Source organism: Comamonas sp. B21-038, assembly GCF_022387135.1.
GTDB lineage: Bacteria > Pseudomonadota > Gammaproteobacteria > Burkholderiales > Burkholderiaceae_C > Comamonas > Comamonas sediminis.
Genome location: NZ_CP092462.1, coordinates 230,687 through 286,910, shown reverse-complemented (window position 1 = coordinate 286,910; position 56,224 = coordinate 230,687). Strand labels below are relative to the sequence as shown.

53 protein-coding genes and 1 pseudogene (1 of these 54 only partly in view) are annotated in these 56,224 nt (G+C 63.7%); 23 read left to right on the top strand and 31 right to left on the bottom strand.

The window, feature by feature from the left end:
- From MJ205_RS01290 to MJ205_RS01280, 3 genes are all read left to right on the top strand, one after another.
- A protein-coding gene (locus tag MJ205_RS01290; protein ID WP_239810837.1) for an ABC transporter substrate-binding protein crosses the window boundary here: on the top strand, positions 1-154 show its end. The gene continues 1,337 nt to the left of window position 1, outside the view; 154 of the gene's 1,491 nt are visible here — the last part of the coding sequence; the start codon falls outside the window, past its left edge; it ends in the stop codon at positions 152-154.
- Positions 155-262: 108 nt separating this feature from the next.
- Positions 263-1,669, top strand: coding sequence for an amidase (locus tag MJ205_RS01285; protein WP_239810836.1), 1,407 nt, complete (start codon positions 263-265; stop codon positions 1,667-1,669).
- Between the two features lie 17 nt (positions 1,670-1,686).
- The gene (locus MJ205_RS01280) at positions 1,687-3,027 is read left to right on the top strand and encodes a tetratricopeptide repeat protein (protein ID WP_342395173.1); all 1,341 of its coding nucleotides are present in this window, start codon (positions 1,687-1,689) and stop codon (positions 3,025-3,027) included.
- Positions 3,028-3,031: 4 nt separating this feature from the next.
- On the opposite strand, the gene MJ205_RS01275 is transcribed toward MJ205_RS01280, so the two are convergent.
- Positions 3,032-3,889 (bottom strand): LysR substrate-binding domain-containing protein, encoded by an 858-nt coding sequence (locus MJ205_RS01275; RefSeq protein WP_239810835.1) that lies wholly within the window; start codon positions 3,887-3,889, stop codon positions 3,032-3,034.
- A 104-nt stretch (positions 3,890-3,993) separates the two neighbouring features.
- Between MJ205_RS01275 and MJ205_RS01270 the strand changes: the two genes are divergently transcribed.
- A complete protein-coding gene (locus MJ205_RS01270) occupies positions 3,994-4,386 on the top strand; it encodes a tautomerase family protein (protein ID WP_239810834.1) in 393 nt (130 codons plus the stop codon).
- 33 nt (positions 4,387-4,419) lie between these two features.
- Here the strand turns inward: MJ205_RS01270 and MJ205_RS01265 are convergent, their stop codons facing one another.
- The 18 genes from MJ205_RS01265 to MJ205_RS01180 all read right to left on the bottom strand — a co-directional run bounded on the left by MJ205_RS01265 (position 4,420) and on the right by MJ205_RS01180 (position 23,742).
- Positions 4,420-5,079, bottom strand: coding sequence for a LysE family translocator (locus MJ205_RS01265; protein WP_239810833.1), 660 nt, complete (start codon positions 5,077-5,079; stop codon positions 4,420-4,422).
- An 87-nt stretch (positions 5,080-5,166) separates the two neighbouring features.
- Positions 5,167-6,024, bottom strand: a complete 858-nt coding sequence (locus MJ205_RS01260) for a DUF429 domain-containing protein (protein ID WP_239810832.1) — start codon at positions 6,022-6,024, stop codon at positions 5,167-5,169.
- 3 nt (positions 6,025-6,027) lie between these two features.
- Positions 6,028-6,918, bottom strand: coding sequence for a DMT family transporter (locus MJ205_RS01255; protein ID WP_239810831.1), 891 nt, complete (start codon positions 6,916-6,918; stop codon positions 6,028-6,030).
- Positions 6,919-6,996: 78 nt separating this feature from the next.
- Positions 6,997-7,728 (bottom strand): GTP cyclohydrolase I, encoded by a 732-nt coding sequence (folE, locus tag MJ205_RS01250; protein WP_239810830.1) that lies wholly within the window; start codon positions 7,726-7,728, stop codon positions 6,997-6,999.
- Positions 7,729-7,861: 133 nt separating this feature from the next.
- Entirely contained in the window at positions 7,862-8,617 is a 756-nt protein-coding gene (locus MJ205_RS01245) for an endonuclease/exonuclease/phosphatase family protein (protein WP_239810829.1), read from the bottom strand.
- A complete protein-coding gene (nudB, locus tag MJ205_RS01240; RefSeq protein ID WP_239810828.1) occupies positions 8,614-9,099 on the bottom strand; it encodes a dihydroneopterin triphosphate diphosphatase in 486 nt (161 codons plus the stop codon). Before nudB ends, MJ205_RS01245 begins: the two co-directional genes overlap by 4 nt.
- A 2-nt stretch (positions 9,100-9,101) precedes the next feature.
- Positions 9,102-9,935: a CsgG/HfaB family protein gene (locus tag MJ205_RS01235; RefSeq protein ID WP_239810827.1), complete on the bottom strand. Its 834-nt coding sequence runs from the start codon at positions 9,933-9,935 to the stop codon at positions 9,102-9,104.
- Between the two features lie 141 nt (positions 9,936-10,076).
- On the bottom strand, positions 10,077-11,885 hold the full coding sequence (gene aspS, locus MJ205_RS01230) for an aspartate--tRNA ligase (protein WP_239810826.1): 1,809 nt from the start codon (positions 11,883-11,885) through the stop codon (positions 10,077-10,079).
- 41 nt (positions 11,886-11,926) lie between these two features.
- A complete protein-coding gene (locus MJ205_RS01225) occupies positions 11,927-12,565 on the bottom strand; it encodes a DUF502 domain-containing protein (protein ID WP_239810825.1) in 639 nt (212 codons plus the stop codon).
- 15 nt (positions 12,566-12,580) lie between these two features.
- On the bottom strand, positions 12,581-12,883 hold the full coding sequence (locus MJ205_RS01220; RefSeq protein ID WP_239810824.1) for an FmdB family zinc ribbon protein: 303 nt from the start codon (positions 12,881-12,883) through the stop codon (positions 12,581-12,583).
- 103 nt (positions 12,884-12,986) lie between these two features.
- Entirely contained in the window at positions 12,987-14,468 is a 1,482-nt protein-coding gene (locus MJ205_RS01215; protein WP_239810823.1) for a sodium:solute symporter family protein, read from the bottom strand.
- 39 nt (positions 14,469-14,507) lie between these two features.
- Positions 14,508-16,079 carry a ubiquinone biosynthesis regulatory protein kinase UbiB gene (ubiB, locus tag MJ205_RS01210; protein WP_239810822.1) on the bottom strand — a complete coding sequence of 524 codons (1,572 nt, stop codon included), beginning with the start codon at positions 16,077-16,079 and terminating at the stop codon, positions 14,508-14,510.
- The gene (locus MJ205_RS01205; protein ID WP_239810821.1) at positions 16,076-16,717 is read right to left on the bottom strand and encodes a hypothetical protein; all 642 of its coding nucleotides are present in this window, start codon (positions 16,715-16,717) and stop codon (positions 16,076-16,078) included. The genes ubiB and MJ205_RS01205 overlap by 4 nt, the downstream gene beginning before the upstream one ends.
- Before the next feature lie 75 nt (positions 16,718-16,792).
- Positions 16,793-17,782 (bottom strand): Tim44 domain-containing protein, encoded by a 990-nt coding sequence (locus MJ205_RS01200; RefSeq protein WP_230770626.1) that lies wholly within the window; start codon positions 17,780-17,782, stop codon positions 16,793-16,795.
- 147 nt (positions 17,783-17,929) lie between these two features.
- Positions 17,930-18,661, bottom strand: coding sequence for a bifunctional demethylmenaquinone methyltransferase/2-methoxy-6-polyprenyl-1,4-benzoquinol methylase UbiE (gene ubiE / locus MJ205_RS01195; protein ID WP_239810820.1), 732 nt, complete (start codon positions 18,659-18,661; stop codon positions 17,930-17,932).
- Between the two features lie 190 nt (positions 18,662-18,851).
- Positions 18,852-19,268: a gamma-butyrobetaine hydroxylase-like domain-containing protein gene (locus MJ205_RS01190; RefSeq protein WP_239810819.1), complete on the bottom strand. Its 417-nt coding sequence runs from the start codon at positions 19,266-19,268 to the stop codon at positions 18,852-18,854.
- A 92-nt stretch (positions 19,269-19,360) separates the two neighbouring features.
- Positions 19,361-19,834, bottom strand: coding sequence for an HIT family protein (locus MJ205_RS01185; RefSeq protein WP_239810818.1), 474 nt, complete (start codon positions 19,832-19,834; stop codon positions 19,361-19,363).
- A complete protein-coding gene (locus tag MJ205_RS01180; RefSeq protein ID WP_239810817.1) occupies positions 19,831-23,742 on the bottom strand; it encodes a DUF3683 domain-containing protein in 3,912 nt (1,303 codons plus the stop codon). The genes MJ205_RS01185 and MJ205_RS01180 overlap by 4 nt, the downstream gene beginning before the upstream one ends.
- A 500-nt stretch (positions 23,743-24,242) precedes the next feature.
- Here MJ205_RS01180 and ugpB point away from each other — a divergent pair, with 500 nt between their 5' ends.
- The 5 genes from ugpB (at position 24,243) to ugpQ (ending at position 29,353) form a co-directional block, all read left to right on the top strand.
- Positions 24,243-25,559 (top strand): sn-glycerol-3-phosphate ABC transporter substrate-binding protein UgpB, encoded by a 1,317-nt coding sequence (gene ugpB, locus MJ205_RS01175; RefSeq protein ID WP_239810816.1) that lies wholly within the window; start codon positions 24,243-24,245, stop codon positions 25,557-25,559.
- Positions 25,560-25,669: 110 nt separating this feature from the next.
- Positions 25,670-26,551, top strand: coding sequence for a sn-glycerol-3-phosphate ABC transporter permease UgpA (ugpA, locus tag MJ205_RS01170; RefSeq protein ID WP_239810815.1), 882 nt, complete (start codon positions 25,670-25,672; stop codon positions 26,549-26,551).
- Positions 26,552-26,553: 2 nt separating this feature from the next.
- Entirely contained in the window at positions 26,554-27,402 is an 849-nt protein-coding gene (gene ugpE / locus MJ205_RS01165) for a sn-glycerol-3-phosphate ABC transporter permease UgpE (RefSeq protein ID WP_239810814.1), read from the top strand.
- A gap of 54 nt (positions 27,403-27,456) precedes the next feature.
- Positions 27,457-28,464: a sn-glycerol-3-phosphate ABC transporter ATP-binding protein UgpC gene (gene ugpC / locus MJ205_RS01160; protein WP_230770617.1), complete on the top strand. Its 1,008-nt coding sequence runs from the start codon at positions 27,457-27,459 to the stop codon at positions 28,462-28,464.
- A 115-nt stretch (positions 28,465-28,579) separates the two neighbouring features.
- On the top strand, positions 28,580-29,353 hold the full coding sequence (gene ugpQ / locus MJ205_RS01155) for a glycerophosphodiester phosphodiesterase (protein ID WP_239810813.1): 774 nt from the start codon (positions 28,580-28,582) through the stop codon (positions 29,351-29,353).
- 81 nt (positions 29,354-29,434) lie between these two features.
- On the opposite strand, the gene MJ205_RS01150 is transcribed toward ugpQ, so the two are convergent.
- From MJ205_RS01150 to MJ205_RS01140, 3 genes are all read right to left on the bottom strand, one after another.
- Positions 29,435-30,409, bottom strand: a complete 975-nt coding sequence (locus tag MJ205_RS01150; RefSeq protein WP_239810812.1) for a Bug family tripartite tricarboxylate transporter substrate binding protein — start codon at positions 30,407-30,409, stop codon at positions 29,435-29,437.
- A gap of 135 nt (positions 30,410-30,544) precedes the next feature.
- On the bottom strand, positions 30,545-31,984 hold the full coding sequence (locus MJ205_RS01145) for a hypothetical protein (RefSeq protein ID WP_239810811.1): 1,440 nt from the start codon (positions 31,982-31,984) through the stop codon (positions 30,545-30,547).
- A gap of 69 nt (positions 31,985-32,053) precedes the next feature.
- A complete protein-coding gene (locus tag MJ205_RS01140; RefSeq protein WP_239810810.1) occupies positions 32,054-32,332 on the bottom strand; it encodes a hypothetical protein in 279 nt (92 codons plus the stop codon).
- 79 nt (positions 32,333-32,411) lie between these two features.
- Between MJ205_RS01140 and hemA the strand changes: the two genes are divergently transcribed.
- The 6 genes from hemA to MJ205_RS01110 all read left to right on the top strand — a co-directional run bounded on the left by hemA (position 32,412) and on the right by MJ205_RS01110 (position 39,977).
- Complete coding sequence (gene hemA / locus MJ205_RS01135; protein ID WP_230770608.1) at positions 32,412-33,728, top strand: glutamyl-tRNA reductase; 1,317 nt, start codon at positions 32,412-32,414, stop codon at positions 33,726-33,728.
- Positions 33,729-33,845: 117 nt separating this feature from the next.
- Positions 33,846-34,931, top strand: coding sequence for a peptide chain release factor 1 (gene prfA / locus MJ205_RS01130; RefSeq protein ID WP_239810809.1), 1,086 nt, complete (start codon positions 33,846-33,848; stop codon positions 34,929-34,931).
- Positions 34,932-34,939: 8 nt separating this feature from the next.
- Positions 34,940-36,964 carry a PEP/pyruvate-binding domain-containing protein gene (locus MJ205_RS01125; protein ID WP_239810808.1) on the top strand — a complete coding sequence of 675 codons (2,025 nt, stop codon included), beginning with the start codon at positions 34,940-34,942 and terminating at the stop codon, positions 36,962-36,964.
- Between the two features lie 29 nt (positions 36,965-36,993).
- Entirely contained in the window at positions 36,994-37,860 is an 867-nt protein-coding gene (gene prmC / locus MJ205_RS01120) for a peptide chain release factor N(5)-glutamine methyltransferase (RefSeq protein ID WP_239810807.1), read from the top strand.
- A 109-nt stretch (positions 37,861-37,969) separates the two neighbouring features.
- Positions 37,970-38,290 (top strand): Grx4 family monothiol glutaredoxin, encoded by a 321-nt coding sequence (gene grxD / locus MJ205_RS01115; RefSeq protein ID WP_021027821.1) that lies wholly within the window; start codon positions 37,970-37,972, stop codon positions 38,288-38,290.
- 346 nt (positions 38,291-38,636) lie between these two features.
- Positions 38,637-39,977 (top strand): hemolysin family protein, encoded by a 1,341-nt coding sequence (locus tag MJ205_RS01110; protein ID WP_239810806.1) that lies wholly within the window; start codon positions 38,637-38,639, stop codon positions 39,975-39,977.
- A 96-nt stretch (positions 39,978-40,073) separates the two neighbouring features.
- Here MJ205_RS01110 and MJ205_RS01105 read toward each other — a convergent pair whose 3' ends face one another.
- Positions 40,074-40,685 (bottom strand): lytic transglycosylase domain-containing protein, encoded by a 612-nt coding sequence (locus tag MJ205_RS01105; protein ID WP_239810805.1) that lies wholly within the window; start codon positions 40,683-40,685, stop codon positions 40,074-40,076.
- A gap of 125 nt (positions 40,686-40,810) precedes the next feature.
- Positions 40,811-42,550: a proline--tRNA ligase gene (locus MJ205_RS01100; RefSeq protein WP_239810804.1), complete on the bottom strand. Its 1,740-nt coding sequence runs from the start codon at positions 42,548-42,550 to the stop codon at positions 40,811-40,813.
- Positions 42,551-42,642: 92 nt separating this feature from the next.
- Between MJ205_RS01100 and MJ205_RS01095 the strand changes: the two are divergent.
- Positions 42,643-43,189, top strand: a pseudogene (locus tag MJ205_RS01095) (RNA pyrophosphohydrolase); the annotation flags it as partial.
- A gap of 234 nt (positions 43,190-43,423) precedes the next feature.
- Here MJ205_RS01095 and proB read toward each other — a convergent pair.
- The 4 genes from proB to rplU form a co-directional block, all read right to left on the bottom strand.
- A complete protein-coding gene (gene proB / locus MJ205_RS01090; RefSeq protein ID WP_239810802.1) occupies positions 43,424-44,563 on the bottom strand; it encodes a glutamate 5-kinase in 1,140 nt (379 codons plus the stop codon).
- An 84-nt stretch (positions 44,564-44,647) separates the two neighbouring features.
- The gene (cgtA, locus tag MJ205_RS01085) at positions 44,648-45,763 is read right to left on the bottom strand and encodes an Obg family GTPase CgtA (RefSeq protein WP_239810801.1); all 1,116 of its coding nucleotides are present in this window, start codon (positions 45,761-45,763) and stop codon (positions 44,648-44,650) included.
- 189 nt (positions 45,764-45,952) lie between these two features.
- Entirely contained in the window at positions 45,953-46,213 is a 261-nt protein-coding gene (gene rpmA / locus MJ205_RS01080; protein ID WP_021027814.1) for a 50S ribosomal protein L27, read from the bottom strand.
- A 15-nt stretch (positions 46,214-46,228) separates the two neighbouring features.
- A complete protein-coding gene (gene rplU / locus MJ205_RS01075; RefSeq protein ID WP_092832020.1) occupies positions 46,229-46,540 on the bottom strand; it encodes a 50S ribosomal protein L21 in 312 nt (103 codons plus the stop codon).
- Positions 46,541-46,807: 267 nt separating this feature from the next.
- Between rplU and MJ205_RS01070 the strand changes: the two genes are divergently transcribed.
- The 7 genes from MJ205_RS01070 (at position 46,808) to MJ205_RS01040 (ending at position 53,406) form a co-directional block, all read left to right on the top strand.
- Entirely contained in the window at positions 46,808-47,737 is a 930-nt protein-coding gene (locus MJ205_RS01070; protein ID WP_239812627.1) for a polyprenyl synthetase family protein, read from the top strand.
- Between the two features lie 162 nt (positions 47,738-47,899).
- Positions 47,900-49,633: a type IV-A pilus assembly ATPase PilB gene (gene pilB / locus MJ205_RS01065; protein ID WP_239810800.1), complete on the top strand. Its 1,734-nt coding sequence runs from the start codon at positions 47,900-47,902 to the stop codon at positions 49,631-49,633.
- Positions 49,634-49,653: 20 nt separating this feature from the next.
- The gene (locus MJ205_RS01060; protein ID WP_239810799.1) at positions 49,654-50,874 is read left to right on the top strand and encodes a type II secretion system F family protein; all 1,221 of its coding nucleotides are present in this window, start codon (positions 49,654-49,656) and stop codon (positions 50,872-50,874) included.
- A 2-nt stretch (positions 50,875-50,876) separates the two neighbouring features.
- The gene (locus MJ205_RS01055) at positions 50,877-51,752 is read left to right on the top strand and encodes a prepilin peptidase (RefSeq protein WP_239810798.1); all 876 of its coding nucleotides are present in this window, start codon (positions 50,877-50,879) and stop codon (positions 51,750-51,752) included.
- 1 nt (position 51,753) lies between these two features.
- A complete protein-coding gene (gene coaE, locus MJ205_RS01050) occupies positions 51,754-52,380 on the top strand; it encodes a dephospho-CoA kinase (protein ID WP_239810797.1) in 627 nt (208 codons plus the stop codon).
- A gap of 3 nt (positions 52,381-52,383) precedes the next feature.
- A complete protein-coding gene (gene zapD, locus MJ205_RS01045) occupies positions 52,384-53,139 on the top strand; it encodes a cell division protein ZapD (RefSeq protein ID WP_239810796.1) in 756 nt (251 codons plus the stop codon).
- 54 nt (positions 53,140-53,193) lie between these two features.
- Entirely contained in the window at positions 53,194-53,406 is a 213-nt protein-coding gene (locus tag MJ205_RS01040; RefSeq protein WP_021027806.1) for a DNA gyrase inhibitor YacG, read from the top strand.
- Between the two features lie 11 nt (positions 53,407-53,417).
- On the opposite strand, the gene MJ205_RS01035 is transcribed toward MJ205_RS01040, so the two are convergent.
- The 3 genes from MJ205_RS01035 to argJ form a co-directional block, all read right to left on the bottom strand.
- Positions 53,418-53,891 carry an NUDIX domain-containing protein gene (locus MJ205_RS01035; RefSeq protein ID WP_239810795.1) on the bottom strand — a complete coding sequence of 158 codons (474 nt, stop codon included), beginning with the start codon at positions 53,889-53,891 and terminating at the stop codon, positions 53,418-53,420.
- 35 nt (positions 53,892-53,926) lie between these two features.
- On the bottom strand, positions 53,927-54,883 hold the full coding sequence (locus MJ205_RS01030) for an ATP-binding protein (RefSeq protein ID WP_239810794.1): 957 nt from the start codon (positions 54,881-54,883) through the stop codon (positions 53,927-53,929).
- Positions 54,884-54,968: 85 nt separating this feature from the next.
- On the bottom strand, positions 54,969-56,201 hold the full coding sequence (gene argJ, locus MJ205_RS01025; protein WP_239810793.1) for a bifunctional glutamate N-acetyltransferase/amino-acid acetyltransferase ArgJ: 1,233 nt from the start codon (positions 56,199-56,201) through the stop codon (positions 54,969-54,971).
- Positions 56,202-56,224: the final 23 nt, after the last annotated feature.

Below are 56,224 nucleotides of genomic sequence, written 5' to 3'. Positions count from 1 at the left end.
GCTGGGCGAGGCCCAGCGCCTGCTGGCCGAAGATGCCGCCAACGTCTACCTGTACCAGCCGCAGTGGGTGACCATTGCCGCGAAGAACGTGCGTGGCCTGTGGAAGGACATGCCGATCTTCATCAACGACCTGTCATCCATGTACTGGGCTTGAACCCGGTCTTGCGCTAGGCTTCAAACCAGCACACCGCCCATCTACGGCCTGCCGAGATGGGCGTTTTTTCTTTCCGCGTCCCTACCCTTTTCACACCCCCTGCCCGATATGACCGCGTTGCACGATTGGCCCGCCACAGCGCTGCTGGCCGCCTACCAAAAGCAAGAACTCTCCCCTGTCGATGTCATGCAATCCGTCATCGACCATGTCGGGCAGTGGGAGCCGCATCTGTGCGCCACCTACCTGTACCGGCCTGAAGAGGCGCTGGCGCAGGCCCGCGCCAGCGAAGCACGCTGGCACAAGGGCGCACCCGCCGGCCTGCTCGATGGCCTGCCGGTGACGATCAAGGAAAACATCGCCACCGAGGGCGACCCACTGCCCGCAGGCACAGCGGCCGTCACCCTGGTGCCTGCGGCTGCGGATGCGCCGCCCGCAGCCCGCCTGCGCGAGGCCCATGCCATCTGCTTCAGCAAGACCACGATGCCTGACTACGGCATGCTGTCGTCGGGCCTGTCGAGCTTCCACCCGCTGGCGCGCAACCCCTGGGACCTGAGCAAGGGCCCGGGCGGCTCCAGCGCCGGTGGCGGTGCGGCGGCAGCCGCAGGCTACGGGCCGCTGCATATCGGCACCGACATCGGTGGCTCCTTGCGCCTGCCGGCCAGCTGGTGCGGTATCTACAGTCTCAAGCCCAGCCTGGGCCGCATTCCCATCGACCCACCGTACCAAGGCCGCGCTGCGGGGCCGATGACCCGCAGCGTGGACGATTCGGCGCTGATGATGCAGGTGCTGTCGGCCCCCGATGCGCGCGACAGCATGAGCCTGCCGCCGCAGGAGATGGCCTGGAGCACCGTGGCCACCACCGGTGCGGACTTTATCCAGGGCAAACGCATTGGCCTCTTGCTCGATGCGGGCTGCGGCCTGCCGCTGCAGCCCGAGGTGCGCGCCGCCATCGAGCAGGCTGCTGCACTGCTGGAAGCCGCTGGCGCCCGGATCACGCCGATGCCCGCCTTCATGACGCCCGCGATGCTCGACGGCATGGACCGCTTCTGGCGCATGCGCTCGCTGACCGACCTGCAGGCACTCAGCAGCGCGCAGCGCGACAAGGTGCTGCCGTATATCCGTACCTGGGCCGAGAGCGCCGAGGGCATGAGCGGCAGCGCGGTCTTCCAGGCCAGCCAGCAGTTCCACCAGGTGCGCCTGGCCACCGTTAAGGCCTGCAGCGCGTTCGACTTTGTGATCTCGCCGGTGGCGCCCCACGTCGCCTTTGCGGCCGAATGGGCATCGCCGACCAATGACCCCTTGCGCCCGCTGGAGCACATCGGCTTTACCGTGCCCTACAACATGTCGGAGCAGCCGGCCGCCTCCATCAACTGCGGCTACACCGCAGCCGGCCTGCCCATTGGCCTGCAGATTGCAGGCGCGCGTTTTGACGACCTGGGCGTGCTGCAGCTGTCGCGGGCTTTCGAGCAGATCCGTGGCCCGCAAAAGCCCTGGCCCCAGCCGCCCAAGGCCTGAGCCGAGGAGACAAACGCATGGGCATGCAGCACGACCTGTATGGCAACCCGGTGAGCAGCGATGCGGCCGCCCTGCCCTACCTGAACGATTTTGCAGAAGGCTTTGCCGCCTGCGAGATGCGCGTGCTGCGCATCCTGGACATCGCCGCGCAGGACCCCAGCCCGCTGGTGCAGACCTGGTGCGCGGCGCTCCATCTGTTTGCCGAAGACGCCCAGGCCGCCCAGCAGGCGCGGCCCTTTTTGCAGCGCGCCCGCACCCAGCTGGCGCAGGCCCATGAGCGCGAAGCGCAGTGGCTGGCCGCCATCGAGGCCTGGGCCGATGGCGACACGCCCCTGGCCGCGCACAGGCTGGAAGCGCTGGTCCATCACTACCCCCGCGATCTGGCTGCGCTCAAGCTCGCGCACTACCATGCCTTCAACCTGGGCGATTCACCGGCCATGCTGCGCATGGCACTGAACGCCCTGCCGCACTGCGCCGATATCCCCTACTTCCACGGCATGCTGGCCTTTGCCTATGAGCAATGCCATCTGCTCGGGCCGGCCGAGCGCGCAGCGCGCCATGCGCTGCAGCTGCGTTTCAAAGAGCCCTGGGCCCACCATGCGCTGGCCCATGTGCTGCTGACCGAAGGCCGTGTGGATGAAGGCCTGGCCTTCATGCAAGGCGCCAGCGGCAGCTGGACAGGGCTCAACTCCTTCATGCAGACGCACAACTGGTGGCACCTGGCACTGTTCCTGATGGAAGATGCGCGCCACGACGAAGCGCTGCAGCTGCATGACCGCCAGGTCTGGGGAGTGGTGCCCGCCTATTCGCAGGACCAGATCGGCTCCATCTCGCTGCTGGCGCGGCTGGAGCTCGAAGGCGTCGATGTGGGTCAGCGCTGGCAGCAGCTCAGCCCCTACCTGCTGCAGCGCCAGCATGACCATGTGCTGCCGTTTCTCGACCTGCAGTACCTGTACGGCCTCGCCCGCGCCGGGCAGTGGCAGGCCGCGCAGCAGCTGCTGGCCAGCATGCAAAGCCATGCCGATGCGCAGGTGCAGCCCCGGTTGCGCACCGTCTGGCAGGATGTCTGCCTGCCCGCGGCGCGGGGCCTGCTGGCCCATGCACAGGGCCGGTATCTGCAGGCTGCCCAGCTGCTGGGCCCGTTGATTGCGCGCCTGGTCGAGATAGGCGGCAGCCATGCCCAGCGCGACCTGTTCAGCCAGCTGTACTGGAGCGCGCTGCGGCACAGCGGCCAGTGGACGGCCTTGCAAAACCTGGTGCAGCCCTGGCACAACCAGCAGCCGCAATCCAAACGGCTGGCGGCGCATATGCGGCGCATTTACCAGGGCCTGGGCTTGCCGCCCTCCCTGGCCGCGTGAAGGTTCAGGCGACCCAATCCGATTGCAGCAAGGCCCGCACCTGCTGCACCAGCGCAGGCTCGGCCCCCTGCACCGGCAGCAGGCCAAAACGCACACGGCTCAGGCGCGGCAAGCCCGCAGCGGGCAGGACGGGCGCCATCGCCTCGGTCAGCACCGCCGCATTGATGCAGGCCACCCCCAGACCGGCCGCAATGGCCGACTGCAGGCCGGCAACGCCAGAGGCTTGGTGGGCCACCACATAGTCCACGCCCTGCTGGCGCAAACGCGTCTGGGCATAGTGGCGCAGCGCGCAGCTGTCGGGCAGCACCAGCAGCGGCAGCGGCTGGCCGGGCTCGGCCACCCATTGGCGGGCACGGGCCCAGACCAGCGGCTCCTCCGGCCCCAGCAACTGCAGGCGCTGTTTGAAAGGGGGCAGCGCCATCACCACGCCTAGGTCGCACTGCCCCTGGGCATAGGCGGCCTCCACCTCGGCGCTGCGCAGCACGCTGACCTCCAGCCGCACAGCAGGGTGGCGCTCGGCCAGGGCCTTGAGCATGCGCGCCAGCGCATCGGGTTTGAAGTAGTCGGTAACGGCGAGCTTGAGGGCCCCCTGCAGTGCCAGGCCGCGCATGTCACGCAAGGCATGGTCGGCCATGCCTACCAGCGCCCGTGCATGGCCCAGCAGCTGGGTGCCGGCCGCCGTGGGCAGCACGCCGGTCTTGCTGCGCAGCAGCAGCGGCTTGCCAATGCAGTCTTCCAGCTTCTTGACCTGCTCGCTCACCGCCGACTGCGACAGAAACAGCTGCGGCGCGGCGGCCGTGAGGCTGCCGGCCTCGACAACGGCGATCAGGGTGCGGAGCTGGGCGAGGTCCAGATGGGCCATGGTCTATCCAACGGCATAACAGATGGATACGATCATATCTTCCCGTTTTTCAAATGCAAAGAGGACTCGCACAATCGCCCCATCGTCCCACCCAGGAGCCTTTCATGCCCCATATCGCCATCCAACTCTCCGGCCCCCGCCATGCGGAGCGCCAGCAACAGATCAGCCAGGCCATTGCCCGGCTGACGCAAGACATTCTGGGCAAGCGCCCCGAGGTGATTGCCATCGCCTTCACCCAGGTCGCAGCGCAGGACTGGTGGATTGCAGGCCAGACGCTGGAAGAGCTGGGGCAGTCGGCCTTTCAGCTGGATATCAGCATCACCGACGAGACCAATACCAAGGCGGAGAAAGCGCGCTACCTGCAAGCGGTGTATGACACGATGGCCGGACTGATGCCGCAGTTGCACCCGGTGTCCTATGTGCATGTGATCGATGCCCGCGCCGCCGCCTATGGCTATGGCGGCAAGACGCAGGAATACCGCTACCACCACAGCTGATGCGCCGCCAGCGCAGGCGCCCTTGGCAGCGCCTCAGCGCTGCGCGGTGGCCAGCTTGACCGCCAGGCCCACAAATACCACGGCGGTAATCTTGTTGAGCCAGAACTGTGCGCGCAGCGAGCGCAGCAGCAGATTGCCAAAGGCGCCCGAGAACAGCGCAATGGCGCCAAACACCAGGAAAGCCGCCAGGATGAACACGGCGCCAAACACAAAGATCTGCGGGCCGACCGGGCCGATGGCAGGGTCGGCAAACTGCGGCAAAAAGGCCAGGAAGAAGATCAGCACCTTGGGGTTGGTGAGGTTCATCACCACGCCACGGCGCACCATGACCAGCAGGTCCTTGCCTGCGATGTCCGCTCGACCGCTTCCGCTGGCGGCCGCTCCGCCAGCAGATGCATCTGCAGCCACCGGTGCCCGCCAGGCACCCCAGGCGAGGTAGGCCAGGTAGGCCGCGCCACACCACTTGAGCACCGTGAATGCAATGCTGGACGCGGCAAACACCGCTGCCAGCCCCAGCGCCACCGCCGTGGTGTGCACCACCACGCCCAGGCACAGGCCTACCACTACGGCAATGCCCACGCGCCAGCCGCGCTGTATCGATTGCATCAGCACAAACAGGTTGTCCGGCCCTGGCGACAGCGCCAGCAACACGGCAACACCAAAAAAGGCCAGCAGGGATTGGAAAGTGGGCATAGGAATGTCTCGGGAATGAGCCGCAGACCAGCGGCGAAGAACCGGCACATTATGGCCTGCGGCCCAGCCGACCAGATCTGCCTGCGCTTACGGGCGTGACAGCGGCGCAGTGACGATCCAGCCTTCCAGCGGGTCAATGCCGGGCGGCAGGCCATACAGCGGATGGCCCGCCGCATGCTGGGCCAGCGCCCAGCCAGCCTGCAACATGCAGATGGCGGCATCGAGGTGGTCGCCACTGGCATCTGCCGCCATGGTCTGCAGTTGCGCGGTATCAGCCAGCAGGCGCAGCCCCAAACGGTGCTGGCCTTGCTGCAAGGCATCCAGCAACTCTGCCCTGGCCTGGGCACGCTCGGGCGTCTGGCGCTGGCGGTCGTCGCTTTTGTAGCTGCGGCGGCCAATCAGCTCGCGCGCCAGCATGCCGGGGTAGGCCTCCAGCGCCACACGGGCGCTTTCTCGGCGCAGCAGACCTGGAAAATCCGCCCCCACATCCAGCAGCCGGGGCAGACCGGCGTGCAGCATCCAGGCCACCGGCGGATTGACCCATTTCATCGACGGGCTGGAGCCCGCGGGCCCATCGGTGGCGCGGTGGGCAAACTTGCCGCCGGCGGGCCGGGCATCGCAAAAGGCCTTGAACAGGGTGCGGATCTCGCTGCGCGCCATGCTGGCGTAATGCTGCATGCAGGCCTGCCAGTCGCTGGGCCAGCCCAGTTGGCTGACCAGTTCGCGCGGCAGTGCAAACGGCAGGTCAAAACCCCCGACCCAGGCAGGCTGCTGCTGCAAAAACTCCTGCCACGGGGCCAAGCTGGCAAAGCTGTGAAAGCCCTGCAGCGCTACGGTGCCCGCCTCGGCATCCAGCTGGCCCCAGGCCACCACCACAGGCTTGCGCCGGCTCGGGCTGCTGCTGAAATCGCAGCCCAGTACCGGCGGCAGTGCGGCCCTTGGCATCGCTCAGCCCAGTCCCAGCGCGACCACGCCCACGCCAATCAGCAGCGCACCGGCAATGCGCAGCAGGCGGTCGCCCTCGCCCAGCAGCTTGCCGCCAATCAGCGCGGCAAACAGCATCGAGACCTCGCGCGCAGGCGCCACATGCGAGATGGGCGCAGTCTGCACCGCATACAGCACCAGCACATAGGCCATGGGGCTGAAGATGGCGACGACCAGCGCAAAGCGCCACTGCTGCAGCCACAGGCGCCGGGTCTCGCCCCAATCCATCACGCCCAGCGGCGCCAGCATCACCACCCGCACCAGGTTGCCCATGTAGTCCAGCAAGATCGGCGACAGCAGCAGCACCTTGACGGCATAGCTGTCCACCACCGTATAGGCGGCAATGAACAGGCCTGTCAGCAGCCCGTAGTACAGGCCCTTGATGGTGCGGTCCCGGGCCTCGCCGGGGCCGGGCCGGGTGGCGGCGCGCAGCATGGCCGGGCCGCCTGCGATAAGGAACACGCCCGCGACAACAGCGGCAATGCCCACGGCACCCAGGCTCGACAGATGCTCGCCCAGAAACAGCACCGCCACCATCGAGGAGATCAGTGGCCCGCTACCGCGCGCCAGCGGGTAGACCACGGTCAGATCGGCCACCCGGTAGCCGCGCAGCAAGGTGACAAAGTAGAAGATATGCAGCAAGGCGCTGGCCGAGACAAAGGCCCATTCGGTCGTACCCCACAGCGGCACCACATCCTTGCCCACCCACCAGCCCACCGGCAGCCACACCAGCGCATTGAGCACCGAAGTGAACAGCGAGAAGCGGGCATCGCCCCCGGCTTTTTTGGCAACGATGTTCCAGAAAGCGTGGATGATGCCGGCCGCGATGATGAGCGTGAAAGCATGGAGCGTCATGGCTGGCGAAACGGTAGAAACGGGGCAGGAAAAAAATAACCCGGGGCGGGCCCGGGTGTCACAAGGTCAGGGTGCAGATCAGTTGCCTGCGCGCTGTGGAATCAGCGACAGGAATTCGCGCCGCAGATTGGGGTTGGTCAGGAACTCGCCACGCATGACGGAGTTGAGCATCTTGGAGTCCATCTCGCGCACGCCGCGCCAGGACATGCAGAAGTGCGAGGCCTCCAGCACCACGGCCAGGCCGTCGGGCTGGGTCTTTTTCATGATCAGATCGGCCAGCTGCACAATGGCCTCTTCCTGGATCTGGGGGCGGCCCAGCACCCAGTCGACCAGGCGGGCATATTTGGACAGGCCGATCACATTGGTGTTCTTGTTGGGCAGCACGCCGATCCAGACCTTGCCGATGACCGGGCAGAGGTGGTGGCTGCAGGCGCTGCGCACGGTGATCGGGCCGACGATCATCAGCTCGTTGAGGTGCTCGGCATTGGGGAAGGCGGTGACCTCGGGCTGGGGCACATAGCGGCCCTTGAACACCTCGGTCAGGTACATCTTGGCGACACGGCGCGCCGTGTTGCGGGTGTTGTGGTCGTCCTTGGTGTTGATGACCATGCTGTCGAGCACGCCCTGCATCTTGCTCTCGACTTCGTCGAGCAGCTGCTCGAGCTCACCGGGCTCGATGAACTCGGAGATGTTGTCGTTGGCATGGAAGCGCTGCTGGGCTGCCACTATCCGCTCACGGATCTTGACGGACACCGGCGTGCCTTCGTCGCTGGCGGGTGCTTTATTCGGATCGGATAGTTCTGTAAACATAGCGGGGATGGTAGCAGCGATTGCAGACCCGCAAGCATAAGGTGTTTCTTGCCCTTCGGCCAGCGCAAGAAAAGGGCAAAAGCTATGGATTCGATAGCACGCGGCGCCCAAAAGCCGAAAAACGGCTTTTGCCTCAGTCGCGCAGGCGGAACTCGGCAATCAACGGCAAATGGTCGGACATGCGCCACCAGATACGGCCCCGGGGCACAAACAGGCCGCAGGGCGTCAAGCCCCGGGCGTAGACATGGTCCAGCTGTACGACGGGCAGGCGCGAAGGATAGGTCATCAGCGGCTGCTCGTCGTATTCAAACAAGCCAAACCCGGCCAGCATGCGCTTGACCTGAAAGCCCCAGTCGTTGAAGTCGCCGGCGACAATCACCGGCTCGTCATCGGGCACATGGGCCTTGATGAACTCATGGATCAGCGCCGTCTGGCGCAGGCGGCTGCCATGCACCAGGCCCAGGTGCACGACGATGGTGTGGATGCGCTGGCCGGCAATATCCATCGCCACATGCAACAGGCCACGCTGCTCGAAGCGGTGGTCGGAGATGTCACGGTGGTTAGATTCCAGAATCGGCCAGCGGGTGAGCAGCGCATTGCCATGCTCGCCCCAGCGCGTGGTGGCATTGGTGCGGTAGGCGGCGGTGTAGCCCAGCGGGGTCAGAAAATCCGCCTGGTTCTGCTCGGGCCAGTTGTTGAAGAAACTCTCTTCCTTGCGGTTGTCCTTGCGCACCTCCTGCAGGCAGATGATGTCGGCATCCATCTGCTCGACCGCCAGCCCAAGGTTGTGGATCTCCAACCTGCGCACGGGTCCCAGGCCCTGCACCCCCTTGTGGATGTTGTAGGTGGCCACCCGCAGTATCGGTAAATCGTCGTGAGTATCGGTCATGAAGCTATGAACCTCGGCAGCCAGAGAATGGCTTCGCTGTTCGATATGGAATAGCAGCGCTGTGCTGCCTCTTGCCAATCATGCCACGCATGGGCGGTGTGCTCACGGGGGCTGAGCACGATCTTGGTGTAGGACGGCACCTGCAGGCTGAACACATGCTCGGTGTTCATGCGGACACCGGGCGCATAGCGGTGGCGCCAGGCCGGGTAGATTGGGTAGGTGTTCTCCAGATGCCAGTCGCGCAGCACACAGCCGGGCTGCCGGGCATCGATGCCGGTTTCCTCGAAGACCTCGCGGACCGCCGTCTCCTGCCAGCTCTCGCTATCGCTGTCCTGGCTGCCGGTCACCGGTTGCCAGTAGTCCTGGCCCTCCATCTGGCTGACGCGGCGCAGCAGCAGCACCTGCAGATCGGCCGTGTGGATGATGACCAGTACCGAGCGCGGCAGTTTGTAGGGCAGGCTGGCGCCTGTGGCCGCTTGCATCGTCAACGCTTGGCCTCGGGCTTGCGGGTGGCCACGGCCGGTGGCAAGGCCTTGGCCTGCAGCAACCGCACCTGCTGCACCATCAGGTTGTGGGCGTTCAGGAACGCAGCGGCAATCACCTTGCCCTCATTGGTATTGCTCCAGCCCATGCCAGCGCCGCCACCCAGGCGGCCCAGCAGCACGCCGCCCACGCCCAGGTCGGTCGCACGGGCCGAGCCGGTAGCAGCGGCGACCTGCTCGGTGGTTTCGTTGTCGGTCAGGAACAGGGCCGTCTGCGCCTCCTTGAACTTGACCTGCTCGGCCACACCGGCCAGCCCTGCGATATCGCGCAGCACCGGGATCATCGCGATGATGCCCGCCAGGCCCCGGCCGGCATCCTGCTCGCTGAAGGTGAGGTTGGGCACCATCGTGTACTGGGCTTCGTAGCCCTTGCGCTTTTGCACCGTGCCATGGGGGCGCAGCACGCCGGCATCCTGCAGCTCGCCTTCGCGGATGGTGCCTTCCAGGCCACCGGCCCGGTCCACCACGCGAAAGCAGCCGCTTTGCTGCATCAGCAAGCGCACCAGCGGCACAGGGGTCGGCGGCAGGTTCACGCTGCTGGGCATCACGTAGCCGCGCGGGTTCTCCAGCAAGGCCACGGTGGCAATCGGCGCATCGCAGCGCTCCAGGCTGGCATGCGCGCCCTGGCCGCCCGCCGGCCCGGCCGAGCCGGAGACTTCGGAGCCTCCCTGGCCCAGCTCGGTCTTTTTCTCGCCGCAGCCGGCCAAGGCCAGCGCGATGGCGGCCACGGCCATGCCGCGTGCCCAGCACCCGCTGCGGTTGGAATGTGCAGTCATCGCTTGCATGGCTACCTTTGCAATCTGTCAGTCAGGCCAGAGCATAGCGCCCCGGAATGACAAAAAAGGCCAAAGCCCGGAGGGCTTTGGCCTTGTGGCGGCGCCGTGCATCAAGGCAGGCCCATGCACGGCGCGGTCCGCTTACTGCGCGCCGGCAGGGTTGCGCAGCTTGATGTGCAGCTCGCGCAGCTGCTTTTCGTCCACAGGCGACGGGGCCTGGGTCAGCAGGTCCTGGGCGCGCTGGGTCTTGGGGAAGGCGATCACGTCGCGGATCGATTCGGAGCCGGTCATCAAGGTGATCAGACGGTCCAGACCGAAGGCCAGGCCGCCGTGGGGAGGCGCGCCGTACTGCAGCGCATCCAGCAGGTAGCCGAACTTGGCACGTGCATCTTCGGCGCTGATCTTCAGGGCCGTGAACACCTTGGACTGCACGTCGGCGCGGTGGATACGCACCGAGCCGCCGCCCAGTTCCCAGCCGTTGAGCACCATGTCGTAGGCCTTGGCAATGCACTTGCCGGGGTCGGTGTCCATCAGGTCCTCATGGCCGTCCTTGGGCGACGTGAAGGGGTGGTGCACCGCCGCCCAGCGGTCGTTTTCCTCGTCGTACTCGAACATCGGGAAGTCCACCACCCACAGCGGTGCCCAACGGTCTTCAAACAGACCGGTGCTCTTGCCGAAGGCGCTGTGGCCGATCTTGATGCGCAGCGCGCCGATGGCATCGTTGACCACCTTTTCCTTGTCGGCGCCAAAGAAGATCAAATCGCCGTCCTGCGCTTCGGTGCGCTTGAGGATCTCGGCAATCGCGGCGTCATGGATGTTCTTGACGATCGGCGACTGCAGGCCGTCACGGCCCTTGGCCAGCTCATTGACCTTGATGTAGGCCAGGCCCTTGGCGCCATAGATCTTGACGAAGTCGGTGTAGGCGTCGATGTCGCCGCGCGACAGACCGCCCTGCTCGCGCGCGCCGCCTGGCACACGCAGACCCACCACGCGGCCGCCCTTCATGTTGGCAGCGCCGGAGAAGACCTTGAAGTCCACGTCCTTCATCACGTCGGTCAGCTCGGTGAACTCCAGCTTGACGCGCAGGTCCGGCTTGTCCGAGCCAAAGCGGAAGGCTGCGTCCTGGTAGGTCATGATCGGGAACTCGCCCAGATCCACATTCAGCTGGGTCTGGAACACTTCCTTGATCATGCGCTGGAAAATCGCGCGGATCTCTTCTTCGTTCAGGAACGAGGTTTCGCAGTCGATCTGCGTGAACTCGGGCTGGCGGTCAGCGCGCAGGTCTTCGTCGCGGAAGCACTTGGTGATCTGGTAGTAGCGGTCGTAGCCGGCCACCATCAGCATCTGCTTGTACAGCTGGGGCGACTGGGGCAGCGCGAAGAATTCGCCGTCGTGCACGCGGCTGGGCACCAGGTAGTCACGCGCGCCTTCGGGCGTGCTCTTGCCCAGCATCGGCGTTTCGATGTCGATGAAGCCTTCCTTGTCGAGGAAGTTGCGCACCTGAATAGCCGTCTTGTAGCGCAGTATCATGTTGCGCTGCATCGCGGGGCGGCGCAGGTCCAGCACGCGGTTGGTCAGGCGCACGGTCTCCGACAGGTTCTCGTCGTCGAGCTGGAACGGAGGCGTCACCGACGCATTGAGCACGTTCAGTTCGTGGCACAGCACCTCGATCTTGCCGCTCTTGATCGAATCGTTGGTGGTGCCGTCAGGACGGGCACGCACCAGGCCCTTGACCTGCACGCAGAACTCATTGCGCACGCCTTCGGCGACCTTGAACATCTCGGCGCGGTCGGGATCGCAGACCACCTGCACATAGCCTTCGCGGTCACGCAGGTCGATGAAAATCACACCACCGTGGTCACGGCGGCGATTGACCCAGCCGCACAGGCTCACGGTTTCGCCCATCTGGGCTTCGGTCACTTGACCGCAGTATTGGGAACGCATTGCCATAGCCAATCTTCCTGCACCGACAAAGGTGCCTTAGTTCTCAGTTATTTAGACCCCGCCGGGGCATCGGGCGCAGCCACGACCCCCATCGAGACGATGTATTTAAGCGCAGCATCCACGCTCATGTTCAATTCAATGCAATCGCGCTTGGGCACCATCACCAGGTAGCCGCCCGTCGGGTTGGGCGTGGTGGGCACATAGACGCTGACAAAAGCGGTATCGGCACTGTCCGGGTTCTGGTGCAGGTGGCTGTCCAGCTCACCGCTGGGAGCACCGGTCACAAAGCCGATGGTCCACATGCCGGGATGGGGCCACTGCACCATGACGGCGGTGCGGAAGGCATTGCCGCTCTCGGAAAACAAGGTGTCGGAGACCTGCTTGACGCTCGAGTAAATCGAGCGCACCACCGGAATGCGGCTGACCAGCGCATCGCCCCAGGCGACCAGCTTGCGGCCGACAAAATTGCTCGCAATGCCGCCGACGATCAGCAGGATCGCCAAGGTCAGCACCACGCCAAAGCCGGGAATATGGTAGCCCAGGACCTCGTCTGGCTGCCAGTGTTGCGGCAGGATCAGCAAGGTCTGGTCGAGCGTGCCGATGATCCAGTTGAGCACCCAGACCGTGATGACCCCCGGCACAATGACCAGCAGCCCGGTCAGCAACCATTTACGCAGGGACGCCATCACCGCACGCCGCTTTCAGACCGCCGAGCTGCTGCTGGCAGCCGGTGCGGGTGCAGACGCAGACGCAGGTGCGGGTGCCGCTGCGGGCGCGGCCGCCTCAGCGGCAGGCGCACCCGCTGGCGCGGCACTGGCCGACTTGCCGCTGAAATCGGTGGCATACCAGCCCGTACCCTTGAGCTGGAATCCCGGGGCCGTCAGTTGCTTGGAAAAGCTGGCTTGCTTGCATTCGGGGCAGTCCGTCAGCGGCGCATCCGATATCTTTTGCAAAACATCCTTGGCATAGCCGCAGGCACTGCACTTGTAGGCGTAAATAGGCATCGCGCGTGTAAGAAAACGGAGGGAAACTCTTGATTATAGGCGGGTTGCAAAACCGATCCCGGGCGTAGGCTAAGCACTACGCCCGCCGTCCAGCCCTGCTCGCTCAGCGTCCCGCCACTGCTGCGCCGCCGGCAGCAGGCGCGGTCTCGGCCACAAAGGCCTGCACATCCGTCTTCTGGTTGCGGATGGCCTGCGGCAGCAGCGAGCCGGCCACCATGCCGGTGAAGGCAGCCAGCACGCCGGCCAGCTGGGCCGGGAACGCAGCGCCCCAGGCCATGTTCAAGCCTGACAGCCAGACGCCGATGCCCAGGAACACCGCCAGCAGCGCCCCCTGCGTGGTCGCACGTTTCCAGTACAGGCCCATCACCAGCGGCACAAAGGCGCCGACCAGCGGCACCTGGTAGGCGCCCGAGACCAGCTCATAGATGGGGGTGCCCTGCATGCGGATCGAATAGGCCAGCACGCAGGCGCTGAACACCAGCACGCTGATGCGCATCGTCTTGAGGTTCTCGCGGTCGCTCACCTGGGGGCGGAACTGGCGCCAGATGTTCTCGGTGAAGGTGACGCTCGGGGCCAGCAAGGTGGCCGAGGCACAGGACTTGATGGCAGACAGCAGCGCGCCAAAGAACAGCACCTGCATCACAAATGGCATCTTCTCCATCACCAACGTGGGCAGCACCTTTTGCGGGTCGTCCTTGAGCAGGCTGGCCGTGGCCTCGGGCATGATGATCAGTGCGCTGGCTACCAGGAACATAGGCACAAAGGCGAACAAAATATAGGCCGAGCCGCCAATCACCGTGCCGCGCACGGCCGACTTCTCGGTGTTGGCCGACATCACGCGCTGGAACACGTCCTGCTGCGGAATCGAGCCCAGCATCATTGTGATGGCCGCGGCAAAGAAGAAGACGATGTCATGCCAGGTCGGCTCGGGCCAGAACTGGAACAGATCGCGGCTGGTGGCCAGGTCGATGACCTTGCCGGCGCCGCCGGCCATGTCCGAGGCGAAGAAGGCCAGCACCATCAGGCCGACCACCAGGATGATCATCTGCACAAAATCGGTGACGGCCACCGACCACATGCCGCCAAACAAGGTGTAGGCCAGGATGGACACCACGCCAATCACCATGCCCATGGAGATGCTGACCGCGCCGCCCGAGAGCAGGTTGAACACCAGGCCCAGGGCCGTGACCTGGGCGGAGACCCAGCCCAGATAGCTCAGCATGATGATCAGCGAGCAGATGATCTCCACCGCGCTGCCATAGCGCTTGCGGTAGTAGTCGCTGATGGTCAGCAGGTTCATGCGGTAGAGCTTGGCCGCAAAGAACAGGCCCACCAGGATCAGGCAGGTGCCGGCACCGAACGGGTCTTCGACCACATTGCGCAGGCCGCCTTCGATGAACTTGGCCGGCACGCCCAGCACGATCTCCGACCCGAACCAGGTCGCAAACGTGGTGGTAATGATCATGAACAGCGGCAGGTTCCGGCCAGCGACCGCAAAGTCGGCGGTATTCTTCACCCGCTTGGCGGCCCACAGACCTACGCCAATGGTCACGAATAGGTAGGCGATCACCATGTAGAGCAGCACGTTGTCACTCCTGCAAAGGGTAAGGCTGGGGATTGAGGATTAGAAAATTCGGACGCGGATCAGCAGTTGCAGCACCACCAGCCCCAGCACGAAGCCAATACCACCGCAGATGATGATCTGCAGCAGCTTGTTCGTCAATTTCTGCTGCACCAGCAACTCCTTGAGCATCAGGTCGCTGTCCGGGCCCTGGCTGTTGCGCGCAAGGTACTGGTGCACCAGGCGCGGCATGTCAGGCAGCAGCTTGGCATAGCGCGGCGCCTGGGATTTGAGCTCGCGCCACAGGCGCTGGGGGCCCATCTGGTCGAGCATCCATTTCTCGAGAAAGGGCTTGGCGGTGCTCCACAGGTCCAGGTCCGGGTCGAGCTGGCGGCCCAGGCCTTCGATGTTGAGCAGCGTCTTTTGCAGCAGCACCAGCTGGGGCTGGATCTCGACCTGAAAGCGCCGCGAGGTCTGGAACAGGCGCATCAGCACCATGCCCAACGAGATCTCCTTGAGCGGGCGGTCGAAATACGGCTCGCATACCGCGCGGATGGCGGCCTCCAGCTCATCGACCCGGGTGTCGGGCGGCACCCAGCCGCTTTCGATGTGCAGCTCGGCCACGCGCTTGTAGTCGCGGCGGAAAAAGGCGGTGAAGTTCTGCGCCAGATACTCTTTGTCGAATTCGGTCAGGGTGCCGACAATGCCGAAGTCCAGCGAAATATAGCGGCCGAAGCTTTCGGGCTCCAGGCTCACCTGGATATTGCCCGGGTGCATATCCGCATGGAAAAAGCCATCGCGGAACACCTGGGTGAAGAAAATGGTCACGCCATCGCGGGCGAGCTTGGGGATATCGACACCGGCAGCGCGCAGGGTATCGACCTGGTTGATGGGCACGCCATTCATGCGCTCCATCACCATCACCTCCTGGTGGCAGAAATCCCAGAACACCTCGGGGATCAGCACCAGGTCCAGACCTTCCATGTTGCGGCGCAGCTGGGCGGCGTTCGAGGCCTCGCGCATCAGATCGAGCTCGTCGTGCAGGTAGGTGTCGAACTCGGCCACCACCTGGCGCGGCTTGAGGCGCTTGCCGTCGGCAGAGAACTTCTCGACCAGCTCGGCCATCGTGCGCATCAGTGCCAGGTCGCTGTCGATCACCGGCAGCATGCCCGGGCGCAGCACCTTGACGGCGACATCGCGCAGCTCACCCGCACGGGTGCGGATGGTGGCAAAGTGCACCTGGGCAATCGAAGCGCTGGCAATGGGCTTTTCGTCAAAGCTGACAAAGACCTCGGCCAGCGGCTTGCGGAAGGCACGCTCGATGGTCTGCACCGCAATGCGCGGGTCGAACGAGGGCACGCGGTCCTGCAACAGGGACAGCTCTTCGGCGATATCGGGGGGCAGCAGGTCGCGCCGGGTGGACAGCACCTGGCCGAACTTGACAAAGATGGGGCCCAGTTGCTCCAGCGCCTCACGCAGGCGCTGGCCGCGCGGCTCCGTCCACTTGCGGCCTATGCGCAGTACCCGGGTGATGCCCTTGAGCCAGGGATGGTTGAAGCTCGACAGCACCATGTCATGCAGACCATAGCGCCAGACCACCCACAATATGGTGAAGCCGCGTAGAAAGCGCGTCATGTCGGTTTGCGCTCGCTGGCCGTGTCGCTGCTGTCGGCACCATAGCCGGGAGGCGTCGGCGGCGCCGGCGGCTGGGCCTGTGCGCTGAAGCGGCCGGCACCAAAGCGGTCGGCCGTACGCACGCCCATGCTGACAAACTGGCGCAGCGCCGCCGCTACGCGCTGGCCCAGCTGGGCCAGCCAATGCGCGGGGGTGTCACCCACCAGGCGGGCCAGGTCTTCTTCCACATCCCAGCGCACATGGTCCACCAGCCACTGAATCTCGGCGGCAAACTGCACATCGCCATCGATGCGGATGGCGGGCTTTTCGCCCTGGATGACGCCGCGCGCCAAGGCCAGTGGCGAATCATCGACCACCTGCACGCGCAAGTCGGGGGTTTCCTGGGCGCCAGCCAGGTCCAGCAGGCCGGCGGGGGTGATCTTCAGCGCCAGCACGATACTGCGCCACTGCACCTGGACCACGCGTCCGCTTTGGCGCACCAGGCGCTCCATGGCCGCACTTTCCTGCATCAGCACATGGTTGAGGAACAGCACCACGCGGTGCTGCACCTCCGACACCAGCCACTGCGGGGGTTGGGCCGACTCCAGAATGCGCGCAAAAATGCCGCCCGGAAAAGAAAAAGGGGACTGTGTTGCCATAGTCCCCAATTATTCCCCAAGTCCGCCGCCTGTCGTAAGCATTAACAGGCAAAGCGGTGGAGTTTTACGGTTTGCTTACTGAAGGGCCTGAAGGCCTGCCACCAGCCAGCCGCTGGTGCCGTCCTTGGGCTTGGTCATGTTCCAGACTTCGCGGAAGGGGCTCGGGCCGGCATGGGCTTCTTCGCGGATCATGCCCGAGAACTCGACGCTGGCCATGTAGGCATTGCCCACATCCTCGATACCCAGCAACTGGGCTTCGAGCATCACCACGTCGGTCTGGTTGGGCTGCACGCCTTCACGGTGCTGCTCACGGTCCTGCAGCTGGCCCTTGACTTCGCCGAGCATGTCATCGGTCATCATCGAGCGCAGGGTGTTGATGTCCGAGCGGTCCCAGGCAGATTGCAGGGTCACGAAATTGCGCTTCGCAGCTTCCAGGAAGCCATGGGTATCAAAGCCTTCCGGCACGCCCCAGGATTGCGCACCGGCCAGGCCGGAGCCGATCATGCTGCCGCCAGCGGCAGCGGCGGGCGCTGCACCCTGCTCCCAGGGGCGGGCCGATGCATCGTTGCCGACCTTCTCGGGGTTGTACTGCGGGGCCACCGGTGCCGATACCGGCGCTTGCGGCGCGGCATTGCCTGCGCCCTGGAACGCAAACGGCGACTGCGCAGGCTGGGCAGCAGCTGCACCCTTGCGGCGCATCACAAAGCCGACGATGGCCAGCACGGCCATGATGGCCAGGCCGATCAGCAGCATGTTGGCGAAGGCTTCACCAAAGCCCAGCGAATGGGCCAGCCAGGCCAGACCCAGGCCGGCGGCCAGGCCACCCAGCATCGCGCCCCAAGGCTTCTTGGGGGCAGCAGGGGCGGCATTCGGGGTGGCGGGACGCTGGGCCTGCGCAGGTGCGGTGGCATTGTTGCCAGGCGCTTGCGCCGGCGTGGCCTGCCGCTGGGTCACATTACCGGACTGCTGGCCCATGGACTTGCCACCTCCCATGCGCTTGGCATCGGCATCGAGGTGCACAAATGCCAGCAGTACCACCAAGACCACTGACCACAGTTTTGTCATATTTGCTCCATTTTGTTAGTGCCGGCACGCCTTGGCGCCGGCTATTGCGTTCACGCCCGCTTCTCAGCAACTCCGGTCTGTTGTGTTGTATTGCGCTGGGCGCTGGGCAGGCACCTGGCTTTGCGACCGGTATCGCGTCTTACTTTTTCAGCATTTGATCCCGACGTGCAAGGCGGTAATCCCTGCCGTCATGTTGTGGTAGTCCACATGGCCAAAGCCTGCTTTTTGCATCATGGCCTTGAGCTCAGCCTGGCCCGGATGCATGCGAATCGATTCGGCCAGGTAGCGGTAGCTGTCGGCATCGCCGGCCACCATCTTTCCTATACGTGGCAGCACCTGGAAGGAATACAAGTCATAGGCCTTCTCCAGCGGCTTGGCCACCTTGGAGAATTCCAGCACCAGCAGCTTGCCGCGCGGCTTGAGCACGCGGCACATTTCCTTGAGCGCCTGGTCCTTGTTGGTCATGTTGCGCAGACCGAAGGCCACGCTCACCACGTCAAAGTACTGGTCCGGGAAAGGCAGGGCTTCCGCATCGCAGACCGTGGTGGGCAGGTTCAGCCCCTTGTCGATCAGGCGGTCACGGCCCACGCGCAGCATGGCCTCGTTGATATCGGTGTGCACCACCTGGCCGCTGTGGCCGACCTTTTTCGCAAATGCCAACGACAGATCGCCGGTACCGCCTGCGATGTCCAGCACCCGCTGGCCCTCCTTGAGGTTGGCAACCATGACGGTGTAATGCTTCCAGACCCGGTGCAAGCCACCGGACATCAGGTCGTTCATCACGTCATATTTGCTCGCGACCGAGTCGAACACACCGCGCACCTTGCGCGCCTTGTCCTTCTCGTCAACGGTCTCAAATCCAAAGTGGGTGGTACTCATGGTGTGAATGCTAGCAAGCTCTGTAACGTCCGACCCCCATACCCCGGATTATTCGAGGGTATGCATTTCAATGCATAAAACGCCCAAGGCTATGGATGACGGATAGTCGAAGCTATTATTTTAATAGCTTTAAATACAAAATTTTTCCGAATGACCACGCCGCCCTTGGCCCAGCAGGGCCGGCGCTGGCTCAATGCTGGTGTCCGCAGGCGCTACCCGCCTTGCCTGGCATCGGCTGGTCGCGGTCGGCACCTGCTACCTGCAGGCGGTCGAGGTAGTCCTGCCAGAGCTCGCTTTGGCGGCTGCCCAGCTCGTAGAGGTACTGCCAGCTGTAGAGTCCGCTTTCATGGCCGTCGGAGAAGATGGGCTTGATGGCGTAGTTGCCCACCGGCTCCACCGCCACGATGGCCACATCACGCTTGCCGGTCTGCAGCACTTCCTGGCCCGGGCCGTGGCCCTGCACTTCGGCCGACGGTGAATACACGCGCAGCAACTCGAACGGCAGCTTGAATACCGCGCCGTCGGCATATTGCACTTCCAGCACGCGGCTTGCGCCATGCACCGTCAACGCGGTCGGTGTCGGAGTATCGCGGTTCAAGCCAGCCATGGGATTCCTTTACAACCCCGCAGCGCACACTGCGGATAAAACAGCTCATTACGCACAACTGGCGTGCGCAATGCTATCAAAAACAATAGCAATTATGCCGCAACGAGGCGCTCTAGCGCAGCCACCATGCGCGCCTCGGCGGCTGGCAGCTGCGCGGTCAGCTCAGCTTCCAGTGCAGCGTTGCGCTCACGTTGCGCCGCAGCCCATACCGAGCCCGGAAAGTGGCTGTCGCCGCTGTAGCGAGCAATCACATGCCAATGCAGATGCGGCACCATATTGCCCAGCGCAGCCACATTGATCTTGCGCGGCGCGGGGGTCATTGCACGCAATGCCAGCTCCACAGCCACCACAGCATCCATGCACCATTGGCGCTGCGCGTCGGGCAGATCGGAGAACTCTGCCACATGTGCAGCCCAGACCACCCGGTAGAAAGCAGGAAAACCCGCTTCTTCCGCATGGATGACACGCAAGGCACCGCCCGCACGAGCGCCCTGCCACACCAGACGGCCGCCTGCACCATCGCACAGCGGGCAGCCGGGGTTCGGTTCGATCGCAGGATGCGTCATACCAGCACCCGCTCGATGCCACCGTTGTTGGCGCGTTGCACATAGTCGGGCATCCAGTTGTCGCCCAGAATCTCGCGCGCCATCTCGACGACGATGTAATCGGCTTCGAGCAGCCCGTTTTGCAGGTCACCCTGGTAGCGGTTCAGGCCCTGCAGGCAGCTCGGGCAGCTGGTCAGGATCTTGACGTTCTCCTTGGCCTCCACCTGGCCGGACTCGCGCAGTTGCGCTTCGCCCTTGCGGATTTCTTCGGTCTTGCGAAAGCGGATCTGCGTCGAGATATCGGGACGGGTCACACCCAAGGTGCCCGATTCGCCGCAGCAGCGCTCGCTCTTGAGCACGTTGTCACCCACCAGCGCCTTGACGGTCTTCATCGGGTCCTGCTGCTTCATCGGCGTGTGGCAGGGGTCGTGGTACAGGTAGGAGCTCTTGCCCTGCAAGGTCACACCCTTTTCCAGCAGGTATTCATGGATGTCGATGATGCGGCAGCCGGGGAAGATCTTGTCGAACTGGTAGCCCTGCAGCTGGTCGTAGCAGGTGCCGCAGCTCACCACCACGGTCTTGATGTCCAGGTAGTTCAAGGTGGTGGCCACACGGTGGAAGAGCACCCGGTTGTCGGTGATCATCTTCTCGGCCTTGTCGAACTGGCCCGAACCGCGCTGGGGATAACCGCAGCACAGGTAGCCCGGTGGCAGCACGGTCTGCACGCCGGCATGCCAGAGCATGGCCTGCGTGGCCAGGCCCACCTGGCTGAACAGGCGCTCGGAGCCGCATCCCGGGAAATAGAACACCGCCTCGGTCTCGGAGGTGGTGGTCTTCGGGTCCCGGATGATGGGTACGTAGTCCTTGTTCTCGATATCGAGCAGCGCGCGCGCCGTCTGCTTGGGCAGGCCACCGGGCAACTTCTTGTTGACGAAGTGGATCACCTGCTCCTTGAGCGGCGCGGTGCCGACGCTGGCAGGCGGGTGCGCGGTCTGGCGCTTGCCAAAACCCTTGAGCACATCGACCGCCAGGCGCTGGGCCTTGAAGCCCACGCCCACCATGGTCTTGCGCAGCAGCTTGATGGTGTCGGGGTTGGTCGCGTTGAGCATGGCCATGGCCACCTTGTTGCCCGGACGGAAGCTCTTCTTGCCCATCTGGCGCAGCAGGTTGCGCATGTTCATCGTCACATCGCCAAAGTCGATCTTGACCGGGCAAGGCGTGGCGCACTTGTGGCAGACGGTGCAGTGGTCCGAGACGTCCTCGAACTCCTGCCAGTGGCGGATCGACACGCCACGGCGCGTCTGCTCTTCATACAGGAAGGCCTCGACCAGCAGCGACGTCGCCAGAATCTTGTTGCGCGGGCTGTAGAGCAGGTTGGCGCGCGGCACATGGGTGGCGCAGACCGGCTTGCACTTGCCGCAGCGCAGGCAGTCCTTGACCGAATCGGCAATCGCGCCGATATGGCTTTGCTGCATGATCAGCGACTCATGCCCCATCAGTCCGAACGATGGCGTGTAGGCATTGGTCAGATCGGCATACATCAGCGACTTGCGCGATTTGTCGCCGGCATAGGTCTGCTCCAGCAGCAGGCGGCGCTCTTCGGGGCGCAGCAGCTTGCCCTTGTTGAAGTGGCCGTGCGGGTCGATCTTGGCCTTGTACTCGGCAAAGGGGCGCAGCTCGTCGTCGCTCAAGAACTCCAGCTTGGTGATACCGATGCCGTGCTCGCCGGAGATCACGCCATCGAGGCTGCGCGCCAGCGCCATGATGCGGGCCACTGCGGCATGCGCGGTGGTCAGCATTTCGTAGTCATCGCTGTTGACCGGCAGGTTGGTGTGCACATTGCCGTCGCCGGCGTGCATGTGCAGTGCCACAAACACGCGGCCCTTGAGCACGCGCTGGTGGATGGCAATGACCTCGTCCATGATCGGCTGGTAGGCCGAGCCGGCAAAGATGGCGGCCAGCGGCGCGCGCAGATCGCTCTTCCAGCTGGCGCGCAGGCTGTGGTCCTGCAGCTGGCGGAAATTCTCGGCCACGCCATCGAGCCATGCCTGCCAGCGGCCGCGCACTTCAGTCAGCAGCACCAGCGCCTGGGCTACGCGGTCTTCCAGCAGCTCGGCGGACGGGATGTCGTTGGCATCATCCTGCTTGCCCAGCGGCAGCTTGCCCTTGGCAAAAAAGTCGTGCAGTGCATCGCACAGCTTGATCTTGTTGTTCAGCGACAGCTCGATGTTGATGCGTTCGATGCCGTCGGTGTACTCGGCCATGCGGGGCAGCGGAATCACCACGTCTTCATTGATCTTGAAGGCGTTGGTATGGCGGCTGATGGCCGCCGTGCGCTTGCGGTCCAGCCAGAATTTCTTGCGGGCCTCGGGGCTGATGGCAATAAAGCCTTCACCGCTGCGCGAGTTGGCAATGCGCACCACTTCACTGGTCACGCGCGCCACCTCATCGGGGTTGTCGCCAACGATGTCGCCAAACAGCACCATCTTGGGCAGGCCGCCATGTTTCTTGCTCTTGGTGGCATAGCCCACTGCCTTCAGGTAGCGGTCATCCAGATGCTCCAGCCCGGCCAGCAACACGCCGCAGCGCTTTTGCTCGCCAAACATATAGTCCTTGATCTCGACGATCGAGGGCACGGCATCCTTGGCATTGCCAAAGAACTCCAGGCAGACGGTGCGGGTGTGCGACGGCATGCGGTGCACGACCCAGCGCGCGCTGGTGATCAGGCCGTCACAGCCCTCTTTCTGGATGCCCGGCAGGCCCGAGAGGAACTTGTCGGTCACATCCTTGCCCAGGCCTTCCTTGCGGAACTTGTAGCCGGGGATGTCCAGGCGCTCGGTGCGCACCAGGGTCTTGCCGTCAGCCTCCAGGTATTTCAGCTCGAAGCTGGCCATCTCGGCATCGTGGATCTTGCCCAGGTTGTGGTCCAGGCGCGTGACTTCCAGCCACTGCGCATCGGGCGTGACCATGCGCCAGCTGGCCAGGTTGTCCAGCGCCGTGCCCCAGAGCACAGCCTTCTTGCCGCCAGCATTCATCGCGATGTTGCCGCCGATGCACGAGGCCTCGATCGAGGTCGGATCGACCGCAAACACAAAACCACCGCGCTCGGCAGCATCGGCCACGCGCTGGGTAACGACACCGGCCTGCGACCAGACGGTGGGCACCGGGTGGTCGATGCCCGGCAGCGACACCATCTCCACCTCGGACATCTTCTCCAACTTCTCGGTGTTGATGACGGCACTGCGCCAGCTCAGCGGAATGGCGCCGCCGGTGTAGCCGGTGCCACCTCCGCGGGGCACGATGGTCAGCCCCAGGTCGATACAGGCCTTGACCAGCACGGCCATTTCTTCCTCCGTGTCGGGCGTCAACACGACGAACGGGTACTCGACGCGCCAGTCGGTCGCGTCGGTCACATGGCTCACGCGCGAGAGGCCGTCAAACTTGACATTGTCCTTCGCGGTCAGCGGCTTGAAGGTGCGCAGCACCTTGCGGCGCAGCTCGGTGGCCTCCTGCAACGTGGTGTCGAACTCGGACACCGCCACCTGCGCTGCTGCAATCAGCTGCCCCACCAAGGCATCGCGCGCCGGGTCCTCAGCGGGCGCGCGGCGCTTTTGCACCTCGGCCAGGCGGTGCTCCAGCGCTTCCACCAGCTGCTTGCGGCGGCCGGGGTTGTGCAGCAGGTCGTCTTGCAGGTAGGGATTGCGCTGCACGACCCAGATATCACCCATCACCTCGTAGAGCATGCGGGCCGAGCGGCCCGTCTTGCGCTCTTGGCGCAGCTGGTCCAACAGATCCCAGGCCTGCGAGCCCAGCAGGCGAATCACGATTTCGCGGTCGGAGAACGAGGTGTAGTTGTAGGGGATCTCGCGGAGACGGGCGGGCCCGTCAACCTGTGCTTGCAAGCTTGCCAGCGCAATCGGTGCGTTCATGTGTGGGACCTGTATGGGAGCGGGCGCTCCCTTATATGGGTAAGCAGTGGGGCCACCGATTTTATGACACAGGGCTTGCACGCATGGCTGGCCCTTCTAAAACATGGTACGCCGCAGTCTGACTTTGCCCTGCGCCATCGGCCAGCCCCGCCCTGCGCCAGCCTCGGCCTCCGGCACCGCGCCCTTTTCCTATTTTTTCTTATTTGATCGAAATTGAGCATTTCGAGCCAGGCGGCTTCCCTTACCACAACTGTTTGACAGCCCCATGTGACAACCCCAAACCCGGGCCGCCGCTAAAGCCCTAAGGTTACACTTTTCTCTCGATTACGAATGGCGGCTGAACTACAATCGTAACGCCTTGTATTTGTTGACGCTGTACGGACGGGCGCTGGCTTTCCCCAGTTGCCTAAAACCAGCGGATATGCCACAACGTCACAGAACATTCACAAACGCCACATACGATTCGTTTTTGAGCGTTTTATAAACCCCTAGGAGCATTCATGCATTTCAAGCGTTTGGTCATCGCTGCCGGTATTGCAGCCACTACCAGCCTGTCCGCCCATGCCGTCACCGAGATCCAATGGTGGCACTCCATGACCGCCGTGAACAACGAATGGGTCAACGACCTGGCCAAGGAGTTCAACGAGAGCCAGAAGGAATACAAGGTTGTGCCCACCTTCAAGGGTGTGTACGACGAGTCGATGACTGCAGCGATCGCGGCTTTCCGCTCGGGCAATGCGCCCCACATCCTGCAAGTGTTTGAAGTGGGCACCGCCACGATGATGGCTTCCAAGGGTGCCACCGTGCCCGTGGGCAAGGTGATGTCGGACGCCGGCGTGTCCTTCGACCCCAAGGCCTACATCCCCGCCGTGGCCGGTTACTACACCGCGCCCAACGGCCAGATGCTGAGCTTCCCGTTCAACAGCTCGACAACCATCTTCTATTACAACAAGGACGCCTTCAAGAAGGCAGGCCTGGACGCGGAAAAGGCGCCCACCACCTGGCCTGAAGTGTTCGCTGCGGCCAAGAAGCTCAAGGAGAGCGGCCACAGCTGCCCGATGACCCTGGCATGGCAAGGCTGGACCCAGCTGGAGTCCTTCTCCACCTGGCACAACGTCGAGTTCGCGACCGAGCACAACGGCCTCTCGGCCAACGGCTACAAGGCCCGCCTCAAGCTCAACTCGCCGCTGCACGTCAAGCACATCGACAACCTGGCTGCTGCGGCCAAGGCCGGTGAGTTCGTCTACAAGGGCCGTGCTTCCACCGCCCAGGCGTCCTTCACCGCCGGTGAATGCGCGATGATCCAGACCTCGTCCGGTTTCTACGGCGACGTGGCCAAGAACGCCAAGTTCGCCTACGGCCTGGCTGCGCTGCCTTACTACCCTGACGTCAAGGGCGCGCCGCAGAACACCGTGATCGGTGGCGCATCGCTGTGGGTGATGGCTGGCAAGAAGTCGGAAGAATACAAGGGCGTGGCCAAGTTCTTCGAGTTCCTGTCGCAAACCAAGGTGCAGGCCGCTTCGCACCAGCGCACCGGCTACCTGCCTGTGACGATGGCTGCCTATGAGCTGACCGAGAAGTCCGGCTTCTACCAAAAGAACCCTGGCACCGACACCGCCGTGACGCAGATGATCCGCAAGGTCACTGACAACTCGCGTGGTATCCGTCTGGGCAACTACGTACAGATTCGCACCATCGAGGACGAAGAACTCGAACAGGTCTGGGCTGGCAAGAAGACCGGCAAGGAAGCCCTGGACGCCATCGTGTCCCGCGGCAACGAACTGCTGGCTCGCTTCGAAAAGTCGTACAAGCCTTAATCCTTTCATCACAGGCGCCAACCCCGCACGCGTGGGGCTGGCGCAGTCGATGAACCATCGCCCGGCGGCTGCCTGCAGCCCCGGCGGTTTTTTTGTTTTTAAGCTCCATCATGGAAAAACGCGTACTTTTCCGCTCTAAATGGCTGCCCTGGGTGTTGATTGCACCGCAGTTGCTGATCATTGGCATTTTCTTTTTCTGGCCCGCTGGCCAGGCTGTGCTGCAGTCCTTCCAGATGGAAGACGCCTTCGGCATGAGCACTGAATGGGTCGGGCTGGATAACTTCCGTAACCTGTTCTCCGATCCCACCTATCTGAATTCCTTCAAGCGCACCGCCATGTTCTCGGTGCTGGTCGCAGGTGCTGGCATTGCCATCTCGCTGGTGCTGGCCATCTTTGCAGACCGCATCGTGCGCTTTGCGATGGTCTACAAGACCTTGCTGATCGTCCCCTATGCCGTCGCGCCCGTCATTGCCGGCGTGCTGTGGGTGTTTCTGTTCTCGCCCTCCATTGGCGTGGTCACCTACTACCTGGGCAAGCTGGGCTACAACTGGAACCACATGATGAATGACAACCAGGCGATGGCGCTGATCGTCATGGCCTCGGTGTGGAAGCAGATTTCCTACAACTTCCTGTTCTTCCTCGCGGGCCTGCAGTCCATCCCCAAGGCACTGATTGAAGCCGCATCCATCGACGGTGCCGGACCCTGGCGCCGTTTCTGGAACATCCAGCTGCCGCTGCTGTCGCCGACCACCTTCTTCCTGCTGGTGATCAACATCGTCTACGCGTTCTTCGACACCTTCGGCATCATCGATGCCGCAACGCAGGGCGGCCCCGGCCAATCGACCTCGATCCTGGTCTACAAGGTCTACCAGGACGGCTTCAAGGCGCTGGATCTGGGCGGCTCGGCAGCGCAGTCCGTCGTGCTGATGCTGATCGTCATCGTGCTGACCGTGGTTCAGTTCCGCTATGTTGAAAAGAAAGTGCAGTACTGATCATGGTTGACCGCAATCCCTGGCTCAATTTCTTCTCGCACGCCGTGCTGGTGCTCGGCGTGGCGATTGTGGCCTTCCCGCTGTACCTGGCTTTCATCGCATCGACCCACACGGCCGATGCGATCGTGCAGTCCCCCATGCCGCTGCTGCCTGGCGCCCACCTTTGGGAAAACTACCAGGCCGCACTGTTTGGCTCCGGCAAGCTGGGCTCCAACACCAATGTGATGCAAATGATGTGGGTGAGCTTCTGGGTGGCGATGATCATCACCGTCGGCAAGATCGCCATCTCGCTGCTGTCGGCCTTTGCGATTGTCTACTTCCGCTTCCCCTTCAAGATGATCTGCTTCTGGGCGATTTTCCTCACCCTGATGCTGCCCGTCGAAGTGCGGATTCTGCCCACCTACAAGGTCGTGGCCGAACTGGGCCTGCTCAACAGCTACGCCGGCCTGACCCTGCCGCTGATCGCCTCGGCCACCGCTACCTTCCTGTTCCGCCAGTTCTTCCTGACGGTACCCGATGAGCTGGTGGAAGCGGCACGCATCGACGGCGCCGGCGCGATGCGCTTTTTCAAGGACATCCTGGTGCCGCTGTCGCGCACCTCGATCGCTGCGCTGTTCGTGATCCAGTTCATCTACGGCTGGAACCAGTACCTCTGGCCCTTGCTGATGACCACCTCGGAAGACATGTACCCCGTGGTGATCGGCATCAAGCGCATGCTGGCAGGCGGCGAAGCCGCTGTGGACTGGAATATCGTGATGGCCACGGCCATCCTGGCGATGCTGCCACCGACCCTGGTGGTGATGCTGATGCAAAAGTGGTTTGTCAAAGGTCTGGTGGATACCGAAAAGTAACCCCTCGCCATCTTGTCCCTCCACCATCTTTGACCGATACAACGAAACCTTCATATGGCTTCCATCTCTCTCAAGAACATTGTCAAACGCTACGGCACCGGCAAGACCGCCGTTCCCGTGATCCATGGCGTCAATGCCGAAATCAAGGACGGCGAATTCATCGTCCTGGTCGGCCCCTCGGGCTGCGGCAAATCAACCCTGCTGCGCATGATTGCCGGCCTGGAAGAAATCACCGGCGGTGACCTGATGATTGGCGACAAGATCGTCAACAACCTGGAGCCCGCCAAGCGCAACATCGCCATGGTGTTCCAGAACTATGCGCTCTACCCGCACATGAGCAACTACGAGAACATGGCCTACGGCCTCAAGCTCGCCAAGGTGCCCGAGGACGAGATCAAGCGCCGCGTAGACAAGGCCGCCAAGATTCTGGAGCTGTCGCACCTGCTGGACCGCAAGCCGCGCCAGCTGTCGGGCGGCCAGCGCCAGCGCGTGGCCATGGGCCGCGCCATCGTGCGCCAGCCCCAGGTTTTCCTGTTTGACGAGCCGCTGTCCAACCTGGACGCCAAGCTGCGCGGCCAGACCCGCATCGAAATCCAGAAGCTGCATGCCGAGCTGGGCATCACCAGCCTGTTCGTGACCCACGACCAGGTCGAGGCCATGACCCTGGCCCAGCGCATGATCGTGATGAACGGTGGCAATGTCGAGCAGTTCGGTACGCCTGAAGAGGTCTACCACACGCCCGCGTCGACCTTTGTGGCCGGCTTCATCGGTTCGCCACCGATGAACCTGCTGAAGAACGCCCCCATTGGCAAGGCCGGCCAGATCCTGGGCATCCGCCCCGAGCACATCGACCTGGTGGCCTCGGGCGGCTGGGAGTTCCAGGTGGAAACCGTGGAACTGCTGGGCGCCGAGCGCCTGCTGTACGGCAAGGTCGGCGGTGAAGAAGTCGTCGTGCGCGTCGAGGAAGGCCATGCCTTCCCCAAGCCCGGCGAAGTGGCGCGCATCAGCGCCCGTGAAGACCGCCTGCACTGGTTCCACGCAGAAACCGGCAAGCGCATCTGAGCGCGGCAAGGCGATGTGCACCCCTGCCGCGCCTTGGCTCCTGAGCTGAGCCCTTGAACCCCAGCGCCCAAGTGCAGCACTTGTGGCGCTTTTCTTTTTTCTCATCGAGACTGATATGACGCTTTCTAGCAACTGGCCCTATCCACGCTGGGTGGCCCACCGCGGCGCAGGCAAACTGGCGCCCGAAAACACCATGAGCGCCTTCCGCCTGGGCGCGGCACATGGCTACCGCATGTTCGAATGCGATGCCAAGCTCAGCCGCGATGGCGTGCTGTTTCTGATGCACGATGCAGACCTGAAGCGCACCACCAATGCCCAGGGCACCGGCAGCGATCTGAGCATGGGCGAGCTGGCCCAGCTCGATGCCGGCAGCTGGCACTCCCGCAGCCATGCGGGCGAAAACCTGCCCACCCTGGAAGCGCTCGCCCGCTGGTGCCTGGCCAACCACCTCTACCTCAATGTCGAGATCAAGCCCACGCCCGGCCAGGAGCTGGAGACCGGCCGCGCCACTGGCGCGCTGATGAACCGCATCTGGCCGCAAAACGTGGTGCCGCCGCTGTTCACCTCGTTCAAGGCTGATTCGCTGCGCGGCGCCCGCGAAGTGGCAGCGCATATCCCGCGCGGCCTGCTGGTGGACAAGCTGGCCGATGGCAGCGGCGACACTGAGCTGCAGCTGGCGCTGGAGCTGGGCTGCCAGGCGCTGGTGCTCAACCATGCGCTCTGGGATGCCGCCTTGGTGGCCAAGGTCCATGCCGCAGGCCTGCGCTGCAGCAGCTACACCGTCAACGACGAATGGGCCGCCCAGCGCCTGATCGATCTGGGCACCGACGGCATCATCACCGACCGGGTCGATCTATTCAGCCCGGCCCAGGATGGCCCGCTGCTGTAATGCCATCGCGCCAGTCGTGCCTTGGCTGACCGCCAGACAAAAGCCCGGCCATACCGGGCTTTTTTGGGTGCGCGCTGCGCCTCAGTCCATCTTGGTGCCCGAGGCCTTCACCGCGTCGGCCCAGCGTGGCGTCTCCGCCGCCAGGAACTGCTGGAAGGCCTCGGCACCGAGAAAGGCCGGGTCAGCGCCCTGCTCCACCATGCGGCCTCGCACATCGGGCATCTGCATCACCTGGCCAAACGCGGCGCTGAGCTTGTCCACCACATCCTTGGGCGTTCCGGCGGGCGCGAGAAAGCCATAGAAGCCCACGACCTCGAAGCCCTTGAGCCCGCTTTCAATGGCGGTGGGCACCTCGGGCAGCGCCGGGTTGCGCTCCTTGCTGGTGACGGCCAGCGCACGCACCTTGCCCTGCTTGTGGTAGGCGGCAGCCTGCGGAATGCTCTCGGCCATGAACTGCACCTGGCCACCCACCAGATCGGTAAAGGCCGGCGCACTGCCCTTGTAGGGAATGTGCACCAGGTCCAGCCCGGTCGCACTCTTGAACATCTCGGGCACCAGGTGGCTGATGCCGCCATTGCCGGCCGAGCCAAAGTTGACCTTGCCCGGGTTGGCTTTGGCGTAGGCGATGAACTCCTGCAGGTTCTTGGCCGGTACCTTGTTGTTGACCAGCAAGGCCAGGGGCTGCATGGCCGTGCGCGCTACCGGCGTGAAATCGCGCAAGGTGCTGTAGGGCAGCTTGGGGTAGAGCGCGGGGTTGATCACCATCACCCCGGTATTGGCCAGCATCAGCGTGTAGCCATCGGGCGGCGCTTTCATGACATCCTGCGCGCCCACCGCGCCACCGGCACCGGGTTTGTAGTCGACGATGATCGGCTGGCCCAGCACGCCCTGGAGCTTGTCGGTCAACAAGCGGGCATGCTGGTCCAGCGGACCGCCTGCGGGAAAGCCGATGACCACGCGCACCGGCTTGGTCGGAAAAGGTTGCTGGGCCTGGGCGGCAGCAGTCAGCGCCAGCCCGGCGACGGCTGCCAGGCAGGCGTGTGCAATGTGCTTCATGGAGGGTCTCCTAGGGTTGTTATCGGTTGAGCGGCGGGCAGCGCAAGCGCGGCCTGTGCACCGCATGATGACCGGCGCACCCCGCTTCTACAACCGGCCCCTGTCTCGCATTTTTTCGGATTGACGCCGCCGCCTTCAGACAGTAGCTGCCACCGCCTGGGCAGTGGGCGCGGACTTGCGCCGCCACAGCAGCCACAGCCAGCCCAGGCCTTGCACGGCCGTCAGCACCACCAGCATGTCCAGCGCCAGCTGCGCCGCCCACAGGTGCTTGCTCATGTCGCGCACACCTTCGCCCAGCAGCACAATGATCACCTGCGACACCACCAAGAGCGCCAGCAGCAGGCCGCCAGCGGCCAGCGGGCGCATGCGGGCGGCCTGGCGGCAGCGGCTGGCGGCAAACAGCGCCAGCGCGGCCAGCAGAAACAGCGGCGCCAGCGGCGTGATGCTGCGGTCGCGCAGTAGCGTCAGCTGCTGCAACAGATCGGTCACCGGCTGGGCACCGCCCTCGTGGCGGTGGAGGTAGAAGTTACCGGGAAACACATGGAAGTACTGCACCGTGAAATGGCTGGGCAGCGCAAAGCGGGCCAAGCGCCACAGGGTCAGCGGGTAGTGCAGATAGGGCCGCAGCACATCGCCCTTGCCCAGCTTGGGTGTCACCGGGTAGCAATCGCGGTCCGTGTGCTGCACCTGGGTGCCGCCGGGGCCCGAAAGCGCATTGCCCCAGGCATCGACACCGATGCAGTCACGGCGCTCGGCCGGCACGCCCAGGCCATCGAGCTGCGCCGGGCTGAGCACCATGTAGGAGCCCAGGTAGACGCCATGGTAGGCATTGAGACTGGCGTTCTTGCCGATCAACAGCGGCACCAGGCACAGTACCTGCACCGCCAGCAGCAGCTTGAGCAGCCCCCTGTCGGCCGGGCTGCGCTGCCAGCGGCCCGCGGCCCAGACGCACAACAGCGCCAGCAGCGGAACATAGAAATACTGCACCTTGGCCAGGCCGCACACCAGTGCCCCCAGGCCCAGACCGGCCAGCCGGACTGCGCGGCGCGAGGCCAGCATGCCCAGCAGCAGCAGCGGCAGCGCGATCAGGCAGGCGTATTCGGCATAGAACGACTGCGCCATACCGATGTTGTGCGCCATGAAAAACGCCGCCAACCAGGCCAGCGCCAGCCCCGCCCAGCCCAGCGCACCGCGCTGCAGTGCCACAGCGCATTGCCAGGCCAGCACACCGGCATAGGCCAGCAGCAGCAATTTGGCCGCCAGCGCCGTGCGCGACAGATCAAACACGTTGCCCGGCATGAAGCGCTGCACCCAGCCCGCAAACGTGAACATATGCGAAGCCAGCTCCGGATTGCCCGGCGTGCGGAACGCGCGCTCGGGCAGCGTCCAGTGGACGCCATCGCCAAGAGGCGTCAGGTAGAGATGGCCCACCACGCGTTGAAAATCATTGGTGTCGGCAAACAGCAAGGCCTGCGATCCCCAGACCAGCGCCGCCGCTACAACGCCCACCGCCAGAAAGCAGATACAGAAAAGCCACCGGGAGCGGTGGCCTGCCAAGGTCGTTGTGGTAGTCATCCCACAATTATGTCTGAATTGTAAAGAAACGTATAGCTCCTGCCTCAGAAATAATTGCAGTCGCTGGCCTCAGCGCCGCCAGTTGCCCAGCACCGCCCATTGGCTGCTGGCCATCGCCAGCACCAACAGCGCATAGCCCGCCAGGCTGCCATCGCGGCCCTGCCACAGCAGGGCGGCAAAAAGGGCGGCACAGCCCACCAGAAAATGCAGTGCCAGCTGGCCATACCAGGGCAGCAAGGGCGCGGCCTTGCGTGCAAACACCCAGCGGGCCAACACCAGCAACAGCGCCAAAAAGGCGGCCGGTGCGCAGAAATTCAGCAGGTGCCAGAGGCTGGTGCTAGCAGTCATGGAGCGGGCAGGTTGATATAAGTCAAGCTGGTACTGATACGACAAGCAATGGATTTACAGAGATTTTATAATCTGTGACATGGCAGTTTGGGCCCTGGGCATCAACCACACGACGGCACCGGTCGACATTCGCGGCCGGTTTGCATTTGCACTCGACAAGATTGCGCCAACTTTGCAGAGTTTGCGCAGCACGATCTCGGGTGTGCACAGCCACGCCGGTGTGGAAACTGCCATCCTGTCGACCTGCAACCGCACCGAGATCTACTGCGCCGCCCAAGAGCCGGCGCTTGACCACACCTTGCGCTGGCTCGCCCAGAGCGGCGACCTGCCAGCCGATGCGCTGAAGCACTACACCTACACCTTGCAGAACGACCTGGCCGCCCGCCACGCTTTCCGCGTCGCCAGCGGTCTGGACTCGATGGTGCTGGGCGAGGCCCAGATTCTGGGCCAGATGAAGAACGCCGTGCGCGCCGCTGAAGAAGCCGGCTCGCTGGGCACCACGCTGAACCAGCTGTTCCAGCGCAGCTTTGCCGTCGCCAAGGAAGTGCGCAGTGCCACCGAGATTGGCGCGCACAGCATCAGCATGGCCGCCGCTGCCGTGCGTCTGGCGGGCCAGTTGTTTGAAGACCTGACCAAGATCCGCGTGCTGTTTGTCGGCGCCGGCGAGATGATCGAGCTGTGCGCCACCCATTTCGCAGCCAAGCAGCCCGCCCACATCACAGTGGCCAACCGCACGCTGGAGCGCGGCGAAAAACTGGCCGGCCACTTTGGCGCCAGCACGATGCGCCTGGCCGATCTGCCCGACCATCTGCACGAATACGATGCCATCATCAGCTGCACCGCATCGAGCCTGCCGATCATCGGCCTGGGTGCCGTCGAGAGCGCACTGAAAAAGCGCAAGCGCCGCCCGATCTTCATGGTGGACCTGGCAGTTCCCCGCGATATCGAGGCCGAGGTCAAGAACCTGGGCGATATCTACCTCTACACCGTGGATGACCTGGCCCATGTGGTCAAGGCCGGCCAGGAGCAGCGCCAGGCTGCCGTGGTGCAGGCCGAAACCATCATCGATGCCGGCGTGCAGCGCTTCATGCACTGGATGGACCAACGCGCCCCAGAGGGCGGCGCCGTGCCGTTGATCCAGCAGATCAACGCGCAGGCCGATGTCTGGCGTGCGCTGGAGATCGAGCGCGCCAAGAAGCGCCTGGCCAAGGGCGAAGACATGGACGCGGTGCTCGATGCGCTGACGCGCGGCCTGTCGCAAAAGATTTTGCATGGCACGATGGCCGAGCTGCACGCGGGCGATGCCCAGGCACGTGCCCAGACTGCGGACATGGTGTCGCGCCTGTTCCTGCGCAGCCAGCGCGGCGGTGGCAACGGCCACCAATCGGGTTTGTAGCGACGCTGTGCGGCTTGCCGCCCCCTGCTCGCTCCCCCGCCCCTCCTTTTCTCGGCCTGCCTGATTGATCGCTGCATTTGCGGCAACCCCGGCGCAGGCCCTGCCTACCAGACCGCCATGAAAGACTTTCTCCGCCAACAGCTGGAACGCTATGCCGAGCGCCTCAACGAGCTGAACTTTCTGCTCTCGCGCGAGGACATCATGGCCAACATGCCGCAGTTCCTCAAGCTCTCGCGTGAGCACACCGATGTCGCCGCGGTGGCCGAGCGCTATGCGCGCTACCAGCAGGTCGAATCCGATATCGAAGGCGCCAAGGAGATGCTGGCCGACCCGGACATGGCCGACATGGCGCGCGAAGAAATCAGCAATGGCGAGGCCGAGCTGCAGCAGCTCGCCGCGCAGCTGCAGCGCATGCTGCTGCCCAGGGACCCGGACGATGCCCGCCCCGCCTTCGTCGAAGTGCGGGCCGGCACCGGCGGTGATGAGTCGGCGCTGTTTGCCGGCGACATCACCCGCATGTACACCCGCTACGCCGAGCGCATGGGCTGGCGGGTCGAGATCATGAGCGCCAACGAGGCCGAGCTGGGGGGCTACAAGGAAGTGGTGCTGCGCATCGACGGCGGCGACAACGTCTACGGCACCCTGCGCTTTGAATCCGGTGGCCACCGCGTGCAGCGCGTGCCCGCCACCGAAACCCAGGGCCGCATCCACACCAGCGCCTGCACCGTGGCGGTGATGCCCGAGCCCGATGAGCAGCAGGCCATTACGCTGAACCCGGCTGACCTGCGCATCGACACCTTCCGCGCCAGCGGCGCCGGTGGCCAGCACATCAACAAGACCGATTCGGCGGTGCGCATCGTCCACTTGCCGACCGGCATCGTCGCCGAATGCCAGGACGGCCGCAGCCAACACAGCAACAAGGCCAAGGCCTTGCAGGTGCTGCAGGCCCGCATCCAGGAAAAGGAACGCAGCGAGCGTGCCGCCAAGGAGGCAGCGATGCGCAAGGGCCTGATCGGCTCGGGCGACCGCAGCGACCGCATCCGCACCTACAACTTCCCGCAGGGCCGCGTCACCGACCACCGCATCAACCTGACCTTGTACAAGCTCAGCTTCATCATGGACGGCGACCTCAGCGAGCTGATGGAAGCGCTGCAGTCCGAACGCGAGGCCGAGTTGCTGGCCGAGCTGGAAGTCAACCAATAAGGCCTGCGATGCCCAGCCCCTACCCCGGTTTGGCGTTGCGCGCTGCCTGGCGTGCGGCGGGTTGCATCGCGCTGGCTCTGGCCACCAGCAGCGCATCGGCACAGCTGGCGCGCAAACCATCGATGTATGAGGATGGCCGCGCGCCGCAGGAGCTGATTGCCAGGCCAGGCAACTACTCCCCCGCACAGGCGATGGACCACCACGCCAGCCTGCCCTTTGCCGCCGATCTGCCCAGCCAGGCCGCCTTTGACCAGCTGGCCCGCGTCTACAACGCCGGCACGCCGCTGGCCCAGCCCCATGTGATCTTTGTGGTGGACCGCCAGGCCCAACCTGCGGCCCGGCTGTATTTCATCAACACCCCGCGTTACCAGCTGCACGACCGCTTTCTGCGCGCGCAGGGCTTGCTGCGCGGCGGCAAGGACGCGCTGAACCGCAATTACCGCGACGCGGGGCGCCGCTTCATCCTGGGCACCTTGAGCTGGCAACCGCAGATCGACGGCTTTGTCTACGAATTCTGGGAAGGCGACCAGCTGACAGGCGCCTTGCTGCGCGAAACCCAAGCCCAGCTGCGCAGCCATTTTTTTGCGCCCGTACAGTTCAAGGCCAATGCCAGCGCGCAAGAGCAGGTGGCGGCCGCCGCAGGCATTCCCGCTGTGACGCAAAGTGCGCTGATCGGCCAGCAGCCCTTTTTGCCGCTGAACACTGGCCAGGCCGTGGGCCGTTTGCGCCTGGTGGAGGATATCGACCAGGTGCAGGACCTGCAGTCCAGCGACATCGTGGTGCTGCGCCAGGTACCGATTGCGCTGCCGCCGGTGGCGGGCGTGGTGACCGAGCAGCCATCGACCATGGTGTCGCATGTCAACCTGCTGGCCAGGGGCTGGGGCGTACCCAATGCCTATGTGCGCGATGCCAGCCAGCTGCTGGCAGCACACAACGGCCAATGGGTGCACCTGACGGTCAGCGCCAAGGACTACCAGCTGCGGGCCGCCACCGGTGCCGAACGCAGCCAGGCCCTGGAGCGCACGGCCCTCAAACGCAGCCTGGCGGGCGTCAGTATTCAGACCGACATGCGCAGCAGCGCGCTGCAGCCGCTGGCGGCACTGCGCGCCAGCCACCGCCGCCAGTGCGGGGCCAAGGCCGCCAACCTCGGCGAAGTGCGGCATGCAGGCATTGCCGGGGTCCAGGTGCCCGACGGTTTCTGCCTGCCCTTTGGCGCCTATGCCAGCGCGATGCAGCGTTTTGGCCTGGCGGAAAAAGTGGCCCGCATGCGGCAGCAGCCGGGCTTTGACAGCGATGCCGCGCTGCGCCGCAGTGCCTTGGCCGCGCTGCGTGCCGAGATCGAACAGATGCCGCTGGAGGCCGCTTTTGCCAGCCAGTTGCAGGCGCGCTGGACCAGCCAGCTGCAGCAGGCTGGCGTGTTTGTGCGCAGCTCCTCCAGTTCGGAAGATTTGCCCGGCTTCAGCGGCGCCGGCCTCTACACCACCGTGCCCCATGTGAAGGGCGAGGCGGCCTTGCAGGATGCCGTACGCAAGGTCTGGGCCTCGGTCTTCAACTTCGAAGCCTGGGAGGCGCGCCGCGCCGCCGGCATTGCACAGGACGCTGTTGCAATGGCCGTGCTGGTGCAAAAGGCGGTGGATTCCGATGCCTCGGGTGTGATGGTCACGCGCGATCCGCTGGGCAACACCCCGCACAGCGTCTTCATCGCCGCCAAGCGCGGCATCGGCATCCGCGTGGTGGAAGGCCGGCGGGTCGCAGAGCAGGTGCTGTATTCGCGCCGCAGCAAGGCCGTGCAGGTCCTCAGCCGCTCGGCCGAAGACACCGAGCTGCGGCTGGCACCTGGCGGCGGCGTGCAGGAAGTGGCCGTTGCGCAGCGCCAGGTGCTGAGCGATGCGCTGGTCCAACGCCTGGCCGATGCCGCTGCTGCGGTCGAAAAGCAGTTTGGCGGCCGCACCCAGGATATTGAATGGGCGCTTGCCGGTGACCAGCTCCTGATCCTGCAATCGCGGCCTTTTGTGCAAGCCGCCAACCCCTAGCCCGCAGCCACAGCGAACCGCGCACCGACATGAATGCTTCCACCCCGAACACCCCCGTCACGGTCAGCCAGGCGCTGGCGCAAGCCGCTGCGCTGGGTATCGCCCGCATCGATGCGCAGATGCTGCTGCTGCACCTGTGCGGCCAACCGACCCATGCGCGCGCCTGGCTCATCACCCATGACAGCGACAGCCTGAGCAGCGCGCAGACCGCGCAGTGGCAGCAATGGCTGCAGCGCCGCGCCGATGGCGAGCCGGTGGCCTATCTGACCGGCCATAAAGGCTTTTACGGGCTGGACCTGGCCGTGGACGCCCGCGTGCTGGACCCGCGCCCCGACACCGAAACCTTGGTGGACTGGGCGCTGGAGCTGCTGCCCGATGCGGCACCGGGCCAGCCAGCCTTGCGCCTGGCCGACCTGGGCACCGGCAGCGGCGCGATTGCGCTGGCCTTGCAGCATGCGCGGCCTGCAGCCGAGGTATGGGCGGTGGATGCCAGCAGCGATGCGCTGGCGGTGGCCCAGGCCAATGCAGAGCGGCTGCAGTTGCCGCTGCGCTTGGCGCACAGCCACTGGCTGTCGGCGTTGCAAGGCCCGTTTGACGCCATCATCACGAATCCGCCCTATATCCGCGACGATGACCCGCACATGCCTGCACTGCGCCATGAGCCGCGCCAGGCGCTGACCAGCGGCGCCGATGGGCTGGACGACATCCGCCACATCATTGATGCCGCCCCCCGCTACCTGCGTGACGGCGGCTGGCTGCTGATCGAGCATGGCTGGGACCAGGCGGACGGGGTGCGCGCGCTGTTGGCACAGCGCGGCTTTGCCCAGGTGCAAAGCCGCAACGACCTCGCTGGCATCGAGCGAGCCAGCGGCGGGCAATGGGCTTCCATGAAATAATGGCAACCCTGTCCGCGCTTGATATGTGGCAAACCGCCCACATCTGGGAAGCTGATCCCAGCGCTGATCCGATTACATAGCAACCCACACGCCCCGACGGAGCCCATCCATGAGCGATACCCAACAACGCATCGACCAACTGGTCAAAGGCCATGACATCGTGCTGTTCATGAAGGGAACAGCCAGCTTTCCGCAATGCGGATTCTCCGGCCGTGCCATTCAGATTCTCAAAGCCAGCGGCGTGGAGACCCGTGGTCTGACCACCGTCAATGTGCTCGAAGACCCCGAGATCCGCCAAGGCATCAAGGACTACAGCCAGTGGCCCACGATCCCGCAGCTGTATGTCAAAGGTGAATTCATCGGTGGCTCGGACATCATGATGGAAATGTACGAATCGGGCGAGCTGCAGCAACTCGTGGCGACGCTCTGATTGCGCTGCACCCGGCTTGCCGGGTGTGCCCAGGCCGCCTTTGAGGCGGCTTTTTTGCGCCTGTGCGCTGCTGCTGGCTGCGCTGCGCGGCTCTTTGATGGCGGCACACAATGGCCCCGCCAGCCGCCATAGCCAGGCTGCTGGGGTAAGCTTGGCACCGCAGCACCAACCGCGCCCCGCCCGCCCGCTGTGGGCTTTGGGCGCCTGCTGCCAAAAGCACTTGCCAGTCTCCAGACGGGCATGCGACCATTGAACACGGATTCAATCCGGCGGCGCCCCGCGCGCTGCCCCCGCTTTTGCCGAAAAATGTGAGCAGCCGGTCTGCACTGCTCCTACAAGAACGTCTATGAATCTTACGCAGAGTCTCTTTGTCATTGCCTTGCTGATCAGCTTCAGCGCCTTTTTCTCCATGGCGGAGATAGCGCTGGCCGCCTCGCGCCGCCTGCGCTTGCGGCAGATGGTGGATGACGGAGACCCGCGTGCAGAACGTGTGATGAAGGTCCAGGAGCAGCCCGGTGAGTACTTCACCGTCGTGCAGGTGGGCCAGAATGCGGTGGCCATTCTGGGCGGTATCGTTGGCGAAGGGGCACTCAGCCCCTTTGTCGCGGGCATCGCCAGCCGCTGGCTGGAACCAGCCACCGCGCAAACCATCGGGTTCCTGTTCTCGTTCACCGTGGTCACCTCGCTGTTCATTTTGCTGGCCGACCTGCTGCCCAAGCGCCTGTCGATGGCCGAGCCCGAAGCCTTGGCGCTGCGGGTGCTGCGGCCCATGCAGTGGTGCATGACGATCTTCAAGCCGGTGGTCTGGTTCTACAGCAAGGCGGCCGATGCACTGTTCCGCGTGCTCGGCCTGTCGACGATCCGCGATGAAAAGATCACTTACGAAGACATTCTGGCGATGACCGAGGCGGGCGCCAAGGCCGGTGTGCTGGCCGCGCAGGAGCAGCAGGTGATTGCCAACCTGTTCGAGCTCGACACGCGCACCGTCGGCTCGGCGATGACGCAGCGCGACCGCATCGCCTTCTTCTACCAGGACGACAGCGACGACATCATCCGCGCCCGCATTGCCGAAGAGCCGTTTTCGACCTACCCGGTCTGCGCCGGGGATATCGACCATGTGGTCGGCTATGTGGATGCCAAGGACCTGTTCCAGCGCGCGCTGAACAACCTGCCGATGAAGCTGCACGACGAAGGCCTGGTCAAGAAGGCGCTGGTCATCCCCGACCGGTTGACCCTGGCCGAGGTGCTGCAGCAGTTCCGCCAGGCGCATGAGGACTTTGCGATCATCGTCAACGAATACAGCCTCGTGGTCGGCGTGGTCACGCTCAACGATGTGATGAGCACCGTCATGGGCGACCTGATGGGCCCGGTTGATGAGGAGCTGATCGTGCGCCGTGACGAGACCTCCTGGCTGATTGACGGTATCACGCCGATCGAGGATGTGGAGCGGGCCCTGCTGCTCGATGACCTGCCGCACGCCGACGAGTACGAGACCCTCGGCGGCTTCTTGATGGTGATGCTGCGCCGCATCCCCCGCCGCACCGACAAGGTGTTCTGGGGCAAGTACCAGTTCGAGGTGATCGATGTAGACAGCTACCGCATCGACCAGGTGCTGGTCACCGTCGTGGACCCCAACAAGGTGCCGGATTCGCCGGTACCACCGGCCCCGGGCAGCCTGTTGGCTTGAACACCGGTCCAACCCACACCCGTGCCCATGAAAAAGCCACCGCATGCGGTGGCTATGTTGTGGTCGCAGTGCTGGCAGCTGCCACGGGCCCAAGCTTCAGGCTTCCACCTTGTTCTCGAACAGCCACTGGCGCTGGGCACCGTAGACCAGGTTGGGGTAGGTATCCTTGCCCCGGCTGCCGTTGTAGCGGCCCAGTGCCATGAACAGATCGCCCTTTTCGCGGTCCAGGTAGTGGCGCAGAATCACACAGCCAAAACGCAGATTGGTCTGCATGTGGAAAAGCTTGGCCGGGTCACCATCACCGATCACCCGGGTCCAGAACGGCATCACCTGCATGTAGCCACGGGCGCCGACATTGGACATCGCGAACTTGCGGAAACCGCTTTCGACCTGGATCAGCCCCAGCACCAGCGATTCATCGAGGCGCGCGCGCCGGGCTTCATACCAGACGGTCTGCAGAAAATCGCGGCGCACTTCCCAGTCGGGTTTGCGCCGGCGCAGGCGGTCACTCATCGCGCCCAGCCAGCGCAGGTAGACGATCTTGGCCTCGGTCGAGACAAACACGGGCTCCGGTGGCGCCGCGCTGCCAATGGCGGCCGTCAGCGCCGAGCGCACCGAATCGATCAGCGGCTCCTCCAGCTGGCCACCGGCATGCGCAGCCTGCGGCGCCGCCAGCCAGGCGCCGGGCCCCGCCAACAGCGATGCCATGGCCGCGCGGCGTGATACGCCCGCAGGTAGAGCAATGCGTGAGCCTGACATCCTGGATCAATCCCTCTGGTGAATATTTTTTGCGGCGCCTGGCGGCCGGGCTGCACTTGCAGCCCATGCCCGCATCAGGCCAAGCGGCTGGTGATGAAGCTGAACACCTCGTCCACAGGCACCTTGGTGGCTGCGGTGTCGCGGCGCTGCTGGTACTCGACCATGCCTTCTTGCAGGCCCCGGTCGCCCAGCACTACACGGTGCGGCACGCCAATCAGCTCCCAATCAGCCAGCATCGCGCCCGGGCGCTCGCCGCGGTCGTCCAGTATCACATCGACGCCGGCGGCCAACAAGTCTGCGTGTAGCTTTTCAGCCGCAGTCTTGACCGCTTCGCTGCGGTCCATGCCGATCGGGCAGATCACCACCGTGAAAGGCGCAATCGCATCGGGCCAGATGATGCCGCGCTCGTCGTGGTTTTGCTCCACGGCCGCAGCGGGCAAGCGGGTCACGCCAATGCCATAGCAACCCATTTCGAACTCGCTGGGCTTGCCGTTCTCGGCCAGGAAGGTGGCCTTCATCGCCTTGGAGTACTTGGTGCCCAGGTAGAACACGTGGCCGATCTCGATACCGCGCTCAATGGCCAGCTCGCCCTGGCCGTCTGGCGAGAGGTCGCCGGCGACCACATTGCGCAGATCGGCGACCAGCGCAGGCTCGGGCAGGTCACGGCCCCAGTTCACACCGGTCAAGTGGTAGTCGGCCTCGTTGGCACCGCAGACCCAGTCGGCCATCACGGCCACGTCGCGGTCCACCACCAGCTTGACGGGCTTCTTCAGACCGATCGGGCCCAAGTAACCGGGCTGGCAGCCAAAGTGTTCTTCAATCTCGCTGACGGTCGCAAAACGGAAGTTGGCCAGGCCCTCGACCTTGCCGACCTTGATCTCGTTCATGTCATGGTCACCGCGCAGCAGCAGCAGCCAGACCTGCGAGCTCAGGATGTCGCCCTTGTCATTGGTCTCGTCGGTGGCCAGCACCAGCGATTTGACGGTGTTGGCCAAAGGCAGGTTCAGCAGCTCGGCCACATCGGCGCAGGTGCTCTTGCCCGGCGTGGCCGTCTTGGCCATGGCCTGCGCGGCAGCAGCACGGGGCTGGGTAGGCGCCAGGCTTTCGGCCTTTTCGATGTTGGCCGCGTAATCGCTGTTGGGGCAGTAGACGATGGCGTCCTCGCCGGTCGCGGCAATCACCTGGAACTCTTCGCTCAGATCGCCACCAATGGCGCCGCTGTCTGCGCGCACGGCACGGTACTGCAGTCCAAAGCGGTCAAAGATGCGCTTGTAGGCAGCGCGCATGGTCTGGTAGCTGATCTGGGCGGCGTCGCGGTCCTTGTCGAAGGAATAGGCGTCCTTCATGATGAACTCGCGGCCACGCATCAGGCCAAAGCGGGGGCGGCGCTCGTCGCGGAACTTGGTCTGGATCTGGTAGAGGTTCTTGGGCAGCTGCTTGTAGCTCTTGAACTCCTGGCGCGCGATGTCGGTCACCACCTCTTCGCTGGTGGGCTGGATGACGAAGTCACGCGAGTGGCGGTCCTGGATGCGCAGCAGCTCGGCACCCATCTTGTCGAAACGGCCGGTCTCCTGCCACAGCTCGGCAGGCTGCACCACGGGCATCGTCACTTCGATGGCGCCAGCGCGGTTCATCTCTTCGCGCACGATCGCCTCGACCTTGCGGATCACGCGCAGGCCCATCGGCATGTAGTTGTAGATGCCGGCGCCGAGCTTTTTGATCATGCCGGCGCGGGTCATCAGCTGGTGGCTGGCGATTTCAGCGTCCGCAGGCGCTTCTTTCAGGGTCGAGATGAGAAATTGCGAAGCTTTCATAGTCTATGACAATGGACCTAGTAGTTGCCCCCTTGAAGATGGCTTCAAGGCACAGGCATAATGGACACAGTTTAAAAAATTGGGGTTAGATTATGCTGGACCGAGATGGCTTTAGGCCAAACGTCGGCATCATCCTGCTCAACCAGCGCAATCAGGTGTTTTGGGGCAAGCGCATCCGCACCCATAGCTGGCAGTTTCCGCAGGGCGGTATCGACCGTGGAGAAACCCCCGAGCAGGCGATGTTTCGAGAGCTGCATGAGGAAGTGGGCTTGCGACCGGAGCATGTACGTATTGTGGCTAGAACGCGGGATTGGCTACGGTACGAGGTGCCAGAACGCTTCATCCGCCGCGATGCCAGAGGCTATTATCGCGGACAAAAGCAGATTTGGTTTTTGCTCCAGTTAACGGGGCATGACTGGGACCTGAATCTGCGCGCCACCAACCATCCGGAGTTCGATGCCTGGCGCTGGAATGACTACTGGGTGCCACTGGATGTGGTGGTGGAGTTCAAGCGGGGCGTCTACGAGATGGCGTTGACCGAGCTGTCGCGTTTTGTGCCCCGCCACGATCCGCGCAACCGCTACTTGCGCAGCAATGCGCGCGCGCGTGACGGTGAGCTGCATGAGCCTGACGGCAGCTCTGCCGAGACCTTGCAGGTATCGGTGACCACCACCACGGTGGTGAGCTACCATTCGCCGCTGCGCATGATGCAGGAGATGGAGCTGCCGCCGGGTGCCAGCTTTGACCCGGACCCGGGCAATGCCGGGCGCGATCCGCAACCCAAAGGCGGATGAGCGATCCAAAGCACAAAGCGTCCCTCGGGACGCTTTGTGCTTTGAGCCACAGGTGCATGGCAGGCCGCAGACGGCCTGGTCAATGCCCGGTCAACACCATGTTGTCACGGTGCAGCATCTCCGGCTCACCGGTATAGCCCAGCAGCTGCTCGAACTCCGCCGAGGGCTTGCGGCACAGGCGCCGCGCTTCAGCACTGCTGTAATTGGCCAGGCCACGCGCCAGCTCGATGCCTTGCGGATCACGCACGCCAATCACTTCACCGCGCGAGAACTCGCCATGCACGCTCACCATGCCGATCGGCAGCAGGCTCTTGCCGTCACGGCGCAGCTTTTGAGCGGCACCCTCATCCACCGTGACATAGCCATGCATCTGCAAGTGGTCCATCATCCATTGCTTGCGTGCCTGGTTCTTGTGGGTATCGGCCACCAACAGCGTGCCAATGGCCTCGCCGGCAGCCAGACGCAGCAGCACATTCTGCTCACGCCCCCAGGCGATCACCGTGGAGGCGCCTGAGCCCGCAGCGCGCTTGGCAGCCAGGATCTTGGTCAGCATGCCGCCCTTGCCAATGCCCGAGCCTGCGCCGCCGGCCATGGCCTCCAGCTTCAGGTCGCCAGCCTGCGCCTCGTGCACAAATTCGGCGTCGGGGTTCTTGCGGGGATCGGCGGTGTACAGGCCCTTCTGGTCGGTCAGAATGACCAGCGCATCGGCCTCGACCAGGTTGGCCACCAGCGCCCCCAAGGTGTCGTTGTCACCGAACTTGATTTCGTCGTTGACGACGGTGTCGTTCTCGTTGATCACCGGCACAACACCCAGCTGCAGCAAGGTCAGCAAGGTGACGCGCGCATTGAGGTAGCGCTCGCGGTCGGCCAGGTCGGCATGGGTCAGCAGCACCTGGGCGCTGCCCAGGTTCTGTTCACGCAGCTTGGTCTCGTACATCTGGACCAGGCCCATCTGGCCGACGGCGGCAGCGGCCTGCAGCTCATGGATTTCCTTGGGCCGCTGGTGCCAGCCCAGGCGCTTCATGCCTTCTGCGACCGCACCACTGGAGACCATGATCACTTCGCGCTTGGCGCCCCCTTCACCGTGCACCAGGGCGGCGAGCTGGCGGCTCCATTCAGTGATGGCCCCTTCATCGAGGCCCTTGCCCTCGTTGGTGACCAGACTGGAGCCGACTTTGACGACGATGCGACGTGCGTCGCGCAGAACATTCGATGCCATTTTTGCTTTTTCCGGCATTGCGCCCGTCTCGCAAGCGCAAGCAGCTATCCATCCATGAGAAATCTACGGTGCAGGCCTTGTCGCTCAGTCAGGCAACGAAAAGCGGGGATCGTCCGAGTAGTCGGGTTGCTCCAGCTCTGCGCCGGCTGCGAAGCGCGGATCGACCTCTTGCGGCTCCTGCTCGGCCTTTTGCATCTTGTGCACGAACTGGAAGATCTCCTTGATCAGCGGCTCGCAGCCTTCACGGGTCAGCGCCGAGATCTCGTAGACCGGCCCCTTCCACTTGTAGCGCTTGACAAAGTCCTTGACCTTGGCGGCGCGCTCATCACCGGGCACCATGTCCAGCTTGTTGAGCACCAGCCAGCGCGGCTTGTTGTAGAGCTCTTCGTCGTATTTCTTGAGCTCGCCGACAATCGCCTTGGCCTGCGCGACCGGGTCCACACCTTCGTCAAACGGTGCCAGATCGACAATGTGCAGCAGCAAGCGCGTACGCTGCAGATGGCGCAGGAACTGATGGCCCAGGCCCGCACCGTCCGAAGCGCCTTCGATCAGGCCCGGGATATCGGCAACGACAAAGCTCTTTTCCGGCCCCACGCGCACCACGCCCAGGTTGGGGTGCAAGGTGGTGAAGGGGTAGTCCGCAATCTTGGGGCGGGCGTTGGACACTGCCGAGATGAAGGTCGACTTGCCGGCATTGGGCATGCCCAGCAGGCCTACGTCAGCCAGCACCTTCAGCTCCAGCTTCAGGCTGCGGCGCTCACCCTTCCAGCCCGGGGTCTTCTGGCGCGGCGCGCGGTTGATCGCGCTTTTGAAGCGCAGGTTGCCGAAGCCGCCGTCACCGCCCTTGGCGATGGTGATGACCTCGCCCGGGTTCAGCAACTCAAACAGCACCTCACCGGTCTGTGCATCGGTGATGATGGTCCCCACCGGCATGTGCAAGGTGATGTCCTTGCCGGCGCAGCCAAACATGTCCGAGCCCTTGCCATGTTCACCGCGCTCAGCCTCATGGCGGCGCGAATAGCGGTAGTCGATCAGGGTGTTGAGGTTGACGTCGGCCAGTGCGTACACATGGCCGCCACGGCCGCCATCGCCCCCATCAGGGCCGCCGAATTCCTTGTACTTTTCATGGCGGAACGACACACAGCCATTGCCACCATCGCCAGCTGCAATGTCAATAAACGCTTCATCTACGAATTTCATGGTCGTTATCCACCCGTCCTGGTACAGGAATTACGGGAATTGTTCTGCTGCATGCCGATACATGCAGCCCTGCCAAAACCGCTATTGTCGCACCGGGGCGCCAAGCGGGTCAGCCCAAAAACACCAAAGCCCCGACTGCGCGGGGCTTTGGACAAGGCCATGGAAGGCCTTCAAGACACTTGTCTTGTCTTAAGCAGCCTTGGTGATGCTCACCGTGTGCTTGGACAAAGCGCCCTTGGTTTCGAACGACACGTGGCCGTCCACCAGAGCAAACAAGGTGTGGTCCTTGCCCACGCCGACATTGGTGCCGGGGTGGAACTTGGTGCCGCGTTGACGCACGATGATCGAACCGGCGCTGATCAGTTGACCACCGAAAGCCTTCACACCCAGCATCTTTGGCTTGGAATCACGTCCGTTGCGCGTAGAGCCGCCGCCTTTTTTCTGTGCCATGAGATATAGCTCCTGTTAAGCTGCAATCGCACCGATTTGCAGCTCAGTGAACTGCTGGCGATGGCCTTGGCGCTTTTGATAGTGCTTACGACGACGCATCTTGAAAATGCGCACCTTGTCGTGCTTGCCGTGGGCTACTACCGTAACCGTCACAGTTGCTCCGGACACCAAGGGCGTACCAACCTTCAACTCTGCGCCGTTGCCGACTGCCAGAACCTGGTCGATCACGATTTCTTGGCCTACGTCCGCAGCGATCTGTTCTACCTTGATTTTTTCGCCGGAAGCAACACGATACTGTTTGCCACCGGTTTTTATGACCGCGTACATAAGAACCTCTAAAAGGGGATAGCTTGCAAAGAAATTTCGCAAGAGCCGAAGATTGTAGCACGAGGCTATGAACGACGCAAACCCTGCACGTTTTTGCGCCACAACACCGGCCAGAATGCGCATGCCGAAGACGGACAAGCGGCCATGTCTGCAAGTCGCACTGCTCTCGTTTCTATAATGCAGTATCCATAAAATGCCGAGATAGCCGCCTTGTCCGAGTCCAACACTCCCAACCCGTCCAACCCCTTGAGCCTCGTCGCTGGCGATATGCGACAGGTTGACGCCGTGATTGCCAGGCGCCTGAGCTCCTCCGTTCCGTTGATCGGGGAGGTGTCCCACTACATCATCTCGGCCGGTGGCAAGCGTCTGCGCCCCGCGCTGCTGCTGCTGGTAGCCGGTGCACTGGAATACCGGGGCGAGCAGCATTTCAATCTGGCGGCCGTGGTCGAGTTCATCCATACCGCCACCCTGCTGCACGACGATGTGGTGGACGAATCCACGATGCGGCGCGGCAAACCTACCGCCAACGAGAGCTTTGGCAACGCCGCCAGCGTCCTGGTCGGGGACTTCCTGCACTCGCGCGCGTTTCAGATGATGGTTGACGCCGACAGCATGCGTGTGATGCAGATCCTGTCGGAGGCCACCAACATCATCGCCGAGGGTGAGGTGCAGCAACTGATCAACACCCACAATGTCGATCTGGATGAGGCCGGCTACCTGTCCGTCATCCGCTCCAAGACGGCCAAGCTGTTCGAGGCCAGCGCCCGCCTGGCCGCTGTCCTGACCGAGGCACCTGCTGCGCTGGAAGAAGCCTGCGCCAACTATGGCCGCTCGCTGGGCACCGCCTTCCAGGTGATCGACGATGCACTCGACTACGACGGTGACACGACCGTGATGGGCAAGAATATTGGCGATGATTTGCGCGAAGGCAAGGTCACCTTGCCGCTGATCATTGCCATGCAGCGCGCAAACGCCGATGATAGGCAGATGATCGTGGACGCCATCGAGCAAGGCTCCACGCCCCACATGGCCCATATCGTGCAGGTGGTCAAGGACACCGGCTCGCTGGAGGCCACCCGGGCAGCCGCGGCACTGCAGGCCCAGGAAGCCATCGACTGCCTGGCGCTGCTGCCCCGCAATGCCTATACCGAGGCCCTGACTACGCTGGCATCACAACTTCTGGCGCGCCGGGAGTAACGCAGCGGTCGTCGGGCATCGGCTGGCGTACCCCACAGACTGTCGCAGATCGACTGCACTGGCACAGAATGGCGGGTGCATTTCTTTGTTAAATCTCCGAACAACTGCTACAGTTTGCCGGATTACGCAGCGAGGCTATCGACGATAGGCGTCCCCGTTTACATGGCTGACATCAACACCCCCCAAAAAGCCGTCGCCCTTCCCGGCATCGCCAGAGCGCTGGTAGCCAGCGGAAAGCTTCCTGTTGCCAAGGCAGAGGCGCTGTATGCGACAAGTCTCAAGAGCAAGAACAGCTTCATTGGCGAGCTGGTGGCCAGCGGAGCCGTCTCCGGCAGCGATGTAGCCAGCATCATCTCGACGGTTTATGGCGCGCCGATGGTCGACCTGGATGCGATCGACCTGACCCGGCTGGCCAGCGGCCTGCTCGATACCAAGCTGGCCCTGACCAACAAGATCATCCCGCTGGCCAAGCGGGGCAACCGCCTGGTGGTCGTTACCGCCGATCCCACCGACCATTCGGTGGCCGAGCAGATCAAGTTCTCCACGCAGCTGAGCGTGGACTGGGTGATTGCCGAGCATGCCAAGCTGCTCAAGGCCCTGGAGTCCGTCGCCAAAAAGGGCGGTGACAGCATCCAGGACATGATCACCGGCGACGTCAATCTCAACGAGTTCGAGATTGACGACGAATCGGTGAACACGGAAAGCAGCAGCGGCGACGAGACCGAAGTTGAAGACGCGCCCATCGTCAAGTTCCTGCAGAAGATGCTGATCGACGCATTCAATATGCGCGCATCGGACTTGCATTTCGAGCCCTACGAGCACCAATACCGCATCCGCTTCCGCATCGATGGCGAGCTGCGCGAAATCGCCTCCCCGCCTCCCGGCATCAAGGACAAGCTGGCATCGCGCATCAAGGTCATTTCGCGCCTGGACATCTCCGAAAAGCGCGTGCCCCAGGATGGCCGCATGAAGCTCAAGATCGGCGCCGACCGGGTGATCGACTTCCGGGTCAGCACCTTGCCAACCCTGTTCGGCGAAAAGATCGTGATCCGTATTCTGGATCCGAGCAGCGCCAAGCTGGGCATTGATGCGCTGGGCTATGAGCCGGAAGAGAAGGAGCGCCTGCTCAGCGCCATCAAGCGGCCCTACGGCATGATTCTGGTCACCGGCCCCACCGGCTCGGGCAAGACCGTGTCGCTCTATACCTGCCTGAACATTCTCAATACACCCGCGGTCAATATTGCCACCGCGGAAGACCCGTCGGAAATCAACCTGCCCGGCGTCAACCAGGTCAATGTCAATGAAAAGGCCGGCCTGACCTTTGCGACGGCGCTCAAGTCGTTCCTGCGCCAGGATCCCGACATCATCATGGTGGGTGAAATCCGTGACCTGGAGACCGCAGACATTGCGATCAAGGCCGCGCAGACGGGCCACTTGGTGCTGTCGACCTTGCACACCAACGACGCGCCCACCACATTGACGCGTATGCGCAATATGGGGATTGCGCCATTCAACATTGCCTCCAGCGTGATCCTGATCACCGCGCAGCGCCTGGCACGCAAGCTGTGTCCTGTCTGCAAGCGGCCCACGGAGATTCCGCATGAAGCGCTGCTGGAAGCCGGCTTCAAGGAAGAGGATCTCGATGGCACCTGGATGCCCTACGAGCCTGTGGGTTGCGATGCCTGCAATAACGGCTACAAGGGCCGGTTGGGCATCTACCAGGTGATGCCCATCTCTGAAGAAACACAGCGCATCATCCTGCGTGATGGCAGCGCACTGGAAATTGCGGAGCAAGCCAACCTAGAAAATGTCCGCTCCTTGCGCGCATCGGGTCTGCACAAAGTCAAAAAGGGACTGACCTCCCTCGAAGAGGTCTTAGCCGTCACCAACGAATAAAGCAATGAGGGCAGGGATAAATGGCAACTACAGTCCATAAGAAAACATCGAACGAAGCCGTTTATGAGTGGGAAGGCAAGGACCGCAACGGCAAGATCGTGCGCGGCGAATCCCGCGCGGGCGGAGAAAACCAGGTCATCGCGTCGCTGCGCCGCCAGGGCATTCTGCCGTCCAAGATCAAGAAGCGCCGCATGCGTTCGGGCAAGCGCATCAAGCCCAAGGACATTGCGTTGTTCACGCGCCAGCTGGCCACGATGATGAAGGCCGGTGTGCCTTTGCTGCAGGCCTTTGACATCGTGGGCAGAGGCAGCACCAACCCCAGCGTCACCAAGCTGCTCAACGATGTGCGCAGTGACGTGGAATCGGGCTCTTCGCTGAGCACCGCCTTTCGCCGCCACCCGATGTACTTCAATGCGCTGTACTGCAACCTGGTCGAGGCCGGTGAAGCCGCCGGTATTCTGGAAGGCCTGCTCGACCGCCTGGCCACCTACATGGAAAAGACCGAGGCCATCAAGAGCAAGATCCGCTCTGCGCTGATGTACCCGACCTCGGTGATCATCGTGGCCTTCGTCGTGGTGGCCATCATCATGATCTTCGTGATTCCGGCATTCAAGGAGGTGTTCACCTCGTTTGGAGCCGATCTGCCCGGCCCGACCCTGATCGTGATGGGTATCAGTGATTTCTTTGTCAGCTACTGGTACCTGATCTTTTTTGGCATTGGTGGCAGCATCTATTTCTTTCTGCAGGCCTGGAAGCGCAGCGAAAAAATGCAGCGCACGATGGACCGCTGGCTGCTGAAGGTACCCATCTTCGGCCCGCTGATTGAGAAATCCTGCGTGGCGCGCTGGACCCGCACCTTGTCGACGATGTTCGCCGCCGGTGTGCCGCTGGTCGAAGCGCTGGACTCGGTGGGTGGGGCCTCCGGCAATGCCGTCTTTGCGGTGGCCACGGAGAAGATCCAGCAGCAGGTCTCCACCGGCACCAGCCTGACGGTCGCCATGTCGGACGCACATGTGTTCCCGTCGATGGTGTTGCAGATGTGTGCGATCGGTGAGGAATCGGGATCGATCGACCATATGCTGGGCAAGGCGGCCGACTTTTACGAAGCCGAGGTCGACGAGGCCGTCGCTGGCCTGTCCAGCCTGATGGAGCCCATCATCATCGTGTTTCTGGGCACCATCATCGGCGGCATCGTGGTCTCGATGTACCTGCCGATCTTCAAGCTCGGTCAGGTGGTTTAAGCATGTCCGAAGCGCAATTGAACACAGGGCTGTTTGCCCTGTTGGGCCTGCTGGTGGGCAGCTTTTTGAATGTGGTGGTGCACCGCCTGCCGCTGATGCTGGAGCGCCAATGGCGGCGTGATGCGCAGGACATGCTGGCCGCGGCGGACAGCGTGCAGACGCCAGAGGCAGTGCCTGCGGCCGAACCTAAGGCAGACCGCTTCAACCTCTGGACCCCCGCCTCGCGCTGCCCGCATTGCAGCCACCAGATCCGCTGGTACGAGAATGTGCCCGTGTTCAGCTGGCTGTTTCTGGGCGGGCGCTGCAGCCAGTGCCGCGCACGTATTTCTGTACGCTACCCGGTCATGGAAATCGCCAACAGCCTGCTCTGGGCCTATTGCATCCACCGCTGGGGCCTGGGCCCCACCGGCCTGGCCTGGTGTTTTTTCGCATCGATGCTGCTGACCGCAGCGCTGATTGACTGGGACACGACCCTGCTCCCCGATGACCTGACCTTGCCGCTGCTCTGGGCAGGCTTGCTGTGCAGTGCGATGGGATGGATTGCGGTACCGCTCAAAGATGCGCTGTTTGGTGCCGCCATCGGCTACATGGTGCTCTGGCTGATTTACTGGGCCTTCAAGCTGCTGACCGGCAAGGAAGGCATGGGCTACGGCGATTTCAAGCTGCTCGCGGCGTTGGGCGCCTGGTTTGGCTGGCAGGCGCTGATACCGATTGCACTCTTCTCGTCGGTCGTCGGTGCAGTCATCGGCATCGCGCTGAAGATATTCTCCAGCCTGCGCGAAGGTGGCTACATCCCGTTTGGTCCCTTTCTGGCGGGCGCCGGCTTTTTGGTGATGTGGTTCGGCACCGGCATCGTCGACCGCCTGCTGCAGCCCTGATATGCGCCCGCGCATTGGTCTCACCGGGGGCATTGGCAGTGGCAAAAGCACGGTGGCCCAAGGCTTTGCCCAGCAGGGCTGCTATGTGATCGATGCCGACCGCATTGCCCGCACGCTTACGCTGCCGGGCGGTGCGGCCATCGCCCCGATCGCGGCCCGCATGGGTGCCCATTTCATCGGCGCAGACGGCGCCCTGGACCGTGCACAAATGCGGGACGCTGCCTTCCGCGATCCGGGCTACAAGGCCCAGCTCGAAGGCATCCTGCACCCGCTCATCCGCCAGCAGATCGACCAGCAGTACCAGCATGCCTGTGACACCAACGCGCCGCTGGTGATCTTTGATATCCCTTTGCTGGCTGAGTCCGGCCAATGGAGCCCGAGGCTGGACCAGGTCATCGTCGTCGACTGTCTCGAGCGCACGCAAATCGCACGGGTGCAGCAGCGCAACCAGCTGCCCCAGGCAGCGATCGAGGCCATCATGGCCCAGCAGGCCACCCGTTTGCAGCGCCTGCGCAAGGCCGACTGGGTGCTGTGGAATGAAACGCTGTCGTTACAAGCGCTAGGCGAGGCCGTATTCGACCTATACAATGAATTGATAGCCCACTACCGCCTTCTGCAGCCCGACTGATCCGTGATAGTTTACGAGTACCCCTTCAACGAACGCGTGCGCGCCTATCTCCGCCTGGAGTATCTGCTGCGCAGGCTTGACGTACTCCTGCAGCGCGACACGGACATCGACCACCATTTCGCCATCACCACCTTGTTCGAGGTGATGGATGTCGCCTCCCGCAGCGACCTGAAGACCGACCTGCTCAAGGACCTGGAGCGCCAGCGCCAGCAGTTCAATGCCTACCGCGACAACCCGATGATCGCCGTCGACATGCTCGACAAGGTGATTGGCCAGATCGACGCTGCCCATAGCGAACTGCGTGCCCAAAACGGCAAGCCCAGCCAGCTGCTGATCGAGAACGAATGGCTGATGGCCATCCGCAACCGTACCGGCATTCCCGGTGGCACCTGCACATTTGACCTGCCCAGCTACCACGCCTGGCTGCATGCGGACAGCCAGAGCCGCCGTGCCGATCTGCAAGGCTGGACGTCGTGTTTTGCGCCGCTGGCCAGCGCCCTTATTCTGCTGCTGCGGCTGTTCCGGGATGCCGGCGCCCCCCAGCGCATTGCGACGGTGCGTGGCCAGTTCCAGCAGAACCTTCCCCAGGGCCGTGTCTACCAGCTGCTGCGCCTCAAGATGGACCCCAGCTCCAGCCTGGTGCCCGAGATCAGTGGCAACCGCCTGATGATCTCGATCCGCATGCTGCAAAAGACCGAGAGCGGTCAGCTGGGCCTCACCACGCAGGACGGCCAGTACGAGATGGTGCTTTGCGCTTGATCGGCTAAACGCCTGCAGATGAGGCGGCCAGTACAGGCGCCCTACAATGGCCGGATGAGTTCTTCCGCAGACAACGCGCTCCCCAGCATCCAGTGCCCCCAGTGTGGCGGCCCCTCCAGCTTTGAACGCAGCAACCGGTTTCGCCCTTTTTGCAGCGAGCGCTGCAAGCTGATTGACCTGGGCGCGTGGGGCAACGAAGATTTTCGGGTGCCGGCGCAATCGCCACCGCTGGACCAGCCCTACGGCGATCCGCGCCTGGAAGACTGAGCACCCCGGCCTTATTTCGCCGCAGCCTCTGCCGCCTGGATATAGATGGCGGGGTCAAAAGGCAGACCCCGCTCCTCGCTCAGCCATTGCAGCACGAGGAAAGACCCCTCCAGCACCGGGCTCACCGTCAGCGGCAGTTGCTGCCAGGACATCTGCTGGCCTTCACGCATCTCGAATTCACCCGACCACTGCGTCACCTTGCACCAGTGCAAGCGCACCAGCGCATGGCTGTAGTCATGCTCGGTCACCTTCCAGGCAATGCAGTTGCCGATGCGGATGCCGAGCTCTTCGACCAGCTCACGGCGCAGCGCCTCTTCGACGGTCTCGCCCGCCTCCAGCTTGCCGCCGGGGAACTCCCACCAGCCCGCACGGGGCTTGCCCAGGGGACGGCTCGTTATCAGCAGCGCATTGTCGCTTTCGCGGATCAGCACGCCCACCGCCACGTCGGTATGGCTGCGGGTCTCGGTGGTGTCAGTCTGGCTCATAGGTCTTCATGGGCTGCGCGGGCAGCCCGGTATCGTCAATCCTGGGCCTCTTCACCCAGGTCGGCTACATCGGCAATCTTCTGGCGCCCCTGCACTTCGCGGTGGCTGCGGCCCGCCCAGTCGCGGGCAAACTGGTGGGCCACCCGGCCGCTGCGCGAGCCGCGCTCCAGCGCCCAGACCAGCGCCTCGGGCCTGGCGGCCTCGATATCGGCCTCGGCCACACCCAGCGCCGAGAGCCATTGGCCCACCACGCGCAGGTACTCGTCCTGGCTGAATGGGTAAAAGCTCACCCAGAGGCCAAAGCGCTCGGACAGCGAAATCTTTTCCTCGACCACTTCCCCGGGGTGGATCTCACCGTTCTCGCCCTTTTGCTGGGCCAGGTTGTCGGTCATGTACTCGGGCAGCAGGTGACGGCGGTTGCTGGTCGCATAGACCAATACATTCGGGGTCGCTGCAGACACGGAGCCATCCAGAATCGACTTCATCGCCTTGTAGCCGGGCTCGCCTTCTTCAAAGCTCAGGTCATCGCAGTAGATGATGAATTTCTCGGGCCGGCCGGCCACCACATCGACGATATCGGGCAGATCGGTCAGATCGGCCTTGTCCACCTCGATCAGGCGCAGGCCCTGGGGCGCATAGGCATGCAGACAGGCGCGGATCAAGGACGACTTGCCAGTCCCCCGTGCGCCCGTCAACAGCACATTGTTGGCGGTGCTGCCTTGCACAAACTGCTCGGTGTTGCGCGCAATCTTTTCCTTTTGCCCGTCGATGTTCTGCAGATCGGACAAGGACATGGCTCCCACATGGCGCACAGGCTCCAGCACGCCGCAGCCGTTGGCCCGCTTGCGATAGCGCCAGGCAATCGCGTCACTCCAGTCGGCCGGCGCCTGCAGCGCCTGGGGCAGCACGGATTCGATGCGCTGCATCAGCTGCTCGGCGCGCTGCACCAGGCGTTCAAGCGGAGAAAAAGGGGAGTTGGAAGACTCGGTCATGGTATCCAGAGGCTCAAGGTTGGAATGCCAGTGAGGCCGGCACCCACCCGGCTTCGGGGGGGTGCGGCGCGCTGGCCCAGTGGGATCAGGAGCGGTAGTCCGCGTTGATGCTCACATAGTCGTGGCTCAGGTCGCAGGTCCACAGCTGGGTGGATGCGTTGCCACGGCCCAGCTGCACACGCACCACAATCTCCTGCTGCTTCATGACGCGCTGGCCATCGGCCTCCTGGTAGGCCGGGTTGCGGCCGCCCTTGGTCGCGACATGCACATCGTCCAGGTACAGCTCGATCTGGGTCTGGTCCAGGTCGTCGATACCGGCATAACCCACAGCCGCCAGAATGCGGCCCAGGTTGGGGTCGCTGGCAAAAAACGCCGTCTTGACCAGCGGCGAATGCGCAATCGCATAGGCCACCAGGCGGCATTCCTCTTCGGTACGGCCCTGCTCCACGTCGATCTGGATGAACTTGGTGGCGCCTTCGCCGTCGCGCACAATGGCCTGCGCCAGCTTCTGGGCCACTTCGCGCAGCGCGGCCATCAAGGCCTGGCCATCGGCGGTGTTCCAGTCGGTGATCGGGGCATTGCCCGCCTGGTTGGTCGCGACCACGACAAAGGAGTCATTGGTCGAGGTGTCGCCATCGATCGTGATACGGTTGAAAGACTGGTCGGCCAAAGTCTTGGCCAGCGCTGGCATCAACTCAGGGCTGATGGCCGCGTCGGTGCCCAGAAAGCTCAGCATGGTTGCCATGTTGGGGCGGATCATGCCCGCGCCCTTGCTGATGCCGGTGACCTGCACCGTCTTGCCAGCCACGGTGGCCGAGGCGGAAAACGCCTTGGGCAGGGTATCGGTGGTCATGATGCCCTCGGCCGCCTTGGCCCAGTGGCCCGGCTGCGCATCGGCAATCGCTGCAGGCAGGCCCGCAGTGATGCGGTCCACCGGCAGCGGCTCCATGATCACACCCGTCGAGAACGGCAGCACTTGCCGGGCATCGATCTTCAGCAGGCCTGCCAGCGCATCACAGGTGGCGTGCGCACGGGCCAGGCCATCAGCGCCGGTGCCGGCATTGGCATTGCCGGTGTTGATGACAATGGCGCGGATGGACTGGCTGTGGCTGGCCAGGTGCTCACGGCAGATCTGCACGGGCGCAGCGCAAAAGCGGTTCTTCGTGAACACGCCAGCGACATGGCTGCCCTCGTCCAGCAAGAACACCGTCACATCCTTGCGGTTGGCCTTGCGCACGCCGGCCTCCGTCACACCAATGCGAATACCGGCGACAGGGGCCAGGTCCTGCGCTACGGGGGCTTTCAAATTGACGGGCATATCAGTCTTTTCCTTGGAACCAT

Bases quoted from the DNA above. Each gene is read 5' to 3' on its own strand.
- MJ205_RS01150 (WP_239810812.1), bottom strand. From the start codon at position 30,409: ATGAAGCACATTGCACACGCCTGCCTGGCAGCCGTCGCCGGGCTGGCG.
- coaE (WP_239810797.1), top strand. From the start codon at position 51,754: ATGCGCCCGCGCATTGGTCTCACCGGGGGCATTGGCAGTGGCAAAAGC.
- folE (WP_239810830.1), bottom strand. From the start codon at position 7,728: ATGTTTACAGAACTATCCGATCCGAATAAAGCACCCGCCAGCGACGAA.
- ubiB (WP_239810822.1), bottom strand. From the start codon at position 16,079: ATGACGCGCTTTCTACGCGGCTTCACCATATTGTGGGTGGTCTGGCGC.
- MJ205_RS01205 (WP_239810821.1), bottom strand. From the start codon at position 16,717: ATGGCAACACAGTCCCCTTTTTCTTTTCCGGGCGGCATTTTTGCGCGC.
- MJ205_RS01200 (WP_230770626.1), bottom strand. From the start codon at position 17,782: ATGACAAAACTGTGGTCAGTGGTCTTGGTGGTACTGCTGGCATTTGTG.
- prmC (WP_239810807.1), top strand. From the start codon at position 36,994: ATGAATGCTTCCACCCCGAACACCCCCGTCACGGTCAGCCAGGCGCTG.
- MJ205_RS01185 (WP_239810818.1), bottom strand. From the start codon at position 19,834: ATGACGCATCCTGCGATCGAACCGAACCCCGGCTGCCCGCTGTGCGAT.
- argJ (WP_239810793.1), bottom strand. From the start codon at position 56,201: ATGCCCGTCAATTTGAAAGCCCCCGTAGCGCAGGACCTGGCCCCTGTC.
- MJ205_RS01190 (WP_239810819.1), bottom strand. From the start codon at position 19,268: ATGGCTGGCTTGAACCGCGATACTCCGACACCGACCGCGTTGACGGTG.
- MJ205_RS01180 (WP_239810817.1), bottom strand. From the start codon at position 23,742: ATGAACGCACCGATTGCGCTGGCAAGCTTGCAAGCACAGGTTGACGGG.
- pilB (WP_239810800.1), top strand. From the start codon at position 47,900: ATGGCTGACATCAACACCCCCCAAAAAGCCGTCGCCCTTCCCGGCATC.
- ugpE (WP_239810814.1), top strand. From the start codon at position 26,554: ATGGTTGACCGCAATCCCTGGCTCAATTTCTTCTCGCACGCCGTGCTG.
- MJ205_RS01145 (WP_239810811.1), bottom strand. From the start codon at position 31,984: ATGACTACCACAACGACCTTGGCAGGCCACCGCTCCCGGTGGCTTTTC.
- MJ205_RS01220 (WP_239810824.1), bottom strand. From the start codon at position 12,883: ATGCCTATTTACGCCTACAAGTGCAGTGCCTGCGGCTATGCCAAGGAT.
- MJ205_RS01140 (WP_239810810.1), bottom strand. From the start codon at position 32,332: ATGACTGCTAGCACCAGCCTCTGGCACCTGCTGAATTTCTGCGCACCG.
- MJ205_RS01035 (WP_239810795.1), bottom strand. From the start codon at position 53,891: ATGAGCCAGACTGACACCACCGAGACCCGCAGCCATACCGACGTGGCG.
- ugpQ (WP_239810813.1), top strand. From the start codon at position 28,580: ATGACGCTTTCTAGCAACTGGCCCTATCCACGCTGGGTGGCCCACCGC.
- MJ205_RS01245 (WP_239810829.1), bottom strand. From the start codon at position 8,617: ATGACCGATACTCACGACGATTTACCGATACTGCGGGTGGCCACCTAC.
- cgtA (WP_239810801.1), bottom strand. From the start codon at position 45,763: ATGAAATTCGTAGATGAAGCGTTTATTGACATTGCAGCTGGCGATGGT.
- nudB (WP_239810828.1), bottom strand. From the start codon at position 9,099: ATGCAAGCGGCCACAGGCGCCAGCCTGCCCTACAAACTGCCGCGCTCG.
- MJ205_RS01030 (WP_239810794.1), bottom strand. From the start codon at position 54,883: ATGACCGAGTCTTCCAACTCCCCTTTTTCTCCGCTTGAACGCCTGGTG.
- MJ205_RS01105 (WP_239810805.1), bottom strand. From the start codon at position 40,685: ATGGCATCGCTGTTGGCGGGGCCCGGCGCCTGGCTGGCGGCGCCGCAG.
- ubiE (WP_239810820.1), bottom strand. From the start codon at position 18,661: ATGAGTACCACCCACTTTGGATTTGAGACCGTTGACGAGAAGGACAAG.
- rplU (WP_092832020.1), bottom strand. From the start codon at position 46,540: ATGTACGCGGTCATAAAAACCGGTGGCAAACAGTATCGTGTTGCTTCC.
- MJ205_RS01265 (WP_239810833.1), bottom strand. From the start codon at position 5,079: ATGCCCACTTTCCAATCCCTGCTGGCCTTTTTTGGTGTTGCCGTGTTG.
- MJ205_RS01070 (WP_239812627.1), top strand. From the start codon at position 46,808: ATGCGACAGGTTGACGCCGTGATTGCCAGGCGCCTGAGCTCCTCCGTT.
- MJ205_RS01235 (WP_239810827.1), bottom strand. From the start codon at position 9,935: ATGACTGCACATTCCAACCGCAGCGGGTGCTGGGCACGCGGCATGGCC.
- grxD (WP_021027821.1), top strand. From the start codon at position 37,970: ATGAGCGATACCCAACAACGCATCGACCAACTGGTCAAAGGCCATGAC.
- ugpC (WP_230770617.1), top strand. From the start codon at position 27,457: ATGGCTTCCATCTCTCTCAAGAACATTGTCAAACGCTACGGCACCGGC.
- MJ205_RS01055 (WP_239810798.1), top strand. From the start codon at position 50,877: ATGTCCGAAGCGCAATTGAACACAGGGCTGTTTGCCCTGTTGGGCCTG.
- MJ205_RS01280 (WP_342395173.1), top strand. From the start codon at position 1,687: ATGGGCATGCAGCACGACCTGTATGGCAACCCGGTGAGCAGCGATGCG.
- rpmA (WP_021027814.1), bottom strand. From the start codon at position 46,213: ATGGCACAGAAAAAAGGCGGCGGCTCTACGCGCAACGGACGTGATTCC.
- ugpA (WP_239810815.1), top strand. From the start codon at position 25,670: ATGGAAAAACGCGTACTTTTCCGCTCTAAATGGCTGCCCTGGGTGTTG.
- MJ205_RS01100 (WP_239810804.1), bottom strand. From the start codon at position 42,550: ATGAAAGCTTCGCAATTTCTCATCTCGACCCTGAAAGAAGCGCCTGCG.
- aspS (WP_239810826.1), bottom strand. From the start codon at position 11,885: ATGGCAATGCGTTCCCAATACTGCGGTCAAGTGACCGAAGCCCAGATG.
- MJ205_RS01110 (WP_239810806.1), top strand. From the start codon at position 38,637: ATGAATCTTACGCAGAGTCTCTTTGTCATTGCCTTGCTGATCAGCTTC.
- MJ205_RS01255 (WP_239810831.1), bottom strand. From the start codon at position 6,918: ATGACGCTCCATGCTTTCACGCTCATCATCGCGGCCGGCATCATCCAC.
- MJ205_RS01125 (WP_239810808.1), top strand. From the start codon at position 34,940: ATGCCCAGCCCCTACCCCGGTTTGGCGTTGCGCGCTGCCTGGCGTGCG.
- MJ205_RS01285 (WP_239810836.1), top strand. From the start codon at position 263: ATGACCGCGTTGCACGATTGGCCCGCCACAGCGCTGCTGGCCGCCTAC.
- MJ205_RS01270 (WP_239810834.1), top strand. From the start codon at position 3,994: ATGCCCCATATCGCCATCCAACTCTCCGGCCCCCGCCATGCGGAGCGC.
- MJ205_RS01260 (WP_239810832.1), bottom strand. From the start codon at position 6,024: ATGCCAAGGGCCGCACTGCCGCCGGTACTGGGCTGCGATTTCAGCAGC.
- prfA (WP_239810809.1), top strand. From the start codon at position 33,846: ATGAAAGACTTTCTCCGCCAACAGCTGGAACGCTATGCCGAGCGCCTC.
- hemA (WP_230770608.1), top strand. From the start codon at position 32,412: ATGGCAGTTTGGGCCCTGGGCATCAACCACACGACGGCACCGGTCGAC.
- ugpB (WP_239810816.1), top strand. From the start codon at position 24,243: ATGCATTTCAAGCGTTTGGTCATCGCTGCCGGTATTGCAGCCACTACC.
- MJ205_RS01225 (WP_239810825.1), bottom strand. From the start codon at position 12,565: ATGGCGTCCCTGCGTAAATGGTTGCTGACCGGGCTGCTGGTCATTGTG.
- MJ205_RS01275 (WP_239810835.1), bottom strand. From the start codon at position 3,889: ATGGCCCATCTGGACCTCGCCCAGCTCCGCACCCTGATCGCCGTTGTC.
- proB (WP_239810802.1), bottom strand. From the start codon at position 44,563: ATGGCATCGAATGTTCTGCGCGACGCACGTCGCATCGTCGTCAAAGTC.
- MJ205_RS01060 (WP_239810799.1), top strand. From the start codon at position 49,654: ATGGCAACTACAGTCCATAAGAAAACATCGAACGAAGCCGTTTATGAG.
- MJ205_RS01040 (WP_021027806.1), top strand. From the start codon at position 53,194: ATGAGTTCTTCCGCAGACAACGCGCTCCCCAGCATCCAGTGCCCCCAG.